The sequence below is a fragment of the Arthrobacter paludis genome, from assembly GCF_056782315.1.
In genome coordinates, this window is record NZ_JBXAEW010000004.1 from 1 (window position 1) to 56,805 (window position 56,805).

The 56,805-nt window shown below is 73.5% G+C and carries 46 protein-coding genes, 1 tRNA gene and 1 other RNA gene (1 of these 48 only partly in view); 20 read left to right on the plus strand and 28 right to left on the minus strand.

From position 1 onward, the window contains the following. On the minus strand, positions 1-979 hold a 979-nt coding region (locus AC1Q5D_RS04205), incomplete at its 3' end, for an IS481 family transposase (protein ID WP_481736500.1). A 118-nt stretch (positions 980-1,097) separates the two neighbouring features. Here AC1Q5D_RS04205 and AC1Q5D_RS04210 point away from each other — a divergent pair. Next, positions 1,098-2,795 carry a sensor histidine kinase gene (locus tag AC1Q5D_RS04210; protein WP_481737318.1) on the plus strand — a complete coding sequence of 566 codons (1,698 nt, stop codon included), beginning with the start codon at positions 1,098-1,100 and terminating at the stop codon, positions 2,793-2,795. After that, positions 2,792-3,472: a response regulator gene (locus tag AC1Q5D_RS04215; protein ID WP_481737319.1), complete on the plus strand. Its 681-nt coding sequence runs from the start codon at positions 2,792-2,794 to the stop codon at positions 3,470-3,472. The genes AC1Q5D_RS04210 and AC1Q5D_RS04215 overlap by 4 nt, the downstream gene beginning before the upstream one ends. A 12-nt stretch (positions 3,473-3,484) precedes the next feature. On the opposite strand, the gene AC1Q5D_RS04220 is transcribed toward AC1Q5D_RS04215, so the two are convergent. Together AC1Q5D_RS04220 and AC1Q5D_RS04225 are read right to left on the minus strand one after the other, a co-directional pair. Beyond that, a complete protein-coding gene (locus AC1Q5D_RS04220) occupies positions 3,485-4,135 on the minus strand; it encodes a subtilase-type protease inhibitor (RefSeq protein WP_481737320.1) in 651 nt (216 codons plus the stop codon). Then, a complete protein-coding gene (locus AC1Q5D_RS04225; protein WP_481737321.1) occupies positions 4,132-5,088 on the minus strand; it encodes a 3-methyladenine DNA glycosylase in 957 nt (318 codons plus the stop codon). Before AC1Q5D_RS04225 ends, AC1Q5D_RS04220 begins: the two co-directional genes overlap by 4 nt. Before the next feature lie 95 nt (positions 5,089-5,183). On the opposite strand from AC1Q5D_RS04225, the gene AC1Q5D_RS04230 reads away from it, so the two are divergent. Next, the gene (locus AC1Q5D_RS04230) at positions 5,184-5,897 is read left to right on the plus strand and encodes a GntR family transcriptional regulator (protein ID WP_481737322.1); all 714 of its coding nucleotides are present in this window, start codon (positions 5,184-5,186) and stop codon (positions 5,895-5,897) included. 223 nt (positions 5,898-6,120) lie between these two features. On the opposite strand, the gene AC1Q5D_RS04235 is transcribed toward AC1Q5D_RS04230, so the two are convergent. The 7 genes from AC1Q5D_RS04235 to AC1Q5D_RS04265 all read right to left on the minus strand — a co-directional run bounded on the left by AC1Q5D_RS04235 (position 6,121) and on the right by AC1Q5D_RS04265 (position 17,701). Then, positions 6,121-7,572, minus strand: coding sequence for an MFS transporter (locus AC1Q5D_RS04235; RefSeq protein ID WP_481737323.1), 1,452 nt, complete (start codon positions 7,570-7,572; stop codon positions 6,121-6,123). A gap of 54 nt (positions 7,573-7,626) precedes the next feature. Next, complete coding sequence (locus AC1Q5D_RS04240) at positions 7,627-8,832, minus strand: M20 family metallopeptidase (protein WP_481737324.1); 1,206 nt, start codon at positions 8,830-8,832, stop codon at positions 7,627-7,629. Next, complete coding sequence (locus tag AC1Q5D_RS04245; RefSeq protein WP_481737325.1) at positions 8,829-10,052, minus strand: aminotransferase-like domain-containing protein; 1,224 nt, start codon at positions 10,050-10,052, stop codon at positions 8,829-8,831. The genes AC1Q5D_RS04240 and AC1Q5D_RS04245 overlap by 4 nt, the downstream gene beginning before the upstream one ends. Next, positions 10,049-11,398 (minus strand): M24 family metallopeptidase, encoded by a 1,350-nt coding sequence (locus tag AC1Q5D_RS04250; RefSeq protein WP_481737326.1) that lies wholly within the window; start codon positions 11,396-11,398, stop codon positions 10,049-10,051. Before AC1Q5D_RS04250 ends, AC1Q5D_RS04245 begins: the two co-directional genes overlap by 4 nt. A 401-nt stretch (positions 11,399-11,799) precedes the next feature. Further along, positions 11,800-13,317: an NAD-dependent succinate-semialdehyde dehydrogenase gene (locus AC1Q5D_RS04255; RefSeq protein ID WP_481737327.1), complete on the minus strand. Its 1,518-nt coding sequence runs from the start codon at positions 13,315-13,317 to the stop codon at positions 11,800-11,802. Further along, positions 13,314-16,412 carry an FAD-binding and (Fe-S)-binding domain-containing protein gene (locus AC1Q5D_RS04260; protein WP_481737328.1) on the minus strand — a complete coding sequence of 1,033 codons (3,099 nt, stop codon included), beginning with the start codon at positions 16,410-16,412 and terminating at the stop codon, positions 13,314-13,316. The genes AC1Q5D_RS04255 and AC1Q5D_RS04260 overlap by 4 nt, the downstream gene beginning before the upstream one ends. Continuing rightward, positions 16,409-17,701 (minus strand): aspartate aminotransferase family protein, encoded by a 1,293-nt coding sequence (locus tag AC1Q5D_RS04265; RefSeq protein WP_481737534.1) that lies wholly within the window; start codon positions 17,699-17,701, stop codon positions 16,409-16,411. The genes AC1Q5D_RS04260 and AC1Q5D_RS04265 overlap by 4 nt, the downstream gene beginning before the upstream one ends. Before the next feature lie 67 nt (positions 17,702-17,768). On the opposite strand from AC1Q5D_RS04265, the gene AC1Q5D_RS04270 reads away from it, so the two are divergent. Further along, positions 17,769-18,770, plus strand: a complete 1,002-nt coding sequence (locus tag AC1Q5D_RS04270) for a D-2-hydroxyacid dehydrogenase (protein ID WP_481737329.1) — start codon at positions 17,769-17,771, stop codon at positions 18,768-18,770. A gap of 46 nt (positions 18,771-18,816) precedes the next feature. On the opposite strand, the gene AC1Q5D_RS04275 is transcribed toward AC1Q5D_RS04270, so the two are convergent. Further along, positions 18,817-19,542: a class I SAM-dependent methyltransferase gene (locus AC1Q5D_RS04275; protein WP_481737330.1), complete on the minus strand. Its 726-nt coding sequence runs from the start codon at positions 19,540-19,542 to the stop codon at positions 18,817-18,819. Then, positions 19,539-20,516 (minus strand): NAD(P)/FAD-dependent oxidoreductase, encoded by a 978-nt coding sequence (locus tag AC1Q5D_RS04280; protein WP_481737331.1) that lies wholly within the window; start codon positions 20,514-20,516, stop codon positions 19,539-19,541. The genes AC1Q5D_RS04275 and AC1Q5D_RS04280 overlap by 4 nt, the downstream gene beginning before the upstream one ends. A gap of 77 nt (positions 20,517-20,593) precedes the next feature. Between AC1Q5D_RS04280 and AC1Q5D_RS04285 the strand changes: the two genes are divergently transcribed. Continuing rightward, positions 20,594-21,181 carry a helix-turn-helix domain-containing protein gene (locus AC1Q5D_RS04285; RefSeq protein ID WP_481737332.1) on the plus strand — a complete coding sequence of 196 codons (588 nt, stop codon included), beginning with the start codon at positions 20,594-20,596 and terminating at the stop codon, positions 21,179-21,181. Between the two features lie 53 nt (positions 21,182-21,234). Here AC1Q5D_RS04285 and AC1Q5D_RS04290 read toward each other — a convergent pair whose 3' ends face one another. The 5 genes from AC1Q5D_RS04290 to ehuB form a co-directional block, all read right to left on the minus strand. Next, entirely contained in the window at positions 21,235-22,521 is a 1,287-nt protein-coding gene (locus AC1Q5D_RS04290) for an aspartate kinase (RefSeq protein WP_481737333.1), read from the minus strand. A 219-nt stretch (positions 22,522-22,740) separates the two neighbouring features. Further along, positions 22,741-23,517 carry an ectoine/hydroxyectoine ABC transporter ATP-binding protein EhuA gene (gene ehuA / locus AC1Q5D_RS04295; RefSeq protein WP_481737535.1) on the minus strand — a complete coding sequence of 259 codons (777 nt, stop codon included), beginning with the start codon at positions 23,515-23,517 and terminating at the stop codon, positions 22,741-22,743. 70 nt (positions 23,518-23,587) lie between these two features. Beyond that, positions 23,588-24,262, minus strand: coding sequence for an ectoine/hydroxyectoine ABC transporter permease subunit EhuD (gene ehuD / locus AC1Q5D_RS04300; protein ID WP_481737334.1), 675 nt, complete (start codon positions 24,260-24,262; stop codon positions 23,588-23,590). Next, the gene (gene ehuC, locus AC1Q5D_RS04305; RefSeq protein ID WP_481737335.1) at positions 24,259-24,987 is read right to left on the minus strand and encodes an ectoine/hydroxyectoine ABC transporter permease subunit EhuC; all 729 of its coding nucleotides are present in this window, start codon (positions 24,985-24,987) and stop codon (positions 24,259-24,261) included. Before ehuC ends, ehuD begins: the two co-directional genes overlap by 4 nt. 72 nt (positions 24,988-25,059) lie before the next feature. Beyond that, the gene (ehuB, locus tag AC1Q5D_RS04310; protein WP_481737336.1) at positions 25,060-25,989 is read right to left on the minus strand and encodes an ectoine/hydroxyectoine ABC transporter substrate-binding protein EhuB; all 930 of its coding nucleotides are present in this window, start codon (positions 25,987-25,989) and stop codon (positions 25,060-25,062) included. Between the two features lie 318 nt (positions 25,990-26,307). On the opposite strand from ehuB, the gene AC1Q5D_RS04315 reads away from it, so the two are divergent. Beyond that, entirely contained in the window at positions 26,308-27,075 is a 768-nt protein-coding gene (locus tag AC1Q5D_RS04315) for a GntR family transcriptional regulator (protein WP_481737337.1), read from the plus strand. A gap of 28 nt (positions 27,076-27,103) precedes the next feature. Here AC1Q5D_RS04315 and recR read toward each other — a convergent pair whose 3' ends face one another. The 4 genes from recR to ffs form a co-directional block, all read right to left on the minus strand. Beyond that, positions 27,104-27,703, minus strand: coding sequence for a recombination mediator RecR (gene recR, locus AC1Q5D_RS04320; protein WP_481737338.1), 600 nt, complete (start codon positions 27,701-27,703; stop codon positions 27,104-27,106). 39 nt (positions 27,704-27,742) lie between these two features. Further along, positions 27,743-31,006 carry a DNA polymerase III subunit gamma and tau gene (locus AC1Q5D_RS04325; RefSeq protein WP_481737339.1) on the minus strand — a complete coding sequence of 1,088 codons (3,264 nt, stop codon included), beginning with the start codon at positions 31,004-31,006 and terminating at the stop codon, positions 27,743-27,745. After that, positions 31,003-31,935: a tRNA glutamyl-Q(34) synthetase GluQRS gene (gene gluQRS, locus AC1Q5D_RS04330; RefSeq protein ID WP_481737340.1), complete on the minus strand. Its 933-nt coding sequence runs from the start codon at positions 31,933-31,935 to the stop codon at positions 31,003-31,005. Before gluQRS ends, AC1Q5D_RS04325 begins: the two co-directional genes overlap by 4 nt. Before the next feature lie 59 nt (positions 31,936-31,994). Then, positions 31,995-32,091: signal recognition particle sRNA small type (gene ffs, locus AC1Q5D_RS04335), an RNA gene on the minus strand. A 99-nt stretch (positions 32,092-32,190) separates the two neighbouring features. Between ffs and AC1Q5D_RS04340 the strand changes: the two genes are divergently transcribed. The 4 genes from AC1Q5D_RS04340 to AC1Q5D_RS04355 all read left to right on the plus strand — a co-directional run bounded on the left by AC1Q5D_RS04340 (position 32,191) and on the right by AC1Q5D_RS04355 (position 35,984). Next, positions 32,191-32,279, plus strand: a tRNA-Ser gene (locus AC1Q5D_RS04340). 259 nt (positions 32,280-32,538) lie between these two features. After that, positions 32,539-33,180: a hypothetical protein gene (locus tag AC1Q5D_RS04345; RefSeq protein WP_481737341.1), complete on the plus strand. Its 642-nt coding sequence runs from the start codon at positions 32,539-32,541 to the stop codon at positions 33,178-33,180. Next, positions 33,173-34,597 carry a multicopper oxidase domain-containing protein gene (locus AC1Q5D_RS04350; protein ID WP_481737342.1) on the plus strand — a complete coding sequence of 475 codons (1,425 nt, stop codon included), beginning with the start codon at positions 33,173-33,175 and terminating at the stop codon, positions 34,595-34,597. The genes AC1Q5D_RS04345 and AC1Q5D_RS04350 overlap by 8 nt, the downstream gene beginning before the upstream one ends. A 10-nt stretch (positions 34,598-34,607) precedes the next feature. After that, positions 34,608-35,984: a multicopper oxidase domain-containing protein gene (locus tag AC1Q5D_RS04355; RefSeq protein WP_481737343.1), complete on the plus strand. Its 1,377-nt coding sequence runs from the start codon at positions 34,608-34,610 to the stop codon at positions 35,982-35,984. 112 nt (positions 35,985-36,096) lie between these two features. Here AC1Q5D_RS04355 and AC1Q5D_RS04360 read toward each other — a convergent pair whose 3' ends face one another. Continuing rightward, positions 36,097-37,122, minus strand: coding sequence for an isopenicillin N synthase family dioxygenase (locus tag AC1Q5D_RS04360; RefSeq protein WP_481737344.1), 1,026 nt, complete (start codon positions 37,120-37,122; stop codon positions 36,097-36,099). A 168-nt stretch (positions 37,123-37,290) separates the two neighbouring features. On the opposite strand from AC1Q5D_RS04360, the gene AC1Q5D_RS04365 reads away from it, so the two are divergent. Then, complete coding sequence (locus AC1Q5D_RS04365) at positions 37,291-37,590, plus strand: type II toxin-antitoxin system VapB family antitoxin (protein ID WP_481737345.1); 300 nt, start codon at positions 37,291-37,293, stop codon at positions 37,588-37,590. 1 nt (position 37,591) lies between these two features. After that, positions 37,592-38,311 carry a LytR C-terminal domain-containing protein gene (locus AC1Q5D_RS04370; RefSeq protein ID WP_481737346.1) on the plus strand — a complete coding sequence of 240 codons (720 nt, stop codon included), beginning with the start codon at positions 37,592-37,594 and terminating at the stop codon, positions 38,309-38,311. Here the strand turns inward: AC1Q5D_RS04370 and AC1Q5D_RS04375 are convergent. After that, a complete protein-coding gene (locus AC1Q5D_RS04375; RefSeq protein WP_481737347.1) occupies positions 38,289-39,536 on the minus strand; it encodes a benzoate/H(+) symporter BenE family transporter in 1,248 nt (415 codons plus the stop codon). The two genes, AC1Q5D_RS04370 and AC1Q5D_RS04375, sit on opposite strands and share 23 nt — an antisense overlap. 237 nt (positions 39,537-39,773) lie before the next feature. Here AC1Q5D_RS04375 and benA point away from each other — a divergent pair, with 237 nt between their 5' ends. The 6 genes from benA (at position 39,774) to AC1Q5D_RS04405 (ending at position 48,284) form a co-directional block, all read left to right on the plus strand. After that, positions 39,774-41,189: a benzoate 1,2-dioxygenase large subunit gene (gene benA / locus AC1Q5D_RS04380; RefSeq protein ID WP_481737348.1), complete on the plus strand. Its 1,416-nt coding sequence runs from the start codon at positions 39,774-39,776 to the stop codon at positions 41,187-41,189. Positions 41,190-41,248: 59 nt separating this feature from the next. Continuing rightward, a complete protein-coding gene (benB, locus tag AC1Q5D_RS04385) occupies positions 41,249-41,788 on the plus strand; it encodes a benzoate 1,2-dioxygenase small subunit (protein ID WP_481737349.1) in 540 nt (179 codons plus the stop codon). A 21-nt stretch (positions 41,789-41,809) separates the two neighbouring features. After that, positions 41,810-42,865, plus strand: a complete 1,056-nt coding sequence (benC, locus tag AC1Q5D_RS04390; protein ID WP_481737350.1) for a benzoate 1,2-dioxygenase electron transfer component BenC — start codon at positions 41,810-41,812, stop codon at positions 42,863-42,865. After that, complete coding sequence (locus AC1Q5D_RS04395) at positions 42,862-43,692, plus strand: 1,6-dihydroxycyclohexa-2,4-diene-1-carboxylate dehydrogenase (RefSeq protein ID WP_481737351.1); 831 nt, start codon at positions 42,862-42,864, stop codon at positions 43,690-43,692. The genes benC and AC1Q5D_RS04395 overlap by 4 nt, the downstream gene beginning before the upstream one ends. Positions 43,693-43,949: 257 nt before the next feature. Next, positions 43,950-45,332, plus strand: coding sequence for an MFS transporter (locus AC1Q5D_RS04400; RefSeq protein ID WP_481737352.1), 1,383 nt, complete (start codon positions 43,950-43,952; stop codon positions 45,330-45,332). A 165-nt stretch (positions 45,333-45,497) separates the two neighbouring features. After that, a complete protein-coding gene (locus AC1Q5D_RS04405; protein WP_481737353.1) occupies positions 45,498-48,284 on the plus strand; it encodes a helix-turn-helix transcriptional regulator in 2,787 nt (928 codons plus the stop codon). On the opposite strand, the gene AC1Q5D_RS04410 is transcribed toward AC1Q5D_RS04405, so the two are convergent. After that, entirely contained in the window at positions 48,285-49,013 is a 729-nt protein-coding gene (locus tag AC1Q5D_RS04410; protein WP_481737354.1) for a DsbA family oxidoreductase, read from the minus strand. Positions 49,014-49,069: 56 nt separating this feature from the next. After that, positions 49,070-50,257 carry an MFS transporter gene (locus AC1Q5D_RS04415; RefSeq protein ID WP_481737355.1) on the minus strand — a complete coding sequence of 396 codons (1,188 nt, stop codon included), beginning with the start codon at positions 50,255-50,257 and terminating at the stop codon, positions 49,070-49,072. An 87-nt stretch (positions 50,258-50,344) separates the two neighbouring features. Here AC1Q5D_RS04415 and AC1Q5D_RS04420 point away from each other — a divergent pair, with 87 nt between their 5' ends. Further along, complete coding sequence (locus AC1Q5D_RS04420) at positions 50,345-50,998, plus strand: YoaK family protein (RefSeq protein ID WP_481737356.1); 654 nt, start codon at positions 50,345-50,347, stop codon at positions 50,996-50,998. 219 nt (positions 50,999-51,217) lie between these two features. Here AC1Q5D_RS04420 and aceB read toward each other — a convergent pair whose 3' ends face one another. Continuing rightward, positions 51,218-52,849: a malate synthase A gene (gene aceB / locus AC1Q5D_RS04425; RefSeq protein WP_481737357.1), complete on the minus strand. Its 1,632-nt coding sequence runs from the start codon at positions 52,847-52,849 to the stop codon at positions 51,218-51,220. Positions 52,850-52,925: 76 nt separating this feature from the next. After that, the gene (aceA, locus tag AC1Q5D_RS04430) at positions 52,926-54,227 is read right to left on the minus strand and encodes an isocitrate lyase (protein WP_481737358.1); all 1,302 of its coding nucleotides are present in this window, start codon (positions 54,225-54,227) and stop codon (positions 52,926-52,928) included. Positions 54,228-54,364: 137 nt separating this feature from the next. On the opposite strand from aceA, the gene AC1Q5D_RS04435 reads away from it, so the two are divergent. After that, positions 54,365-55,861, plus strand: coding sequence for a helix-turn-helix domain-containing protein (locus tag AC1Q5D_RS04435; protein ID WP_481737359.1), 1,497 nt, complete (start codon positions 54,365-54,367; stop codon positions 55,859-55,861). 39 nt (positions 55,862-55,900) lie between these two features. Here AC1Q5D_RS04435 and AC1Q5D_RS04440 read toward each other — a convergent pair whose 3' ends face one another. Further along, positions 55,901-56,805: the 3' portion of a multicopper oxidase domain-containing protein gene (locus AC1Q5D_RS04440; RefSeq protein ID WP_481737360.1), read on the minus strand. 1,534 nt of this gene lie beyond the right edge of the window; the window shows 905 of its 2,439 coding nt (coding positions 1,535-2,439); its start codon lies off the right edge, out of view; its stop codon occupies positions 55,901-55,903.

Consider the following 56,805-nt stretch of genomic DNA (forward strand, 5'->3'; position numbering starts at 1 on the left):
TGTAGTTCCCACTGACGTTGTGAACGCGGCTGATGGGGGCCTTGCCGCCGATGCCGAAATGGGGTCGGTGGTGATTGTAGTCGTGTAGCCACTGCGTGTAGGCCGCGGCGCGCTCGGCCTCGGAGCGGTACGGGCGGGCGTAGGCCCACTCGGCATTGAGGGTGCGGTTGAAGCGCTCGACCTTGCCGTTGGTCTGGGGCCGGTACGGGCGCGTGTACCGGTGCTTCACGTTCGGGCCCAGGGCCTGGTTGAAGGCCTTGGAGCGGTAGCAGGAGCCGTTGTCGGTCAGCACCGCCTTGACCACGATCCCGTGGGCCGCGAAGAACGCCACGGCCCGCAGCCAGAAGCCGGCGGCGGTCTCCTTGCGCTCGTCGTTGAGTATCTCGGAGTAGGCCAGCCGGGAATGGTCATCCACGGCGTGGTGCAGGTAGGCGTAGCCGGCGCGTTGGCGCTTGGAGGCCCGGTGCTGGGCCGAGCCGCGCCCGTGGACGCGGTGCCCGCCACCGTCGGGGATCCGGGGCTGTTTCTTGATGTCGACGTGGATGAGGCTGCCGGGCTCGTCGTGTTCGTAGCGGCGCGGTGCCGGGCGGCGCACCGGCAGGCCCGTGGCCTGGTCCAGGGCGCCCAGCCGGGGCATCCGCAGCCGGTTGAGCACCTTCCACACCGTGGAGCGGGGCAGGTTCAGGTGCCCGGCGATCCGGTGCGGTCCCCACCGTCGGTTGAACCGCAACGCGACGATCCGCCGCTCGGTCCGCTGCGCGGTGCGCCGGGGCTGGCGACGCGGCACGGATGCCGCGTCGGTCAGCCCCGCCTGGCCGCGGGCCCGGTACCGGTCCGCCCACTTCTTGGCCGTGGAAGGCGAGACCTGGAACCGCTCAGCGGCCCGGCGCAACGGCCACCCCTGCTCGACGACCAGCACAGCGAGCTTCAGCCTGGCCTGGAAGGACAGGGCCGCGTTGGCATGGGTAACGTAGGGCAAGAGGACCTCCGGTGGTCGAGATGAGTGTGGTAACCCAAATCGATACCGGAGGTCCTCGCCGTTTACATCACGCCACGCTGTTCACAACGTCCTTGGGAACTACAGCTAGGCTGGTCCCATGCGTGGCGGTGGGAGGTTCCGGGGGACGTTCTCCGGGCGGATGACGGCCCTCGTGCTCGTCCTCGTCGCCGGCACCGTGCTGCTCTGCCTGGGCGCCGTCCTGTGGCTGACCGCCGAGCGCGTCGAGGACCACGCCGCGCAGAACGCGCTCGGCATCGCCCGCACCGTCGCGGCCGACCCCGACGTCCGCGCCGAGGTCGCCCGCCAGGCCGCCCGCGAGGCGCTCGACGTCCCCGCCCTGCGCGCCGGGCCCCTCCAGCGCCACCTCGAGGCCGTCCGCGAACGCACGGGCGCGCTGTTCGTCATCGCGACCGAGGACCGCGGCCTGCGCCTCGCCCACCCTGTCCCGTCCCGGATCGGCGAGCGCGTCAGCACGGAACCCACGGCGCTCGGCGGCGTCGAGGGCGTGTTCCGCGAACACGGCACGCTCGGGGAGTCCGTCCGCGCCAAGGTGCCCGTCTACGCGCCCGACTCGCGGCGCGTCGTCGGGGAGGTCAGCGCCGGCGTCGGCATCGAGGCGGTCTCCGACCGGGTGCGCGCCGCCGTCGGCCCCATCGCGCTCGCCGGGGCCGCGGCCCTGCTGCTCGGCGCCGCCGCCGCGGCGCTGCTCAAGCGGCGCCTGCGCCGCCTCACCCTCGGCCTGGAGCCGGAGGAGATGGTGTCCCTGGCCCGCGACCAGGCCGCCGTGCTCTACGGGGTGGCCGACGGCGTCGTCGGCGTCGCCCCGGACGGGCGGATCACGCTGCGCAACCGCGCGGCCCGGATCCTCCTCCGACTGCCGGCGCGCCAGGACAGCAACGACGTCGTCGGGCGCCACTACGGGCAGGCGGGCCTGCCCGACGCCCTGGTCGCGGCGATCGGCGCGGTGCTTGGCGGCGGGTCCGCGCCCGGCGGGCTGCGGTTGCGCGTCGGCGGCCGGCCCGTGGAGGCCGGCGTCGTCGCCGTCCGCCGGGACGGGACCGACCTCGGCGCCGTCGCGCTGCTGCGGGACCTGAGCGACGTCGAGGACCTCGGCGGCCGGCTGCAGGCGGTGGAGACCATGGCCTCGGCGCTGCGCGTCCAGCGCCACGAGTTCGCCAACCGGCTCCACGCCGTCTCGGGGCTCCTGGCCGCCGGCGAAGTCGGGGAGGCCCGGGACTTCATCGGCCAGCTGGTCGCGTCCGGGCCGCTGCGGGAGCCGGTCGCGAACATCGCCGCCGTCGGGGACACGTTCCTGCGGGCGTTTCTCTCCGCTAAGGGGGTCCAGGCCCAGGAGGCTGGCGTCGCGCTGCGGGTCGGGGAGGAGACGGCCCTGTTCGGGGCCCTGGCGGACCCGCAGGACGCGGCCGCCGTCGTCGGGAACCTCCTGGACAACGCGATCCGGGCGGCTGCCGAGGCGCCGCCGCGGGAGCCGGACGGGAGGTGGGTCGAGGTGGACCTGCTGAGCGAGGGGGACACCCTGCACGTGGCGGTCACCGACTCCGGCGGCGGGGTCGCGCCCGGGTTGGACGTGTTCGCCGAGGGGGCGACGACCCGCCCGGCGGGCCACGGGCCGGGGGAGGGCGGCGGGCTGGGCCTGCCGCTGTCCCGGCGGATCGCCCGCCACCTGGGCGGCGACGTGTGGCTGGCCGACGCCGGCGGCCGCGACGGCGGAGCCGTGTTTTGCGCCCGGCTGCCGGGCACCGTGGCGGACAGCGTGGAAGGGGACGGCGAATGAGCGGCACGGAGGCGGGCTTCCGGGTCCTGGTGGTCGACGACGACTTCCGGGTCGCGGCGCTGCATGCGGGAATCGTCGACGGGGTCGCCGGGTTCTCCGCGCTGCCCCCGATCCACGATGCGCGCCTGGTCGCGCGGGCCGTCGCCGACTCCGGGCCGGACCTCGTGCTGCTGGACGTCTACCTGCCGCAGGGCTCCGGCCTGGACCTGCTCGCCGGACTCGACGCCGACGCGTTCGTCCTCAGCGCCGCCGCCGAGGGCCCGGCCGTGCGCAAGGCGCTGCGCCGCGGGGCCCTGGCCTACCTGGTCAAGCCGTTCGAGCCCCGGGACCTCGAGGCGAAGCTGCGGGCCTACGCCCGCTACCGGCGGCTGCTCGCCGCCGACCGGCTGGACCAGGCCGCCATCGAGCGCGCGCAGCGGGCGCTGCTGCGGGCCGACGAGCCGTCCACCGCCGGGGCGTCGACCGGGGCGGCGACCGAGCAGGCCGTCCTGGAGGCCGTGGCCGTGGCCGGCCCCGAGGTGGCGGTCACGGACGTGGCGGCCGCCGTCGGCGTCTCCCGGGCGACGGCGCAGCGCTACCTGTCCCAGCTCGTGCAGGCGGGCCGGCTCGAACTGGGGCTCCGCTACGGCACGCGCGGCCGCCCCGAGCACCGGTACTCGGTGGCACGCGGCGGCTGACCGCGGAGCCGGCTACGCGCCCGAGGGGGCCGGGCCGAGCAGCGGCGCGGCGGCCTTCCAGTCGGAGATCTCGCAGCCGTCCCGCAGCGAGAACCTGCGGTCGACGCCGGCGCCGTTGAGGGTCCCCGTGACCCGCGCCGTCGCCGGCCCCCCGTACTGCTGCGTGCACATGCGTCCCCCCGGGGGCGGGCCGAGGACCTTCGGACCCTTGGCGGCCAGGAAGCCGCAGGCGGCCTCCGGGTCCGGATGCTCCGTGCCCGCGACGGCGGCGCCGGCCTCGCACACGAGCCGGTGCGTGGCCGTGGCGCTTCCGCCGTCGGCCGCGATCTCGATGCGCAGGTCGGCGCTCGTCTGGGCCGCGGGGCGCGAGGGCGGCGCCGAGCCGCCGCGGGGTGGCGGGGCCGTCGCGTCGATCGTGCCGGAGCCGGGCAGGGGGCCGGACGACGGCGGCGTGCCCGGCCGGGAGCCGTCCGGACCGCTCGGGTCAGCGCCGGACGGCGGCGGGACGGCGTGGCCGGTGGGCGGCGTGCTGCGGGGGGAGCCGGGTCCGGAGTCGGTCGGCGGCATGGTGGGCTCCTGTCCGGTCGGTGCGGCGCAGCCGGCGAGCGCCAGCCCCGCGGCCAGGGCGGCCACGGCCAGGCGGGGAATGCGCCGGGTGCTCATGGCGTGGCGGGCTCCCGGGCCGCGGTCTCGATGGCTTCCACGGCGGCGAGCAGGCGGTGCCGCAGCGCGTCGGAGCGCGTCGCGAAGTCCTTCTGGCGGCGCACGTACTCGGCCTTGCCGTCGGGCGTCTCGATCCGGATCGGCGCGTAGCCCCAGTCGGCGAGGTCGTACGGGGACGCCTGCATGTCCATGGTCCGAATCTCCCACGCGAGCTCGAAACAGTCCATGACCAGCTCGCTCGGCAGCGCGGGGGAGAGCTTGTACGCCCACTTGTAGAGGTCCATGTTCGCGTGCAGGCACCCCGGCTGCTCCAGGTCGCGCTGGGTGGCGCGGGTCGGCTGCAGCTCGTTCAGCGGCGCCGCCTGCGGGGCGTAGAAGCGGAACGCGTCGAAGTGCGTGCAGCGGATCCGGTGCTCCTCGACGACCCGGTCCGTGCCGGCGGGGCCGAGGCGCAAGGGCAGGTAGTCGTGCCGGACGCCGTTCTCCTCGGAGCGGTAGGCCATCGCCCACTCGTGCAGCCCGAAGCAGGAGAACTGTGCGGGCCGGGCGGCGGTCCCGGAGAGGATGGTCCGCGCGAAGGCCAGCGCCTCGGCCCGGTCCCTGGCGAACCCCGCGGCGTCGAGGGCCACGCCCGCCGGGCCGGCGCCGCCGTCGTGCGCCGCGGACCCGCGGGCGCCGCCGTCGTCCTCCGCCCCTCCGCGGACCGGCGCGTAGTGCCGCCACGCCAGGCGCTCGGCGGCGGCCGGCCCCACCAGCACGACGCCGGGGCCGGGGTGCCAGCGCTGCAGCTGGCCCGGCTTGTGCGTGTAGTACGTGAACAGGAAATCCTCGACGGGGTGCCTCCGGCCTTCCGTCCTGCGTTTCGTGAACGGGGCGGCGAAGCGCTCGACGCGGAGCCGGTGCTCCTCGGCGCGCGGGAGCCAACGCTCCTGGGGCACGATCCGGATGGGCATGGAATCATTATCGCGCGGACCCCCACAGGCGGTCGAACCCGTTGTAGGATTGTCTGCAAACCACCCCGAATGGGTGTGTCAAGCAGAGGAGCACCATGGACATGGACAGCGTCCTGGAGCCGTTGCGCCAGGAATCGACATCGGAGATCATCGCCGGGCGGATCCGCGAGGCCATCGTCGCCGGGGACTTCAAGGCCGGAGACCAGCTCGGCGAGGCCGCCCTGGCCAGCCAGCTCGGCGTCAGCCGCGGCCCCCTGCGCGAGGCCATGCAGCGCCTGGTCCAGGAGGGGATCCTCCACGGGGTCCGCCACCGGGGCATCTTCGTCGCCGAGCACACCATCGAGGACGTCGCCGACATCTACCTCGCCCGCACGGCCGTGGAGCGCTCGGCGTGCCTGAAGATCATCGAGCTGGACGGCCGCGGGCCGGAGGTCGGCGCGAAGCTGCTCAAGATCATCGAGCGGATGGAGGCCCGCGCCGAGGCGGGGGCGTCCCCGTCCGACCTGACCGCCCTGGACGTGCGCTTCCACGAGTTGCAGGTGGCCGAGGCCCACAGCCCGCGCCTGTCCCGTATGCATGCCACGCTGGTGGCCGAGACCCGCATGTGCCTCTCGACCCTCGAGGACACCGGCTACTCGGCGGCCGACCGCGTCGCGGAGCACCGCGGCATCGCGGCCGCCATCCAGGAGGGGAACGTCTCCGTGCTCCACGGCCTCCTGGCCCGGCACATGGACGAGGCCGTCGAGCACATCACCGCCCGGATGCTCCTGGATGTGGCGCCGGGCGCCGAGGCCGAGCAGGCCGTCTAGGCGTCCCGCGGCCGCGTGTCCGCAAAATTTCGTAGCGAACCTGCCGCCATTCCGGCCGAATGGCTGCGGCTTCGCTACGAAACTCTCGCGTTCGTGCTGATTCGCTACGAAATTCTGGCGTTCGTGCGGCTTCGCTGCGAGACTCCGGCGTTCGTGGCCGGGCACGCGAACGGGCCGGGACCCCCGAGGGGATCCCGGCCCGGTGCGTGGTCCGGACGGACGGTCAGGCGTTGAGCTCGGCCTCCGCCTTGCGGCGCCCGGCCGCGGCCTCGGACGAGTTCTGCTTGACCCAGCGGCGGCTCGGCCAGCCGACGGACGCGTGCTGGCCGGGGAGCTCCTCGCCGCGCAGGGAGGCCTGGGCGGTCTCGCGCATGCACAGGATGCTCACCAGGCCGATCAGGCCGGCCAGCGCCATGTACCACCCCGGGATCAGCTGGTTCCCGGTGGTCTCCACCAGCGTGTTCGTCAGCGTCTGCGACGGCCCGGCGAACAGCGCCGTGGAGATGTTGTAGCCCAGGGCGAAGCCGGTGTACCGGACGGCCGTGGGGAACAGGGCCGGCAGCGTCGAGGAGACGGACGAGACGAGCACGACCAGCATCAGCCCCAGCACGGCCAGGCCCAGGAACTGCAGGGCCAGGTTCGGCACAGCCAGGAGCATGATCGCCGGCACGGACAGGATCGTGAAGCCGATGGCGGCCGACAGGAGCAGCGGCTTGCGCCCGACCCGGTCGGACAGCGAGCCCATGGGTGGGATCGCCACCAGCATCAGCGCCATGATCACCACGAGCATCCAGTTGCCCTGGGCCGTGCTGTGGCCGAGCTGCCCGGAGAGGTACGTCGGCATGTAGCCGAGGATCAGGTAGAACGCGACGTTGAGCAGGACGACGAAGCCCATCAGCACCAGCAGCTGCCGCCACTCGTGCACGATGACGTGGCGCAGCGGGGTGCGCAGGGTCTCGTGGTGCTGGCTGGCCTCCCGGAACACGCCGGCCTCGGAGAGCCGGGTCCGGATGAACAGGGCGGTCAGGCCGAGCGGGAGCGTGAGCAGGAACGGCAGGCGCCACCAGCCGGCGAGCATCCCGTCGTCGCCCACGATCGTGATCAGGCTCGTGCAGACGATCGCCGCGAGGATGAACCCGGACGTCGTGCCGAACTCCAGGAACGAGCCGAGGAAGCCGCGGCGCTTGTCCGGGGCGTACTCCGCCATGTACACGGCCGCGCCGCCGTACTCGCCGCCGGCGGAGAAGCCCTGCACCAGCCGGCAGGCCAGCAGCATCAGCGGCGCGGCGATGCCGATCATGTCCAGGGTCGGCAGCAGCCCGATCGCGCCGGTCGCGAACGTCATCATCGCGACCGTGATGACCATGACCTTCTGGCGGCCGATCTTGTCGCCGAGGGGACCGAGGATGATGCCGCCCAGCGGGCGGACGAGGAACGACAGGGCCAGCGTCGCCAGGGTCAGGGTGACGCCGAGCCCGCCGTCGCCCTCCTCGGACCCGAAGAACAGGGTGGCCATGTAGATGGTGAGGTAGCCATAGACGCCGTAGTCGAACCACTCGACGGCGTTCCCGAGCGCGGATCCGAAGATGGAGCGGCGCAGGGCGGCCCGCTCCTCCTCGGTGCGCGGCTCGGCACCGGGGACGGCCGGCGCCTCGGCGTGCTGGTGTTCTTTCATGGTGTGCCTTCCGCAGGGGGAATGGAATCCCGGTGTGGTATCGAGTGTCGCGCGTTAGCGCTGGCAGGCATACAGTTCGGCGAGGACCGCGTAGGTCCGCGCGGCCGTCTCCAGTTCGCCGACGCCCACGGACTCGTCGGGCTGGTGCGCCTGGTCGTTGATGCCGCCGGGGCCGAGGACGATGGTCGGGATGCCGAACCGGTCGGCGACGAACCCGCCGTCGCACGCCGCGGTCCACGCCGTGGTGCGGCTGGCGCCGCCCGCGGCGGCGACCGCGTCGACGGCGGCTGCGACGAGCGCGTGGCCGGGGTCGGTGCGGAAGCCCGGCATCTGCATCGTGAGGTCGAGGTCGACGGCGATTCCGTCGCCGTCGATGCCCGCCTCCGAGATCCGCCGAGCCAGCGCGGCGCGGATGGCCTCCGCGTCCTCGCCCGGCAGCAGGCGCCGGTCCACGGAGAGATGGCAGGACGGGGCGACGGTCGACGTGCCGAGGCCGCCGTGGATGGTCCCGACGTTCCACGTGCCGTGGCCGAGTGCCGGGTCGGGGGACAGGGCGAGGCGGTCCTCGTCGCTGCGCAGCAGGCCGATGATCCGGGCCGCGGCGTCGATCGCGCTGCGGCCGTCGCTGGGGCGGCCGGAGTGGGCGGCCCGACCGGTGACCTCGATCTCCAGGTACGCATCCCCGCGGCAGGCGGTGACCGTCTCCAGGTCGGTGGGCTCCGCGACCACGCAGGCCGCGTACTCGCCCGGCAGCCCGTCGTCGACGACCGCGCGGATGCCGGTGCCGAGGTCTTCCTCGTCGACCGTGCACAGCAGCGTCACCGGGGCCGTGCGCGGGACACCGGACTCCTTGAGCGCCGCCATGGCGGCCAGAACGGCGGCGAGGCCGCCCTTCATGTCCGTGGAGCCGCGGCCGTAGAGCCGGCCGTCGCGGACGACCGGCGCGTAGGGGTCCATGCTCCAGCCAAGCCCCGCCGGGACGACGTCGGAGTGGCCCAGGAACAGCAGGCCGGGGCCGTCGCCCGCGTCGGCGGGCAGCGTGATCGCGATGTTGTCCCGCCCGGGGGCCACGGTGCGGCGCCGCGCCTCGAGGCCGAGCCGGATGGCCTCGGCCTCAAGGACGTCGACGGTCGCCTCCTCCAGACCGCCGGGGTTCTCCCCGGCGGCGGCGACGAGGTCGACGGCGACGCGCAGCAGGGCGTCGGGGTCGACGGTGGCGGCCGCGCGGCCGGCGGTGCCGGTCCCGGCCGGCCGCGTCACCGGGAGGCTCCGCCGCCGTCGCGGACGATGTCGATGGCGCGGGCGAGCCGGCGCACGCCCTCGTCGGTCCGCTCGGGACCGGTCGAGGCGAAGCACAGGCGCAGGGCGTCCGAGAACCGCCCGCCCGGCGAGAGGGCCGGGCCCGGGATGAACGCGACGCCTTCGGCGAGGGCCGTGGCGAACAGCTGCTGCGTGTCGACGGCGGCGTCGTCGCCCAGCAGGGTGACCCAGAGGAAGAACCCGCCCTCGGGGTCCGTGGTGCGGACCCGGCCGCCCAGGTGACGGTCGATGCTCGCCAGCATGGCCTCCTTGCGGGAGCGGTACTCGGTGCGCAGCATCGAAAGGTGCGCGTCGAGGGAACCGGAGCGGATGAACCCGTCGACGGTGTGCTGCGCCGGCACGTTGGTGCACGTGTCCATGGCCTGCTTGGCGTTGATGACGAGCTGGCGCAGGGACGGGTCGGCGTCGATCCAGCCGACGCGCAGCCCCGGCGCGAGGACCTTGGAGAACGTGCGCACGGAGAACACCAGCGGGTCGTCGCCGCTGACCTGGCGCAGGCCCGGCAGGTCCTCGCCGGCGAAGCGCAGCATGCCGTAGGGGTCGTCGTCGACGATCACGGAGCCCCAGCGCCGGGCGAGCTCCACCAGGCGGTGGCGCCGCGGCAGGGACAGCGTCGCGCCGGAGGGGTTCTGGAAGTTCGGGATCGTGTAGATCGCCTTCGGCGTGCGGCCGGAGGCGGCCACGAGCCGCTCGAGGGCGTCCACGTCGAGGCCGTCGTCGTCGACGGGGACCTCGAGGAGGTCGGCGCCGTAGGCCAGCGCCGTCGCGGAGCCGTTGGTGTACGTCGGGGACTCGACGACGACGAGGTCGCCCGGGTCCACGAAGAGCTTGAAGGCGATGTCCAGGCCCTGCATCCCGCCGGACGTGACGACGAGCCGGTCCTCGGTGGTGGGCTCGGCGGTCGTGGCCAGGTAGGAGACGAGGGATTCGAGCAGGGCGGGCTCGCCCTCGGTCGCGCCGTAGCCGAACGACGACGCGTCGTGGCGGTCGGCGGCGATCTCGCGGAAGTCCTCCGTGGGCACGAACTCCGCGGCCGGCGAGCCCATGGCGAAGCGGATGACGTCGTGCGTCTGGGCGGCCAGCAGGGAGGTGCTGGAGTCGATGACGGAGCCGACGAGTCCGGCGGCGCGGGCGGCCAGGGGCAGGGTGGTGGTGCTCATGCGAATTCCTTCGGGTTCAGCGGGGTGTTGTCGTCGGCGGCGGCGCGGGGCGCGGCCGGTCCGGGAGTGGTGTCGTTGGCGGGCGTGGAGCGCCCGCTGCGGGGACTGCGGGAGCGGTTGCGCGTGCGGCTCGGACGCCGGCCGGCCGCGGTGCGCAGGATGCCCCGCGGGTAGGAGGTGAACAGCTCCACGCCGTTGCCGTCCACGCGGATCGACTCGGAGACCTCGTAGCCGTAGCCGTCCATCCACATGCCGCAAATGAGGTGGAACGTCATGTTCTCCTCGAGGATCGTTGTCTCCTCGTCGCGGATGCTGATGGTCCGCTCGCCCCAGTCCGGCGGGTAGGCGATCCCGATCGAGTAGCCCAGGCGGGAGTTCTTCTCGAAGCCGAAGGTGCGCATCGTCTGGGTCCACGCCGTGGACAGCGCCTCGACCGGCACGCCGGCGCCGACGGTGGACAGGACGGCGGCCAGGCCCTGGTCCGTCGCATCCGCCAGGCGCTGCAGCTCGGGGGACGGGGTCCCCGGGACGAACGTGCGGGCCATCGGCACGTGGTAGCGGCGGTGCACGCCGGCGAGCTCCACGACCACGGCCTCGTCCGCGCGCAGGGCGTCCCCGGTCCAGGTCAGGTGCGGGGTGTCGGCGGCGGTGCCGACCGGCATCATGGGCACGATCGCGGGGTAGTCGCCCTCGACGCCGTCGGCACCGGAGGCCTGCGCCGCGGAGATGGCGGCGGCCACGTCGCACTGGCGCGCGCCCTCCGCGATGGCGACCTCGGCCGCCCGCATGGCCGCCTCGGTGACCCGCGCGGCCTTGCGCATCAGCGCGATCTCCGCCGGGGACTTGACGGAGCGGACCCAGTTGACGAGCTCGAAGCTGTCCACCATGGTCCACTCCGGCAGGGCGTGCACCAGGGCCCGGTGGGCCTTCGGCGAGAAGAAGTGCGAGTCCATCTCGAGTCCGACCCAGCCCGGGGCGACCGCGGCGACGAGGTTGCGGCGGCGCAGCGTGTAGGCGACCCAGTCGAAGGGGTGCAGGTGCGGGCGGTGGATGTAGGACTCGGGGTAGCCGACGATGCAGTGCTCGGGCAGCCACGACGTGCGGTGCGCGCCGCGGGCGTCCATCTCGCGGGCGAAGAGCAGCATGTCGCCCTCGGAGGGCACAAAGAGCAGCTGCGGGGTGTAGAAGGACCACGCGTTGTACCCGGTGAGGTAGTAGATGTTCGCGGGGTCGGTGACAACCAGGGCGGACAGGCCCTGCGCCTGCATACGTGTACGGACGGACGCCAGTCGGGCTGAGTACTCGTCGGGGGTGAAGACCGGTGGCGTGTATCCGGTGTGCAGCATCTTGGCTCCTTGCAGGTGACGGGCGGTCCGCCGCAGGGTGTGCGGCGGACCGTCGGCCGGACCACTGAAAACAAGTGGATTGTTGACAATACTAGGGTGTTGAGAGGTGTGTCACAAGAGGGTTGAATCACGGTTTTTCCGCAGGATTTCGCGAGAAAACGGGACCGCCCGGTCCACAAGGGCGCCGGCCGCCGGCAGGGCCCGGTGGGCGGCAGGGTGGCTGGCGGCCCGCGGGGCGCCCGGTGGGCGGCAGGGCGGCCGGTGCCGGGTCGGCAGGGTCTCCGGCGGGCGCCGGTGGCAGGTCGGCGGGGTCGCCGGTGGGGCGGCCGGCGGGGCAGGCCAGTGGGGCCGGCGGGTTGCTCCCACCGGCCCCACGTCCACCGCCTGCCGCGGTGCCTTCCCTAGCGGCGCGGCATCGCCAGGTACTTGGTCTCCAGGAACTCCTCGATCCCGACCTTGGCCCCCTCGCGGCCGAGGCCCGAGGCCTTGATGCCGCCGAACGGGGCCGCCGGGTTGGAGACGATCCCGGTGTTCAGGCCGACCATGCCGACCTCGAGGGCCTCGCCCACGCGGAACGCCCGGTCGAGGTCGGTCGTGAACAGGTAGCCGGCCAGGCCCCACGGGGTGTCGTTGGCCAGGGCGATGGCCTCGTCCTCGGTGTCGAACGGGACGATCGGCGCGACCGGCCCGAAGATCTCCTCGCTGTTCATCCGCGCGGAGGCGGGCACGTCCGTCAGGACCGTCGGGGCGTAGAAGCTGCCCGGGCCCTCGGGGCGGGTCGCGCCGCACAGGACGCGGGCGCCCTGGGACACGGCGTCGTCGACCAGCTCGGCGACCTTGTCGGCGGCCTTGGCGTCCACGAGCGGGCCGACCTGGGTCCCCTCCGCCAGTCCGTCCCCGACCGTGAGCGAGCCCATGCGCTCGGCCAGGCGCCGCGAGAACTCGTCCGCGACGGAGCGGTGGACCAGGATGCGGTTCGCCGCAGTGCAGGCCTCGCCCATGTTGCGCATCTTCGCGGCGAAGGCGCCCTCGACGGCGGTGTCCAGGTCCGCGTCCTCGAACACGAGCAGCGGCGCGTTGCCGCCGAGCTCCATCGACGACCGCATCACGTGCTGGGCCGCCTGCTCGAGCAGGCGCACGCCGACCCCGGTCGACCCGGTGAAGCTGATCTTGCGGGCGATCCCGCTGGCCATCCAGGGGCCGACGACGCTGCCGGCGCTCGTGGTCGGCACGACGTTCAGGACCCCGGCGGGCACGCCGGCATCGACGAGGATCTGGGCGAGCGCCAGGGACGTCAGCGGGGTCAGCGCGGCGGGCTTGAACACGACCGTGCAGCCGGCGGCGATGGCGGGGCCGATCTTGCGGGCGCCCATCGCGAGCGGGAAGTTCCACGGCGTGACCAGCACGCACGGGCCGACGGGCTCCTTGCTGACCATGATCCGGTTGGCGCCGTCGCCGCTGCTGGTGTGGTCGCCGCCGACGCGCACGGCCTCCTCGCCGAACCAGCGCAGGAACTCCGCCGCGTAGGCGACCTCCCCGCGGGCCTCGGCCAGCGGCTTGCCCATCTCGCTGGTCATGATCAGGGCCAGCTCCTCGCGGCGGGCCATCGTGGCCTCGTAGGCCCGGCGCAGGATCTCCCCCCGCTCGCGCGGCGCGGTCCGCGCCCAGTCGCGCTGCGCGCGGCCGGCGGCGGCGATCGCCTCTGCGGCGTCGTCCTCGCCGCCATTGGCGACCGTCGCGATGGTCGCGCCGGTGGCGGGGTTCTCGACGTCGAAGCGCTTCCCGGAGGCGGCGTCGCGCCAGACGCCGTCGATCAGCAGCCCGGTCGGGACGGCGGCGATCGCGGCCTCCGCGGCGGCGGCGGTCTGCGGGTCGACGGCGGAGCGGACGGGGGACTCGGGGTTCTGGATGGTGGTCATGCTCGGTTCCCTTCGGTGTTCGGGACGGTGGATTGGTCGGTGGTGGTTCGGGTGGGGCCGGGGTCCAGGAGCTGCGCGAGGTGGATCCCGGCGCGGTCCGGATCGAGTTGGTCGACCTGCATGGAGCAGGAGAAGCCGTCCGTGAGCACGGGGGCCTCCGGGAGGGCGCGCATGGCGGGTGCCAGGGCCTGTTCGGAGACCTTCATGCTCAGCTCGTAGTGCTGGGCCTCGAACCCGAAGTTGCCCGCGACGCCGCAGCAGCCGGTGGCCTCGCGGACGGTCGCGACGCCGGCGGCCGCCAGGGCCCGGCGCTGGGTGGCGGCGCCGAACACCGCGTACTCGTGGCAGTGCGATTGGACGACGACCTCTTCCGGCAGCGGGGACGCCGGTTCCGGGAGCCGGTCCTGCCCGGCCAGGACGGCCGCGTGCTCCGCGAAGTCCGTGACGCGGGCGGCGACCCGCCGGGCCTGCTCCGTGGGCACGAGCTCGGGCAGGTCCTTGCGCAGCGCGGCGGCGCAGGACGGCTCGACGACGACGATCGGCCGCTCCGTGCCGTCGTCCAGGGCGGCGGCCGCCCCGGCGAGCTTGCGCTTGGCCGTGTCGAGCTGGCCCGTGGAGATCCACGTCAGACCGCAGCAGGCGTCCGCAGAGCACTCCACGGCGGCCGGCCGGTCGTCGGCGGCGGCCAGGACGCGGGCCGCGGCCCCGGCCACGCCCGGCCGGAAGCCGCGCGTGAACGTGTCCACGAACAGCACGGTCCCGTCGCGCTCGCCGGTCCCGGCCGGGACGGCCCCCGCGGCCGCGACCTCCTCCCGCCAGGCGCGGGACGCGGCGAAGGCGGGCATCCGCCGCTTCCCGGTCACCCCGGCCAGCGGAGCCAGCCGGGCCAACGGGGTCGACATCAGCGCGTTGACCAGCGGCGCGATCCGCCCGGTCAGCTTCAGCCACCGGGGCAGCCACCCCAGCGAGTAGTGGGACAGCGGGCGCAGCCGCCGCGCGAAGTGGTGCCACAGGAACTCGGCCTTGTACGTGGCCATGTCCACGCCGGTCGGGCAGTCGGTCGAGCACGCCCGGCAGGACAGGCAGAGGTCCAGGGACTCGAGCGCGTCCTTGGAGGCCCACCCCTCGTCCTGGGTGCGGGCCCCGCGGACCATCTCCTGCAGCACGCGGGCGCGCCCGCGCGTCGAGTCCTTCTCGTCGCCGGTCGCCCGGAAGCTGGGGCACATCACGCCGCCGGAGTGCGAGCGGCAGCGGCCCACGCCGATGCACCCCTGCACGGCGTGGACGAACGGGTCCAGCCCGCCGTCGGCCGGCACCGGCACCCCGCCGTGCGGGTCGGCATCGGCGCGCGCGCCGCCGTCGTGCGCGTGCGTGGGCCGCAGGTCGAATGCCGTCCGCCAGCCGCGCTCCGGCACGCCCTCCAGCGCCAGGTGCGCGTCGAACGGCTCGGGGTCGGTCATGATCCCCGGGTTCAGGGCGGAGTCCGCGTCCCAGACGGCGCGGAAGGCGCGGAACGCCTCCAGCATCTCGGCCGAGTACATCTCGCCGAGCAGCGCCGAGCGGGCGCGCCCGTCGCCGTGCTCGCCGGAGAGCGTGCCGCCGTGGGCGACGACGAGGCGCGCCGCGTCCCGGGTGAAGCGGCGGAACACGTCCCGCCCGGCGTCGGAGCGCAGGTCGTAGGTGATGCGGATGTGCATGCAGCCGGCGCCGAAGTGGCCGTACATGACCCCCGTGAGACCGTGCTTGCCGAGCAGCCCGCGGAAGTCGGCGAGGTAGTCGGCCAGGCGCTCGGGGGCGACCGCAGAGTCCTCCCACCCCGGCCACGACTCGCCGCCGGTGTGCAGGCGGGCGGACAGGCCGGCCCCGTCCTCGCGCACCCGCCACAGCGCGGCGCGCTCGGCCGGGTCGGGGACGGCGCGGCCTGCAAGCAGGCGCCCGTGCCCGCCCAGCGCGGCGAGCAGCGCGTCGGCCTGGCGGCGGGTGTCCTCCGGGTCCTCGCCGTCGAGGTCGACGTACAGCCACGCCTTGCCCTCCGGCATGCCCGTGACCGCGTCGTCGCCGCGCCGGTGGCGCATCGTGGCGACGATGGCGTCGTCGATGCCCTCGACGGCGGCGGGCGAGAAGCGCAGGATCTCCGGCACGTCGCGCGCCGCGTCGACGACGTCGGCGTACCCGAGGACCACCAGCAGCGCGCTGGGGGCCTTCGGGACCAGCCGGAGCCGGGCCCCGACCACGAAGGCGCAGGTCCCCTCGGAACCCACGAGGGCGCGGGCGACGTCGAAGCCGCGCTCGGGCAGCAGGTGCTCCAGGTGGTAGCCGGAGACCTGGCGCTGGATGCGGCCCAGCTCCGTGCGGAACGCGGCGAGGTGCCCGCGGGTCAGCTCCCGCAGGTCCTCCTCGAGCCCGGCGGCGCGGCGCACCGCGTCCCGGTCCGCGGGGTCCGTGGCGCGCACCCCGGTGCGGGTGGCGGTGACGGCGGAGCCGTCGGCGAGCACCAGGTCCAGCTCCTCGACGTGGTCGCTCGTGCGCCCGTGGCGGACCGAGTGGTTGCCGCACGCGTCGTTGCCCACGGAGCCGCCCACGGTGGCGCGGGACTTCGATGACGGGTCCGGCGCGAACGTCAGCGAACCGCCGGTGCGGGCCTCCACCTCGGCGGACAGCCGGGACAGGACGACGCCGGCCTCGACGTCGACGATCCTGGCGTCGGCGTCCAGCGCGCGCACGGCCGTGAGGTGGCGCGAGAAGTCGACCACGATGCCGGCACCGATCGCGTTGCCGGCCATCGACGTGCCGCCGCCGCGCCCGGTGACGGGCAGGCCGGCCGCGCGGCACTCGCGCACGGCCGTGGCGACCTCGCCCGCGGTGCGCGGGAAGACGACGGCGACCGGCGGGACACGGTAGTTCGAGGCGTCGTAGGAGTACTCGGCCAGGCGGCGCGTCGAGGTGTCGACCGCGATGTCGGCGCCGCGCAGGCGGGCGGCCAGGTCGGCGGCCCGTCCGGCCGCCGTGTCCGGGGTGGGCACGCCGCGGCCGTCGGCCGGACGCGGGCGGGGCGCCGTCTCCGGCGCCGCCACCGCCCCGGGACGAGCCGTCATGCCCGTGCCGCGGCCGGAACCCCGGCCGCATCCTGTCCGCCCGCGACGGCGTCGAGGGCCGCGCCGAAGCGCTCCAGGCCCTCGGAGACCTCCGCCTCGGTGATGACCAGCGCCGGGATCAGGCGCACGACGTTGCCCTGCGGTCCGCAGGTGAGGGTGAGCAGCCCGTGGCGGGTCGTCTCCTGCTGGACGGCGGCCGCGGTCGCCGCGTCCGCGGAGCCGTCGGGCGCCGTGAACTCGATGCCCTGCATCAGGCCGCGCCCGCGCACGTTGCCGATGACGGGGAAGCGCTCCTGCAGGGCGAACAGGCCCGCCTGGAGCTGGTCGCCGCGCACGCGGGCGTTCTCGACGAGGCCCTCCTGCTCGACGACGCGCAGCGTGGCGACGCCGGCGGCCGCGGCCACGGCGTTGCCGCCGTAGGTGCCGCCCTGGGACCCCGGCCAGCCCTTGGCCATGAGGGACTCGGAGGCCGCGATCGCGGAGATCGGGAAGCCGGAGGCGATGCCCTTGGCCGTGATGAGGATGTCCGGCACCACGGTGGAGAACTGGTGGCCCCAGAAGCGGCCCGTCCGGCCGACGCCGGCCTGGACCTCGTCGAGGATGAACAGGATCCCGTGGCGGTCGGCGCGCTCGCGCAGGCCGTCCAGGAACGCCGGCGGGGTCGGGAGGTAGCCGCCGTCGCCCAGGACCGGCTCGATGAGGAACGCCGCGGTGTCGTTCGGCGCGGTGCGGGTCGTCAGCAGGTAGTCCAGCTCGCGCAGGGCGAACTCGACGGCGGTCGCCTCGTCCCAGCCGTAGCGGTAGGCGTACGGGAAGGCGGCCATGTGCACGCCCGCCATCAGCGGCGAGAAGCCGGCGGAGAACTTCGTGCCGGCGGTCGTCAGGGACGCGGCGGCGACGGTGCGGCCGTGGAAGCCGCCCTGGAAGACGACGATGTTCGGGCGGCCGGTGGCCATGCGCGCCAGCCGGACCGCCGACTCGACGGCCTCCGAGCCGGAGTTGGCGTAGAACACGGAGTCGAGCCCGGCGGGCAAGACCTCCCCGAGCTTCTCGGTCAGCTCCAGGAGGGGCTTGTGCATCACGGTGGTGTACTGGGCATGGATGATCTTGCCGGTCTGCTCGCGGGCGGCCTCAACGACCTCCGGGTGGCAGTGGCCGGTGCTCGTGACGCCGATGCCGGTGGTGAAATCGAGGTAGTCGCGGCCGTCGGTGGCGGTGATCCAGCAGCCGGAGGCGGACTCGACGACGACGGGGGTGGCCTGCTTCAGCAGGGGGCTCAGTGAGGTCATGGTCACCATGGTGTAGGTCACATCGGAGGATTGTCAACAATCCATCAATTGCCGTACCGTGGGAGGCGTGACCTACACCGCATCCTCCCGCCCCCGGCTGGCCCTGCTGACCGCCGACGGCGTGCCCGAACCGCACAACCTCGACGCGATCCGCGAGCGCGCGGACGTCGTGACCGCCACCGCCGAAACGCTCCCGGACGCGCTCGCCGACGCGGACGCCCTGTTCCTCTGGGACTTCTTCAGTTCCGCGCTGCGCGACGCCTGGCCGGCCGCCGACTCGCTGCGGTGGGTCCACGTCGCCGCGGCCGGCGTCGACGCGATGCTCTTCGACGGGCTGCGCGAGTCCGACGTCGTGCTCACCAACGCGCACGGCACGTTCGACCAGCCGATCGCCGAGTTCGTCCTGGCTTCCGTCCTGGCCCACGACAAGCTCCTGCACCAGAGCAAGCGGCTGCAGGCCGAGGGGACGTGGCGGCACCGCGAGCCCACCCGCACCGCGGGGGCGCGGGCGCTCGTCGTCGGCACCGGCGGGATCGGCCGCGCCACGGCCCGGCTGCTGCGGGCCGTCGGGATGGACGTCGCCGGCGCCGGCCGGACGGCGCGGGACGCGGACCCTGACTTCGGGACCGTGGTGGCCAGCGCCGACCTCGCCGACCACGTGGGCGACGTCGACCACCTCGTGCTCGTCGCGCCCCTGACCGAGGCCACCCGCGGCCTGCTCGACTCCCGCGTCCTGGCCGCCCTGAAGCCCACGGCCCACGTGGTCAACGTCGGCCGCGGGCAGCTCGTCGACGAGGACGCGCTGCTCGACGCGCTCCGCAACGGGCCCGACGGCGGGGGCATCGCCGCGGCGTCCCTGGACGTGTTCGCCACCGAGCCGCTGCCGGCGGACCACCCGTTCTGGACGCTGGACAACGTCCACATCTCCGCGCACATGTCCGGCGACGTGCGCGGCTGGCGGGACGCGCTGGCGGACCAGTTCCTGGCCAACCTCGACGCCTACATCGCGGGCCGGCCGCTGGTGAACACGGTCGACAAGGACCGCGGCTACGTCTCCACCTCCCGGTAGGGCCCGCGGCGCCGGCCAGGCCCCCGCGGCCGGAGGCGGGCGGGGCTCAGGGCCGCCGGCGCGCCACGAGGACCGCGTCCGGTCCCGCCGGGTGGCCGCCGCCGTGACCGTGCTCCTCCCCGGCGGCGCCGTGCGCCCCCATGCGGTGCCCTGCGCCGTGCCCGGGGCCGCCGTCGGCGTCGCCCGCGCCGTCGTCCCCCGGACCGGCGTGGCCGTGGCCGTGTCGGCCCGGCAGCGTCTCCGCCCGGAGGACCTCCCAGCGCCGGGCGTCGAGCCACGACGCGAGCTCGTCGGCCACCAGGTGCGTCTCCACAGGGGCGGCGCCCGGCTGGTCCGTGGGGGCGTGGCCGACGAAGAGGAGCGTCCCGCCCGGCGCGACGGCCGAGGCCAGCCGGGCGACGAGGTCCCGCGGCGGCTCCGGCGTGTGGACGTAGTGGGACGTGACCAGATCGAAGCCCCCGGCCGGGGCCTTCCACGCCATCAGGTCGCCCTGGACCCAATCAACGCGCCCGTCCGTCTCCGGGCCGAGCTCCCGGGACCGGGCACGCGCCCGCTCGATGGCGGTTCCCGAGAAGTCGACGGCGGTGACCCGCCAGCCGCGGGCCGCCAGCCACAGCGAGTCGGCGCCCTCGCCGCAGCCCGCGTCGAGGGCCCGCCCCGGGGACAGGTCCGCGGCGGCCTCGAGCAGGTGCGCATTGGCGCGGCGGCCGCCGCCGCCGGTGCCCGTCCGGTACAGCTCCTCCCAGTGGCGGCCGTCGAACACGTCGCTCATCCGGCCACCCCGGCGCCGCGGCCGGCCCGGAGCCGTTCCACGGCGCGGGCGGTCTCCTCCTCGATGAGGTCCGCGTTGATCTGCGCGGCCGCGAACGTGCCCGCGGCCGCCGCCGTGACGACCTGCGCCGTGGGGTCGGTGACGTTCCCGGCCGCCCAGACGCCCGGCACGTCGGTGCGCCCGGTGCCGTCGACCGCCACGAACGTCCCCATGCCGGACGCGTGCTCGCGGGCCTCCAGGCCGAGGTCGGACAGGAAGCCGGCCCGCGCCAGCATGCGCGGGGCGACGACGAGCGCGTCGCGCGCCACCACGGTCCCGTCCTCGAGGCGGACCCCGGTGACGGCCCCGGCCTCCGCCAGCAGCGTCTCGACGCGGCCGGGGACCACCCGGATGCCCCGCGCCTCCAGCCGTTCCGCCTCCTCGGCCTCGGGGACGGGGAGGGTGTGCGCGAAGTAGACGACGTCGTCGCTCCACTGCCGCAGCAGCTGGGCCTGGTGCGGGGACATGGGGCTGGAGGCGAGGATCCCGATGGCGCGGTCGCGGACCTCCCAGCCGTGGCAGTAGGGGCAGTGCAGGACGCCGCCGCCCCAGTGCTCGCGCACGCCGGGCACGTCGGGCAGCTCGTCGAGCAGGCCGGTGGCGACCAGCAGGCGCCGGGCCCGGAGGACGCCGCCGCCGGCCAGGCGGACGGCGAATCCGCCGTCGTCGGCGCGCGTGGCCGTGGCGACCTCGTCCTCCAGCAGGCGTCCGCCGTAGCCGAGCACCTCCTCCCGGCCCCGCCGCAGCAGCTCGGCCGGCGGGATGCCGGCGTGCCCCAGGAAGGCGTGCACCCCCTCCGCGGGCGCGTTGCGCGGGGCGCCGCCGTCGACCACCGCCACGGAGCGGCGCGCCCGCGCCAGGGTCAGCGCCCCGGACAGCCCGGCCGCGCCGCCGCCGATCACGACGACCTCGTAGTGTTCTTCGTTTTCCATCATGTGGACACCTCCACGACGAGCATGCCGCCGGGTCGGCGCACTGGCAACCCTTATTGCCAATCTGGCAACATGGGGGCATGGACGAGGCGATGGACCAGACCCTGGGGGCCGTCGGACCGCGGCTGCGGTCCCTGCGGCAGGGCAGCGACACGACGCTCGCGGCGCTGTCCGAGGCGACGGGGATCTCGGTGAGTACGCTGTCGCGGCTCGAGTCCGGGGCCCGGCGACCCACGCTGGAGCTCCTGCTGCCGCTCGCCCGCGCGCACGGGGTCACCCTCGACGAGCTGGTGGACGCGCCGCGCACCGGGGACCCGCGGATCCACCTGGAGCCGGTCCGGCGCCACGGGATGACACTGCTGGCACTCACGCGGCGGCCGGGCGGGATCCAGGCGTACAAGATCCTCATCGAACCCGGTGCGACCGGCCGGGAGCCGGACCAGAAGTGCCACGAGGGCTACGAGTGGCTGTACGTGCTCAACGGCCGGCTGCGGCTGGTGCTCGGCGACCGGGACCTGGTCCTCAGGCCGGGCGAGGCCGCGGAGTTCGACACGCGCACGCCGCACTGGTTCGGGGCGGCCGACGAGCGGTCCGTGGAGTTCCTCAGCCTGATCGGCCGGCAGGGGGAGCGCGCCCACCTGCGCGTCGCGCCCCGCCGGAGTCCTTAAGCGCCGCGGGCCGCCGGCACCAGCGGTGCGGGCGGCCCGGAGGGCGGCGGGGCCTAGCGGCCGGTGCCGCCGTAGACGGTGGCCTCGACCTCGGCGTCCAGCTCGAACGCCGCGTGCACGGCGCGCACCGCGTCGTCCAGCTGGTCGGCGTGGGTGACGACGGAGATGCGGATCTCGGAGGTGGAGATCATGTCGACGTTCACGCCGGCGTCGGACAGGGCGCGGAAGAACGTGAAGGAGACGCCCGGGTTGGAGCGCATGCCCGCACCCACGAGGGAGAGCTTGCCGACGTGCTCGTTGTACTCGATGGACTCGAAGCCGATCTGGGACTGCGCGCCGTTGAGCGCGTCGACGACGGCCTTGGAGTCGGTCATGGAGATCGTGAACGAGATGTCGGTCTTGCCGGAGCCGGCCGTCGAGACGTTCTGCACGATCATGTCGATGTTGGCGTTCGCCTCGGCGAGCACGCCGAAGATGCCGGTGGCCTTACCGGGCACGTCGGGCACGCCGACGACGGTCACCTTGGCCTCGGAGCGGTCGTGGGCGACGCCGGAGATGATGGGCTGTTCCAAGGGTTCTCCCTCTTGAATCTTGATCTGGTCGTCGGGGTTGGGCAGCACCCAGGTTCCCTCGTGGGTGCTGAACGAGGAGCGCACGTGCAGGGGGACGCCGAAGCGGCGCGCGTACTCGACGCAGCGCAGGTGCAGGATCTTCGCGCCGGAGGCGGCGAGCTCGAGCATCTCCTCGCTGGAGATCTTGTCGATCTTCTGGGCGGAGGGCACGACGCGCGGATCGGAGGTGTAGATGCCGTCGACGTCGGTGTAGATCTCGCACGCGTCGGCGCCGAGCGCCGCGGCGAGGGCGACGGCGGTCGTGTCGGACCCGCCGCGGCCCATGGTGGTGATGTTGTTGGACTCGCGGCTCATGCCCTGGAAGCCGGCGACGATCGAGATGAAGCCCCGGTCGAGGGCCCGGCGGACCCGCTGCGGGGACACGTCGATGATGCGGGCCTTGCCGTGGACCGCGTCGGTGATCATGCCGGCCTGGCTTCCGGTGAAGGACACGGCCTTCTCGCCGAGGCCGTCGATCGTCATGGCCAGCAGCGCCATGGAGATGCGCTCGCCCGCGGACAGGAGCATGTCCATTTCGCGGGCCGGCGGGTTGTCGGTGAGCTGGCCGGCGAGGTCGAGCAGGTCGTCCGTGGTGTCGCCCATGGCGGACACCACCGCCACGACGTCGTGCCCCGCCGCCTTCGTGTCGATAATCCGGCGGGCCACCCGCTTGATGCCTTCGGCATCCGAGACGGACGAACCGCCGAATTTCTGGACAATCAGGCTCATTGCGTACGCACACTCCACGGGTTGGGGACGGTGGACTCCGGTGAGTTTCGGCCCGGTGCGGGGCCGTCCGGGGGCGCCGCCCGGGGCGGGCGCCCGACAATCCAGTGTAGCGAGACGGCCCGCGCAACCCCAGCGCGTGACGGGCCCCGGTCGCGCGCAGGGGGTGCGGGCCGTCCGGCCCGCACCCCCTGGCGGAGCGCTCCGCGCTGTCTTCCGGGCCTAGTGGGTCCCGATTTGCCCCTCGCCGAGGATGGCGTGCAGGAAGTCCCGCGTGCGCTGGTGCTGCGGGTTGGAGAACATGACGTCGGGGGCCGCTTCCTCGACGATCTTGCCGCCGTCGAACATCAGCACCCGGTTGGAGACGTCGCGGGCGAACTGCATCTCGTGGGTCACGATCAGCATCGTGATGTTCGTCGTCTCCGCGATGTTCCGCAGGATCCCGAGGACCTCGCCGACGATCTCGGGGTCGAGCGCGCTGGTGACCTCGTCGAGGAGCAGGATCTCCGGGTCCATCGCCAGGGCGCGGGCGATCGCGACGCGCTGCTGTTGCCCGCCCGACAGCGACGACGGGTGGGCGTCGGCCTTGTCCGCCAGGCCCACCTTCTGCAGGAGGTCGCGGGCGCGCCGCTTGGCCTCGTCCTTCGACTGCCCCAGCACGTGTACGGGCGCCTCGATGATGTTCTCCAGCACCGTCATGTTCGGGAACAGGTTGAACTGCTGGAAGACCATGCCGATCTTGGTGCGGATGCGCTTCTGCTGCTTCTTGCTCAGCTCCACGCGGCGGCCGTCGCGCTCCTCGTGCGTCAGCGGCTCGCCGTCGATGAAGATGTAGCCGTCCGTCGCCGCCTCCAGCGTCATGACCAGGCGCAGGATGGTGGTCTTGCCGGAGCCGGAGGGGCCGATCAGGGTGACGCGGTCGCCCTTCTCCACGGAGAAGTTCAGGTCCTTGAGGACCACGTTGTCGCCGAAGCGCTTCTCGACGTCCCGGAAGTCGATGACGGGTGCGCCGGGGCGCCGGTCCGCGTCGGCGGAGCGGTCGGCGCCCGGGACCGTGCCGGACGGGGTCTCAGGTGTTGTAGGCAAGGCGCTTTTCCAATCGTGAGATGAGCAGCGAGGTCGGGTAGCTGGCCAGCAGGAAGATCACCGCGACCAGCGTCAGCGGCTCGACGTAGCGGAAGATGTTGCCGCCGTGGATGAGCCCGGCGTTGACCATCTCGACCACACCGATGGCCAGCAGGAACGGGGTGTCCTTGAACATCGACACGGCGTAGTTCCCCAGCGCCGGGACGGTGGCCCGCAGGGCCTGCGGGATGATGACGGCGCTCCACGTCCGCCGGGTGGACATGCTCAGGGCCGTGGTCGCCTCCCACTGGCCCTTCGGCACGGAGTCGATGCCGGCGCGGTACACCTCGGACATGTACGTCGAGTAGTGGATGCCGAACACGGCGATGCCGATCGTGAGGGCGTCGAGTCCGAGGAACGTGTAGTAGGCGAACAGCAGCTGCACGACGATCGGGGTCATGCGGATGAAGTTCGCGACCCACCGGACCGCCGTCGCCACCGGCCGCGGGGCGAGGCGCAGGACCATGGCGATCACGAGTCCCAGGACCGCGGCGATCAGCGTGCTGACGACCGTGACCAGCAGGGTGACCTTGAGGAACGCCTCGAGGACGATCGGCAGGGACCCCCAGGCGGTCTCCCAGTTCCAGTCGATGGCGGCGGGGGCGAGGATCGGGTTCATGCGGCGCCTCCGGCCTTCGTGGCCGCCACGGGGGCGGGGCTGAGGATCTCGCGCAGCGAGCGGCCCTGCCCGAGCCGGTGTTTGGCGTGGGTCTCCAGGGCGTTCATCACCAGGGTCAGGGCCAGGGCGATGAGGAAGTAGCTGACGAGGCCGACGACGGCGTAGGCGAACGTCGTCGACGTGATCCGGCGCATCTGGTCCAGATGGAACGTCAAGTCCGCGATCGTGATGAAGCTGACGATGGCGGTGCCCTTCATGAGGTGGATGAGCAGGTTCGACAGCGACGGGATCATCAGCGCCCAGGCCTGCGGGAAGATGATGCGGTACATCCGCTTCACCGGTCCGAGGCTCAGCGCGGTCGTGGCCTCCCACTGGCCCCGGGGCACGGAGTTGATGGAGCCGCGGACGACCTCCGCCCCGTAGGCGCCGTAGTTCAGGCCCAGGGCGAGGACCCCGACCACGAGGGGGTGGAGTTCGACCCCGAGCTGCGGCAGCACGAAGAACAGCCAGAACAGCTGGACCACGAGCGAGGTGCCGCGGAAGAACTCGATGACGACCCGGGCCGGGCCGCGGGCCCACAGGCTGGCGGATCCGGCCGCGAGGCCGAGTGTGACGGCGATGGCGAAGGCCAGCAGCCCGCCGAGGATCGTGAGTTCAATCGTGACCCACAACCCGTTGAGCAGTCGCGGTGCCGCCTCCGCGAGTGCCTCGAGGTTTCGCTCCACAGTGGTTGCGCTCCTTGCCGTGTTCCGGACGGGACCCTCCCCCGGCGGCGGGGCCGCCGGGGGAGGAGGGGGCTACTGCAGTTCCTCCAGGTTGCCCTCGCACAGCTGCTCGGTCGTCAGGTCCTCGGGCGGCAGGTTTTCGGCGGTGAAGCCGAACTCGCCGACCACATCGAGGTAGGACTGCTCGCTCTCGGTGACCTTGGCGAGGCCCTCGTTGTAGGCCTCGCGCAGCTCGTCGTCCTCCGGGTGGAAGACGGTCGAGCCGGCGCCGACCTGGCGCAGGCCGTCGATCTCCTGCTCGAAGGCGTCGGTGACCTCGACGCCGGCGTCCGGGTTCTGGTCCGCCATGTAGTTCAGCGAGATGGCCGTCATGGCGAACGCGTCGGCGCGCCCGTTGGCGACCGCGTCCATGCCGGTCTGGGCGTCGGGGACCGACTGGACGTCGTTGAGGCCGAGCTTCTGGGCGTAGCCGGCCTCGATGCCGCCGGCCAGGACGGCCAGCTTCACGTCGTCCTTCTTCGCCACGACGGAGTCCAGATCGGTCAGGTTCTTCGGGTTGCCCTCCTGGACCATCAGGGCGGTGGTGTACATGATCTCGGGATCGGCGAAGTCGGCCTGCTCGCAACGCTCCGGAAGGATGGACATGCCCGCGCTGACCGCGTCGAAGCGGCCGGCGTTCAGGCCCGGGATCAGCGAGTTCCAGTCGACGAGGACGGTCTCGACGTTCTCGATGCCCATCTCGCCGAAGATCTTCTCGGCGAGGGCGATCGTCGCGCCGGTGGGCTCGCCGTTCTCCTCGTACGAGTACGGGGCCTCGCCGGCGATGGCGACGGTGATGGTGCCGGAGTCCTTCAGCGCCTGGAGCTTGCCCTCGCCGGCGGGCGCGGCGGCGCCGCCGTCCTGCTCGGTCGTGGTCGAGCCGCCGCAGGCAGTGAGTGCGAGCGCGGCGGAGGCGAACAGTGCGCCAGCGGCCAGAAGCGGCCGGCGGGTACGGGTAGTCATCGGTTCCCTCTCTTCGTGGGCCTCGTCGGAGGCGCCGCGGGCGCTGCCCGCGCCACGTCCCCGGTGGGTGATGTCCATCACGCTACCCATCTGCGGCCCTCTTGACAATCGGAGGGTCTGCGCGTCTGATTGTCAACAAGTATCGCGGCCAGAGGGCTGGGGAACCGCGGAATTCCGCGGATCCGGACGCCGCGGCACGGCGGTCGGGGAGGCCATTCGGCGACCCGGAGGCGCGTTACGATTCAGTGACGATCCCCGAGGCGTGGGGGACCGGCGTTCGGGGGCTCGGCACGCCGCAGCAGAAACGGAGTAGGAGCGATGCAGCCGTCCCCGAGCACGGGCGCGCCGGCCATGCCGCGGGTCCAGCGGTCCTCGACCGTTGACCTGATCACCGCCGCGTTGCGCGACGCCGTGTACACCGGCGTCATGCTTCCGGGATCCGCACTGCGCGAGATCGAGACGGCGCGGCAGCTCGGCGTCAGCCGCGGGCCCTTCCGGGAGGCCGCGCAGCGCCTCGTCCAGGAGGGCCTGTTGGACGCGGTCCCGGGACAGGGGCTCGTCGTCGCCGCGGTCGGTCCGGAGGACGTCCCGGGGCTCTACGAGGCCCGCCTCGCCATCGAGTCCGCCGCGATCCGCACCCTCGCGGCGTTCGCCACCGACGTGCGCCGGGCGCGCCTCGCCCCGGTCCAGGCGGTGCTCTGCCGGTTGGGGGAGCTTGCCGGCGACGGCCGGGCCGAGGCGACGGCGCTGGAGATCGGGGGCGCCGACCTGGACCTCCACTTCGAGTCCGTGCGGGCGGCCGGCAACGAACGGCTGACCCGGATGATGTCCACGCTCGTGATCGAGACCCGGTTGGCCAGCCTCGGCGCGTCCGGCGGGTACGAGGTCCGCACCGACATCCACGAGCCCCACCGCCGGCGGCTGGACCTGCTGCTGGCCGGCGACGGCGAGGCCGCCGTCGCGCTGCTGCGCGACCACTTCGAGGAGGCGGTCGCCCGCCTCACCGGGCGCGGGCCGGCGGAGGCGCGGACCGCGCGGCTCGATGTCGCGGCGGTGCACCAGAGGCTGGGTCCGATCGGCGCCTGACTGGAGCGGCAGCGGGCCCCGCCGCGGCTCAGCCGATGGCGCTGCGCCGGCCCTCGAAGGCGCGGCCGAGGGTGACCTCGTCGGCGTACTCGAGGTCCCCGCCGACGGGGAGCCCCGAGGCGAGCCTCGTGACGGCGATCCCGATGGTCTTGAGCGTGCGCGCGAGGTACGTCGCCGTCGCCTCCCCCTCGAGGTTGGGGTCGGTGGCGATGATGACCTCCTGGATGCGGTCGTCGTGCAGCCGGTTCAGCAGCTCGCGGATGTGCAGCTGCTCGGGGCCGACGCCGGCGATCGGGTTGATGGAGCCGCCGAGCACGTGGTACCTGCCGCGGAACGAGCGCGTCCGCTCGATCGCCATGACGTCCTTCGACTCCTCGACGACGCACAGCACGGCGTCGTCGCGCCGCTCGTCGCGGCAGATCGCACACGTCTCCTGCTCGGAGACATTGAAGCAGACGGAGCAGAAGCGCACCTTCTCCTTCACGGCACGGATCGCATCGGCGAGCCTGACCATGTCCTCCCGGTCCGCCTCCAGGATGTGGAAGGCGATCCGCTGGGCGGACTTCGGCCCGATGCCCGGCAGCCTGCCGAACTCGTCGATCAGGTCCTGGACTGCGCCTTCGTACACGAAACCTCACATGCTCGGGATGGAATGGGCGCCGGCCGGCTAGCTGACGGGCGAACCGTCGTGGTTGCGCTCCTCGATGAGGCGCCCGTTGAGGATGCGCTCGACCGCGGCGCGGCCCACGACCGTCGAGTCCTCGATCGCGATGTCGTCGTCGCTCGGGATGTCCTCGACAGCCGAGTCTACGGCGTTTGCGGGTGCGCGGTGCTGGGTGGCCGTGGGCGCGCCCGGGGTAGGGGCCAGGGGCGCGGCCCGGTCCGGCCCCTGGGACTGGTTGATGAGCTGCTGGTAGCGGCTCATTGTCCGGCCGGTGGCCGGGCGGCGCGGTGGCTCGGGCGCGGGCGAGGGGGCCGGGGCACCGCCGGGCAGGGCGGTGCCGGCCCACGACGGGATCGGGGGCGCCCCCGCCGGGCCGCCGGTCGTCGGCTGGGGCGCCGCCGGGGCGTCCGGGGACCAGACGCGGGCGCGGGCGTCGCCGTAGGCGGCACCCGCCGGCGGCGGCGCGGCCGGGGCGCCGGCCGGCGAGGGTGCCGACGCGGCCGACGGCGACGGCGGAGCCTGCGCGGGAGCGGCCGGCGCCGAGCCGGAAGTCCGCGGGGCCGGCGCGGCAGGGCGCCGCGATGCGCCAGGGCTCTGCGCGGCCACTGGCGCCGGGGCCTGTGGTGCGGAGGCCTGGGGCGGTGCCCATCCCGCTGGTTCGTCCGGGAACGGGGGTTCGTCCTCGGGTGGAGGCTCGTCGGCGTACGGGATGCCGTCCGCGTCGTACGACGGGCCGGCGGGGGCCGGCCGGGCCTGGCGCTGCGGCGCCGGAGCCGGGTCGGTCGGACCGGAAGAGGGCGGGGTGGGGCGCGCCTCCGGCGCCGGAGCGGGGGCAGCGGGCGGCGTGGGGGGCGCGGAGCCGCGCGGCGGTCGGGCCGCCGGGGCCGGTGCTGTGGGTGCGGGGGCGGCCGGGGCTTGCGCTCCGGGTGCCGGGGCGGTCGGGGCCGGTGCTGCGGGTGCCGGCGCGGCTGGACCGGCCCCGGGATGGGGCGCAGGCGCGGACGACGCGCCGGGCTCGGGCTGCCGCGGCGGCGCTACCGCGGAAGCGCTCGCGGAGGATGCGGGGCGTTGCTCGGCGGCCGCCGGCGTGGGCCGGCGGTCAGCTTTTGGGCCGGAACCACCCGCGGGTGCGGACCCTCCCGCCGTCACGACCACCTCGCACTGGACCCCCAGCACGTGGTGGATGCACTGCTGGAGCAGGGCGATGTTCTCCTGCTTGCTCGAGAAGCTCGTCAGCGCGCCGGCGTTCGAGAACGACACCGTCAGGCTGCGGCCGTCGAAGCCGGTTACCGACGCGTTCGGCTGCACCGTCATCCAGAGGAACTTCTTGCGTTCGCGCAGCGCCTCCAGGATCTCGGGCCAGGCACGCCGGAACATCTCGACCGATCCGGCGCCGCCGGATCCGGCCGCGGGAGCCGGGGCCTCGTGCGGCCGCCCGCCCTGTGGCGGTCCCTGCGGCCCTGGTGCCGGGCCGCCGTCGGGCTGGCCGGCCCCGGCGGTGCCGCCGGCACGGGGGGCCTCCCCCTGCGGCGGCTGCTGGCGGGACGGGGTGGATGCGGCGGGCCGCTGCTCCTCGGGTGCGGTCGCCGGTCCCTGGGCTTCCGGCGCGGGTGCCGTTCGGGCCTCGGGGCGCGAGGGCTCCGCGGGAGGGGCGGCCCACGTGCCGCCCCAGTCCGCCGCCGATCCGGGGGAGTCCTGATCGCTCGCGGGCCCCTGCCCGTCCGCAGGCGCGGGGACGGTCTCGGCAGGCGCGGGGGCGGCTTCGGCAGGCGCGGGGGTGCCGGGCGTCCCGGCGGGCGCGGAGGCGTCCCGGGGGGCAGCCGGCGCCGGCTGGGCCGGTGCGGATGGGGCGCCGGCTTCGGCGGCCGGCAGCTCGGGCCCGGCCGGGTTGCGGGGCGCGGCGGGTGCGTCGGCGCCGGGGCGCGACTGGCGCGCGGCCCGCAGCGCCTCGCGGACCTGGGCGGCGCCCTGCCCGCCTCCGCCGAACGGATCCCCGGATCCGGGCTCCGGGTGCCGCTCGGGAGCCTCGCCGGCGGACGGCCGCGCGCCGGAAACCGGCGCGCCGCCGTCGTCCCCCGCGGGAGCCGGCGCGGTCTCGCCGCCGCCGTAGGCAAGCCGCCGCTCCACGCGGTCGATCCGGGCGCCGAGCCCGCGTTCCGTCGCGTCGGAGGTGGGCAGCAGGAGCCGGGCGCAGAGCAGCTCGAGGTGCAGCCGCGGGCTCGTCGCGCCGGTCATTTCGGTCAGGGCCTGGTTGGTCACGTCGGCGGCCCGGCTGAGCTCGACCTGGCCCAGCAGCGAGGACTGCTGGCGCATCCGGTTCAGCTGGTCCTCCGGCAGCCCGCGGATCACCTGGGCGGCGCTGTCCGGCATCGCCTTGACGATGATCAGGTCGCGGAAGCGCTCGAGCAGGTCCTCCACGAACCGCCGCGGGTCCAGGCCGGTCTGGATGACCCGGTCCACGGCGGAGAAGACGGTGGCGGCGTCCTGGGCCGCGAGCGCGTCGACGACGTCGTCCAGCAGCGACGCGTGCGTGTACCCGAGGAGGGCCACGGCCAGCTCGTAGTCGATCCCCTCGGCGCCGGCGCCGGCGATCAGCTGGTCCAGGACGGAGAGCGTGTCCCGCACCGACCCGCCGCCGGCGCGGATCACGAGCGAGAGCACGCCGGGGGCGACGCGCACGCCCTCCTCGGCGCAGAGCCGCTCGAGCAGGGCCAGTAGCGGCTCCGGCGGAACCAGTCGGAACGGGTAGTGGTGCGTGCGGGAGCGGATGGTGCCGATGACCTTGTCCGGCTCCGTCGTCGCGAAGATGAACTTGATGTGCTCCGGCGGCTCCTCGACGATCTTCAGGAGCGCGTTGAAGCCGGCCGAGGTGACCATGTGGGCCTCGTCGATGATGAAGACCTTGAAGCGGTCCCGCACGGGGGCGAACGTGGCCCGCTCGCGCAGGTCGCGCGCGTCGTCGACGCCGCCGTGCGAGGCCGCGTCGATCTCGATGACGTCCAGGGAGCCGGGGCCGCCGGTGGCCAGCTCGACGCAGCTTTCGCAGCGCCCGCACGGCGTTGCGGTCGGCCCCTCGGCGCAGTTGAGGCAACGGGCGAGGATCCGGGCGCTGGTCGTCTTGCCGCAGCCCCGCGGACCGGAGAAGAGGTAGGCGTGGCTGACCCGGTTCTTGGACAGGGCGCTCATCAGGGGGGTGGTGACATGCTCCTGCCCGATCACGTCCGAGAAGGTGTCCGGACGGTAGCGACGGTAGAGGGCTGTACTCACCCCTGCACCCTATCTTTTCCGCCGTCGGCCCCGCATCCCGGAACCGGCCCTGTGGAGGGGTCGTAGACCCACGGATCCCGCGGCAGCCGGGCCGGGTCGAAGGCGGCCAGGGCGGCGGCGAGGGAGGCGTCCGGCAGCCCGAGCGTGCGCAGCAGCGCCGCCCGGACGGCGCCGGCGCCGACGCCGTCGGCGGCGAGGTCCGCGAGCGTCACGGCGCCGTCGCGCTTGGCGAGCCGCCGCCCGTCCCGGTTGAGGACCAGGGGCACGTGCGCGTACCGCGGGACCGAGTGGCCGAGCAGCGTGGCCAGGTAGGCCTGGCGCGGCGCCGAGGGCAGGAGGTCGTCCCCGCGGACCACCTGGTCGACGCCCTGCAGGCCGTCGTCGACGACGACGGCGAGGTTGTAGGCGGGCACCCCGTCGTTGCGGACGACGACGAAGTCGTCGACCGCGCCCGTGTACTCGCCGTGCAGCTCGTCGGCCACCGTGTAGCGGTCGACGGCGGCGCGCAGGCGCAGGGCCGCGGGGCGGTCGGCGCGGCGCTCCGCGCGCTCGGTCTCCGTCAGGTCGCGGCACGTTCCCGGATAGGCGCCGGGGGCGGCGTGCGGGGCCGACGGCGCCTCCGCGATGTCGCGGCGCGTGCAGTAGCACTCGTAGAGCTGGCCCGCCGAGCGCAGGGCATCGAGGGCGGCGGCGTACCCGGCGCGCCGGTCGGTCTGGCGCTCGGCGGCCCCGTCCCAGTCCAGGCCGACGGCGGCGAGGTCGCGCAGCTGCGCCTCCTCGGCGCCGGCGCGGGCCCGGTCCAGGTCCTCGACGCGCAGCAGGAAGGCGCGCCCGGTGGAGCGGGCGAACAGCCAGGCGAGGATCGCGGTGCGCAGGTTGCCCAGGTGCAGGTCCCCCGAGGGGCTGGGGGCGTAGCGGCCGGCCGGCATGGGGTGCTCCTCCCGGGGGTCGGGGCGTGGCGGTGGGCAGCCGGATCGTGTCCGGGAAAAGTAAAGACCCCCCATGCACCTGCCAGAGCCCATCTACCCTTGCTACCTTCCGGTCCTGGGGGAGTTCGACGGGATGACACCACACGGGGGGCCGGCAAACAGTCTACCCGATCCTGGGAGACGGGGCGTTCCAGAGCCCCGATTGGGATAATCCGCGGCGATCCGTTAGGCTGGATCGTGCTCTTCGAGCGCCAAGGAGGATTCGCCTAGCGGCCTATGGCGCACGCCTGGAACGCGTGTTGGGTTAACAGCCCTCGGGGGTTCAAATCCCCCATCCTCCGCCACTGTGGAAGCCCCGGTCCCTGGACCGGGGCTTCCGGCTTTAACAGTCCCTTCACCGGTGGCTGCCCCCGGCCTTGCCTGCTCCGGCCGCCGACTTGACTAGCTGTTTTCACAACGTCTGGATATACCCCTTTACAGGGGGGTGTGTCCTACCTCATACTGGCGGTGGCTGGGGAGCCGGGGGGATTATCCGCACGCTGTTGGGGAACGGCGCTGGGGAGGCCCTTCCGATGAATGGGGCATCGGAAAGGATTTATCCACATGCACGCGACGATGGGGGGTCGCGTCCTGCTCGAGGACGCCCTCGAACCACCACCGGATGTACCACCGCGGCGCGTGGTTTCGCGCCGCACCTTCGGCCTCGCGGCCGGGGCCTCCGCGCTGCTGGGCGCCGGGGCCGTCGTTCTGGGGGCCAGCCTCGCCGGGGCCACGCCGGCCGGGGCGACCACCATCCATACCGGCTTCGGAACGGCCACCGTCTGGTCGGCCCAACGCCAGTCCCGGCTGTCCGGGGCGCCCGGGGCGGACAGCGGCCACGCCGGGCATGCGGTGGCCGGAAGCCGCTCGCCGCAGCCATTGAACATGACCTTCGGCGACCACGTCCTGGTCGAGCTGCGCCTGACGAACGAAACGGACACCGACCTGCCGTTCTCCGCAGGGCAGTTGCGGCTGCGCGCCAACACCATGCCGTGGCCGTTCGTGAACCGCTGGAACGACTTCCGCTCGGGCCTGTTGGCGGCCGGCGGGACGCTGGCCGTCCACGCCAGCTTCCTGGTGCCCTCCGACGCGACCGGCTTCGCCGCCGAGCTCGACGACCTGACCGATCCCGGCGCGGACGCGCTGGGCCTGCCGCTGCCGCCGGTCCACTGGCGGCCCGGACACCTGGAGGGCAGCCATGCCTGACGACCAGACACAGCACGCCGCCCGGACCGTGGCGGCGTCCCCCGGGATCGCCCGCGCCGACGCGCTGCGCCTCGGCGCGGTGGCCGGGGCGGGGCTCCTCGGTGCCCTGGGTGGGCAGCAGGCCGTCGCCCCGGCCGCCACGGCCGCGGGAGCGGCGGCCCCGGCGTTCCTGCTGGCCGCCTCGGCTGTCACGAAGGCCGAACCGCTGCCGGGGGTCCTGGACCTGTACGTCAACGAGGGCTACACGAAGATGGTCGACGACTCGCTGGAGTACTGCCGCGGCTTCGGGGACCACCCGACCCAGCGGACCTCGGAGTCGCCGGCCCTGACCATCTCGCCGCGGGTCTTCACCGAGGACGGGCGCCTGGTCGAATCGAGGACCTACCCGCTGGGGGCGGAGGCGCCGGCCGAGGGCACCCCGCTGCCGGCCGCGGCCGACCCGGCCAACCCGGGGCAGTACCTGGTCCGGCGCAGCCACTGGGCGAGCTACTTCCCGCGGCGGACCATCATCGCGGAGCGCGGCGCCACCGTCCGGCTGCGCGTCTTCAACGGCCTCACCGGCACGCACGAGCTGCGCGTCGCGGGGGCAGGCGAGGGCGGGGCCGACGTGACGACCGGACCGATCCCGTCCGGCGGCAGCGGGGAGCTCGCCTTCGACGCGCCGTACCCGGGCACGTACATCTACTACGACCCGACGAACGCGCCCGTCGAGCGAGCGCTCGGCCTGTTCGGCGTCCTCGTCGTGCACGACGCGGACGACGCGTGGCGCGTCTCGCCGGACCAGGCGGCCTTCGAGCGCGAGTGGCTGTGGATCACGCACGTCGTCTGCTCCAACTGGGCGTCGATCGCCGCCGGGGGCGGGACCGTCGACCCGGCGGCCACGCCGGCCGTGCCGCGGTTCTTCCTGCTCAACGACCGCAGCGGCTACGAGTCGCTGGGCCACTGCCTCGACGGCGGCACGAACCGGGCGACCCGGGAGGAGACGCTCGTGTCCGGCTACCCGCGCCAGGTCGACGTGACGCAGTTCGGGGAGGACATCGAGGCCGGGACCATCCGCTCGGGCCAGCTCGTCCGCCTCGTGAATCCGGGCCTCGTGACGCACCAGATCCACTTCCACGGGAACCACCTCTGGACGCTCCGGCGCAACAACAAGGAGTGGGATCGCGAATACGGCTATGTGGACGAGGACGGGAAGGTCTGCATGCAGCAGTGGGAGGACACGGTCAAGGTGCCGCCCATGGACCGCAAGGACTGCATCATCCCGGTCAAGCGCCCGCCCGACGCGACCGACAGCGTGTGGTTCTCGCGCACCGAGGACTGGTCGTATCCGATGCACTGTCACGCCGAGCCGTCCCAGACGGCGGCCGGCGGCCTGTACCCGGGTGGGCTCGTGGCCCACTGGACACTGAAGGCCTAGGGGGAGAGCCATGGCAACCACATGGAGCGCGGTGACGGCGCTGCTGGCCGGCCGCGGCCTGGAGAAGAAGGACCCGGCCACGCGCCGGGAGGCCCGCGACCAGCTCCGCCGGGAGTACGAGTCCAAGTGGCCGGCCCCGGAGCCCACGGAGTCGGCGGAGCCCACCGAGCCCGCGGAGCCGACCGGGTCCGCGGAGCCGACGCCGGAGCCCACGGAATCGGCGGAGCCCACCGAGACCGCGGAGCCGAGCCCGTCGCCGACCGAGGAACCGGACGAGGACGAGCACCTTTTCGAGTCGCAGGTGGATTTCGCGTCGAAGCAGACGAACGTGCTCGAGCCCGCGACCGACTACCTCGAGCCGGCCACCCAGGAGGTCTTCCTGGACCTCAGCGCCCGGGACATGCGCTTCCCGGACGGGCTCGACGTCGAGATGTGGGTGTTCCACTCCGAAGAGTCGGGGCGCGGCTTCCCGGGCCCGACCCTGCGGATGAAGGAGGGGGAGATCTTCCACGCGACCCTCAGCCCCAGCATGGGACCGCACACGATCCACTGGCACGGCCTCGAGCCGGACCCGCGGAACGACGGCGTCGGCCACACCTCGTTCGAGGTCGAGGGCAAGTACACGTACCAGTGGAAGCCCGAACTCGGCGAGGCGGGGGACCCCAACTGCGGCACGGCCGGGACGTACTTCTACCACTGCCACGTGAACACGCCGCTGCACGCGCAGATGGGCCTGCTCGGCCCGCTGATCGTGGATCCCGTGGAGCTGCCGGAGTTCCCGGTCGCGCCCGGGACGCGGCGGGCTTTCGCGGACGGGCCGGAGTACGACATCGCCACCGAGGCGATCATCATCCCGTTCTCGATCGACCGCCGCTGGCACACGCTGCACCACGCCGCCGGGCTCTCGGGGGAGGACGTCGGGTTGAACCGCTTCGAGCCGCAGCACTTCTACATCGCCGGCGGGCTCCTTGGCTCCCGGCGCTATGGGGACGAGGTGGTGTGGGCGCCAACCGAGCTGCCGATCAACCTGGACGGCGGAGGGAAGGCGCCGACGCTCTGGAGGCTGCTCGACGCGAACTACCTGCCGCTCAGGATGACGTTCTACGGACCGGACGGGGAGCCGGCACCGATCGCGGAGCTCATCGCCCACGACGGCCGGCCCTACCGCTGCACCTACGAGCCCGGGCAGCCCTCGCTTCCGACCTCCATGCATCCCGATATCGAAAACCACATCACGACGCACACCGTGTCCACCGGGGCGGCCGAACGGTACGACGTGCTGCTGCATCCGACGGTGCCCGGGGAGTACTCCCTGCGGGTGGACTGGCACCACTGGGTCACGGGGAACACGCTCGCCACGCGGACGCTGAAGCTCATCGCGGGCTGACGCGGGGTTCCCCCTTCCGGGGCGCAACGGCGGGAGGCAGCCCGCCCAGGCGCCCGGGCGGCCGGTCCGTGGAACGGACGGACCGGCCGCCACCACCGTGGGTGGCGTGCGCCTACTTGGACAGCTCGGGGTAGTGGATCCGCGCCGTCTCCGGGTGGGCACGCAGCCAGCCCTTGAGCACGTTCGCGCCGTAGGAGGAGAGCATCGGGTTCTGCGGGTCGTCGGAGACCCCGCGCGCCTGGGCGGCCAGCTCCGGCGGCAGCGGCACGGTATCGATGACGGAGTCCAGGCGCGGCGACCAGAAGAACGGCACGGAGTAGCGGTCGACGCCGGCCGGAGGGGCCGTCACGCGGTGGATGGTGGCCATCAGGTACCCGTTGGTGGCGACCTCGAGCATCTCGCCCAAGTTGACCACCAGCGCGCCCTCGATCGGCTCCACGGTGATCCACTCGTCCTGGCCGTACGGCTTGACCTCCAGTCCGCCGATCGCGTCCTGGAGGAGCAGCGTGACGAAGCCGTAGTCGGCATGCGACCCGACGCCCTGGTTCCCGGCCTCGGGGACCCCGCCCAGGCCGACGTAGTGCACCAGCTTGCCCATCCACGCCGGCGCGCCCTCGAACGGCTCGGCGAAGTAGTCCTCCTCCAGGCCCAGCGACACGGCGATCGCGGAAAGCAGCTCCGCGCCGATGCGCGACATCAGCTCCGCCCACTCCATCGCGACGCGCTCCAGCTGCGGGAAGGAGTCGGGCCACTGGTTCGGGCCCTGCAGGTTGAGGTAGGGGCGGTCCGCGGGGACCTCGGCCAGCGGCTCGCGCTCCGGGCCGTAGTCGATCTGCTCCCGGGAGTCCGCCCGGCCCTGGGTCTTCTCCGTGCCCAGGCGCGTGTACCCGCGGAACTGCGGCGACTTGCGGTTGTCGAGCGCCAGACGCTGGTCCAGCGGCAGCCGGAAGAACTCCGCGATGGTCTCCAGCAGCTCGGCCGGCTGGCCCTCCCGGGCGCCGTAGCCGGTGACCTGGAAGAAGCCGACGTGGTGCGTCGCGTCGCGCAGGGCGTCGATGAACGCCGGCGTGAACCGGCCGTCGGCGCCGCGCGCCGTGGACAGGTCCAGAACGGGGACTGAGGTGCGCACGGTAGTCATGGCCCCACGGTAGGACCGACACTCTACCGGAGGGTAGCGGTCTTTACGTGCTGTTCCGCCGTGTGTCTGTGTGTTGCGCACTCCTTGACATCGGCGGCATCCGCGTTACTCCGTGGGGAGGGGCCCGTTCCTGTGCCGGGACCCGGCCCGGTTCCCTAAGCTGGGGGCGTGATCTTCAAAGCCGTCGGCGACAGCCGTCCGTACCCCGACCACGGTTACGCCACCCCCCGCGACTGGGCCGGCGTCCCGCCCCGCCAGGTGCGCCTCGACGAGCTCGTCACGGTCAAGAGCACGCTCGACCTAGCGGCGCTGCTGTCCGAGGACTCGACATTCTTCGGGGACCTCTTCCCGCACGTCGTGGAGTGGCGCGGGACGCGCTACCTCGAGGACGGGCTGCACCGCGCCGTGCGGACGGCCCTGCACCACCGGTCCGTGATGCACGCGCGCGTGCTGGTGCTGGAGGACTGACGTGGCGGGCGGACCGGACCGGCAGGGGGACGACGGGCTGCGCGGACCAGAGGGCGCGGACTGGGACGATCCCCCCGCGGAGCGCGAATGGCACGGGCACCACATCGTCACGGAGGAGGACCTCGCGGCGACCTTCGTCGAGGACGGGGAGGCCGTGCGCCGCAGCCGCTTCTGGCGCCGGTTCCGGCACGGTCTCGTGCTCGCGCTCCTGGTGCTGCTGGTGCTGGCCGCGCTCGTCGGGGCGTGGCTGGTCTCGACGGGCCGGCTCGTCGTCCCGGGCTGGGGGCCGGCGGTCGAGTCGTCGGCGTCCCCGGGGGCAGGTTCCTCCGCGCCGGCCAGCGGCGCACCGGCGTGTCCCGCCGGCAACCAGCGCTACCTGGACCCCTCCCAGGTCACGGTGAACGTCTACAACGCCACGGGGCTCACCGGGCTGGCCGACCGCGCGGCCAGGGACCTCGAGCGGCGCGGTTTCCGCGTGGGGGAGATCGGCAACGCGACGCTGCGCACGCCCGGGATCGTGGGCGCCGTCGTCTCGGGCGAGGGCGGTCGGGCGCAGGCGCTGACGCTGCAGCGCCACATCCGGAACACCATGTACGTCGGGGACTCCGAGCGCACGACCGACGCCGTGGACCTCATCGTCGGCACCGGCTACCAGCGGTTGGTGCCCGCCGACAGCGTCGAGGAGTCCAGCGGCCGGCTCACCTGCGCCCTGCGGCAGTAGCGCGCCGCGGGGCCCGGCGGAAGCCCAACACGAGGTAGACGGCGGCACCGGCGGCGAAGCCCCACAACGGGGCGGCGATGCCGAACGGGGCCACGCCCGAGGCCGTGACCGCCAGGGTCGCGACCCCCGCCTCCAGGGCCGGCCCGCCGCCGGGGGCGGGCGCCAGGACGTCCGCGAACGCGCCCTGCAGCGCGCCGATGAGGGCCACGCCCGCGGCGGCCGCGACCAGCTGGTCGGGGACCGCGCCCAGCAACTGGACGATGTTCTGCCCCGCGATCCCGAAGAGGATGAAGAACACGCCGCAGGAGACGCCGGCGACGTAGCGCCGGGCATGGTCCTCGTGCGCCTCGCGCCCGCAGCAGATCCCCGCCGTGATCGCGGCGAGGTTGATGGCATGCGCCCCGAACGGGGCGAACGCCACGGACGCGGCGCCGGCCGCGCCCAACAGGAGCCGGTCGTTGGCTGCGTACCCGCTGGAGTGCATCATGGCCAGGCCGGGCCCGTTCTGTCCCGCCATGGTGACGATCACCAGCGGCACGGCGATCCCCATGATGGCCTGCAGGTCGAACGACGGGGCCGTGAACACGGGCGAGGTGAAGTCCAGGGTGAGGCGCGGCGCCGTCGTGCCGCCCGTCGCCACGGCCAGCAGCGTGCCCACGACGAGCGCGACCAGCACCGCGTAGCGGGGGACGAACCTGCGCCCCAGGAAGTAGGCCGCCACCAGGCCGCCGGCCGCGAGGGGCCGCTCGACGACGGCCCCGGCGACGTCGAGGACGAACGGGAGCAGCACGCCGGCCAGCACGCCGGCCATGATCGGCTTGGGCAGGGCGGCCATGAGCCGCCCGAACAGGCCGGTGGCGCCCAGGGCCACCGTGAGCACGCCGGCGACGATGTACGCGCCGATCGCGTCCGCGTAGGAGTAGTCGCCGAGGGCGGTGATCAGCAAGGCCGCGCCCGGCACGGACCAGGCGACGACGACCGGCTGGCGGGTCAGCAGGCTCATCGCCACGCAGACCACGCCGCTGCCCACGGAGATGGCCCACACCCAGGACGCCGTGTGGGCCGGGTCGAGGCCGGCCTGCTGTGCGGCCCCGAGGACCACCAGGAGCGGTCCGGCGTAGGAGATGGCCACGGCGACGAAGCCGGCGACGACGGCGGAGGCGGAGACGTGGCGCCAGGACGGGCGGGGCGGCATCGGGCGTGCCTCTGCCCGGGTGGCGGTCATGGGTGTCCTCCCGATCGAGTGGTCCGGGTCACGCTACCGATTCGGACTGGGAGCCGACAAATACTTTTTCAGGCCCGATTGAGAGGAATCTCCTCTGATTAGGGGGCCTAGGTCAGCCCTAGGTATTCGCCTAGTGTGACGCCTCGCACAAGCCTGCAGAGTAGTTCGCATGGCTTTTTCGCCGGACCCGGTCCCCCCGGTTTCCGGCGCGGCAGATACGCCCAATGGAGGAACACCATGACCGAGACCCTGGAGAACGTCAGCCGGCGCCTTGAGGACGCCGTCGTCGAGGACGCCGCGAACGGCGTGCACCGCACCAAGCGGGAGATCTTCACCGACGAGGAGATCTTCGAGCTGGAGATGAAGCACATCTTCGAGGGCAACTGGGTCTACCTGGCCCACGAGTCGCAGATCCCGAACGTGGGCGACTACTTCACCACGTACATCGGCCGCACGCCGGTCGTCATCTCCCGCTCCAAGGACGGCGAGCTGAACTGCCTCGTCAACGCGTGCAGCCACCGCGGAGCGATGCTGTGCCGGCGCAAGACGGACAACCGCAAGAACTTCACCTGCCCGTTCCACGGCTGGACGTTCAGCAACACGGGCAAGCTGCTCAAGGTCAAGGACTCGCGCGACGGCGGCTACCCGGAGCAGTTCAACAAGGACGGCTCGCACGACCTGACCAAGGTCGCCCGGTTCGAGAACTACCGCGGCTTCCTGTTCGGCTCCCTCAAGGCCGACGTCAAGCCGCTCGAGGAGCACCTCGGCGACTCCGCGAAGATCATCGACATGGTCGTCGACCAGTCCCCGGAGGGCCTGGAGATCCTGCGCGGCTCCTCCACCTACACCTACGACGGCAACTGGAAGGTCCAGGCGGAGAACGGTGCCGACGGCTACCACGTCTCCGCGACCCACTGGAACTACGCGGCCACGACCGCCCGGCGCAGCGTCGGCGAGTCCAAGAACGAGACCAAGGCGATGGACGCCGGCACCTGGGGCAAGCAGGGCGGCGGCTACTACTCGTTCGACCACGGCCACCTGCTGCTGTGGATGTGGTGGGGCAACCCGCAGGACCGCCCGAACTACGACAAGCTCGAGGAGTGGACCGAGCAGTTCGGCGCGGAGCGCGCCAAGTTCATGGTCGGCGCCTCCCGCAACCTGTGCCTGTACCCGAACGTGTACCTGATGGACCAGTTCTCGTCGCAGATCCGCCACTTCCGTCCGATCTCCGTCGACAAGACCGAGGTGACGATCTACTGCATCGCCCCGAAGGGCGAGTCGGCCGAGTCCCGCGCCAACCGGATCCGCCAGTACGAGGACTTCTTCAACGCGACCGGCATGGCGACCCCGGACGACCTGGAGGAGTTCCGCTCCTGCCAGAAGACCTACCTCGCCAAGACGGCGCCCTGGAACGACATGTCCCGCGGCGTGACGCACCAGCTCAACGGGCCGGACGAGACGGCCAAGGGCCTGGGCCTGAACCCGCTCTCGAGCGGCGCCAAGACCGAGGACGAGGGCCTCTACCCGATCCAGCACAGCTACTGGGCCGAGACGATGCGCAACGCCGTCGCCGCCGAGGAGCGCGAGGCCGCCGAGCGGGCCGCCAACCCGGCCGCCGCCGCCGCGCCGTCGTCCTCCCCCTGCGGCCACTAGGCCCGCGCCGGAACACCCTCCTGGCCGGACCGCCGGCCCCGCACACCGAAGGACCCAACATGACCGACATCGCTGCCGCACCGCAGACCGACGCGGAGGCCGCCGAGCGCGCCGTCGAGCTCGAGCGCATCCGCCAGTTCCTCTACCGCGAGGCCCGCTTCCTGGACGACCGGGAGTTCGAGCGCTGGGTGGACTGCTACCACGAGGACGCCGAGTTCTGGATGCCCGCCTGGGACGACAACGGCGAGACCACCGGGGACCCGCAGTCCGAGATCTCCCTGATCTACTACCCGAACCGCGGCGGCCTCGAGGACCGCGTCTTCCGCATCCGCACGGACCGCTCCAGCGCCACGAGCCTGCCGGAGCCGCGCACGGGACACAACATCACCAACGTCGAGATCGTCGAGCACCGCGGCGACCAGGTGGACATCCGCTTCAACTGGTTCACGCTCTACTTCCGCTACGACAACGTCGACACCTACTTCGGCACGTCGTTCTACACGCTGGACCTCTCCGGATCGCAGCCGCTGATCCTCAAGAAGAAGGTCGTGCTCAAGAACGACTACATCCACCACGTCGTGGACATCTACCACATCTAGAACGAAGCCAAGGAGAACACCATGGGACATAAGGTCGCCCTGAGCTTCGAGGACGGGATCACCCGTTTTATCGACGTCCTGCCCCACGAGACGGTGGCGGATGCGTCCTACAAGGCGCGCATCAACATCCCCCTGGACTGCCGCGACGGTGCCTGCGGCACCTGCAAGTCCTTCTGCGAGTCCGGCAAGTACGACGGCGGCGAGTACATCGACGAGGCCCTCACCGACGACGAGGCCGACGCCGGCTACTGCCTGCCCTGCCAGATGCGTCCGGAGTCGGACCTGGTCCTGCAGATCCCCGGCACCTCCGAGATGGCCAAGACGAGCATCCAGGAGTTCAAGGCCACGATCGAGAAGCTGCACTGGTACGCCGACAACACGGCGGGCATCACGCTCTCCGTGGAGAACCGCGAGCAGCTGCACTTCCTGCCGGGCCAGTACATGAACATCAAGGTCCCGGGCACCGACGAGGAGCGCAGCTACTCGTTCAGCAGCGGCCCGGAGGAGGAGGAGCTGCGGTTCCTCGTCCGCACGGCCCCCGACGGCGTCATGACCACGTACCTCAAGGAGCGCGCCGCCGTCGGCGACCAGCTGACGCTGGAGGGCCCGGTCGGCAGCTTCTTCCTGCGCGACGTCAAGCGCCCGGTCCTGCTCCTCGCGGGCGGCACCGGCGTCGCCCCGCAGCTGTCCATGCTGGAGAAGCTGGCGACGTCCGGCGAGCAGCCCGGCTTCCCGATCCACATGGCCTACGGCGTGACGTTCGACCACGACCTGGTCGAGACCGAGGCGCTCGAGGCGTACACGAAGTCGATCAACGGCTTCACGTTCGACTCGATCGTCGCGGACCAGGAGTCCGCGGCGCCGAAGAAGGGCTACGTCACGCAGCACCTGCTGCCGGAGCACCTGAACGACGGCGACGTCGACGTCTACCTCTGCGGCCCGCCCGCCATGGTCGACGCCGTCCGCAAGTACTGGGCGGAGTCCGGCGTCGAGCCGGCCAACTTCTACTACGAGCGCTTCGCCGTCGGCGTCAGCCACGAGCACGGGCTGCACGCCACCGCCGAGGCCGGGGCGTGAGCACCGCGCGCCCCGCGGCGGCCCCGGCCGCCGCGGACGCGGGCTTCCACCCGGGCCGCTTCGCCGGCAAGGCCGTCGTCGTGACGGGCGCGGCCCAGGGCATCGGCGAGGCCGTCGCCCGGCGCATCGCGGCCGAGTCCGGCGCCGTCGTCCTGGTGGACCGCGCGGAGCTCGTCCACGAGACGGCCGCGTCGATCCGCGCGGCCGGCGGCGAGGCCGTCGCGGCCACCGCCGACCTGGAGACGTACGCGGGCGCGGAGGCGGCCGTGGCCGCCGCCGTCGAGGCCCACGGCCGCGTGGACGTGCTCGTGAACAACGTCGGCGGGACCATCTGGGCCAAGCCGTACGAGCACTACGCGCCCGAGGAGATCGAGAAGGAGATCACCCGGTCGCTCTTCCCGACGCTGTGGACGTGCCGGGCCGCCCTGCCGGGCATGATCGAGCGCGGCTCCGGGACGATCGTCAACGTCTCCTCCGTCGCCACGCGCGGGGTCAACCGCGTCCCGTACGCGGCGGCCAAGGGCGGGGTCCGGGCCATCACGGCCTCCCTCGCCCTGGAGGCGGCCCCGCACGGGATCCGCGTCGTCGCCACCGCCCCGGGCGGGACGGAGGCGCCGGAGCGCCGCGTCAAGCGCGGCCCCTCCCCGCAGGACGAGCGCGAGCGCGCCTGGTACCAGCAGATCGTGGACCAGACCGTCGACTCGTCCCTGATGAAGCGATACGGCACGCTCGACGAGCAGGCCGCCGCGATCACCTTCCTGGCCTCCGACGAGGCCTCCTACATCACGGGCACCGTGCTGCCCGTGGCCGGCGGGGACTTGGGCTAGACCCGCCACCGCCGCCCGGGACCCGCGGTCCCGGGCGGCGGCCGCCCCGGCCGGCCACGTTCCGGCCGGCCGGGCGCACCGCCCGCGCCCCACCCGTGCCGGTGCCCGGCCCGCCGCGCCATCCCGCGCGTCCGGCCCCGCCGGTGCCCATGCTCCACCCGCGCCACCCCGCGCGTCCGGCCCAGCCGGGTCTTCGCTCCACCCGCGCCACCCCCGCGCGGCCTCCCGGAATGCCCTTCCCTGACGATGGAGTCATCATGTCCCTCACTGCCCCCGCGGCCACGCCGCAGCAGCTCAAGACCGTCCGCTGGGTGGTGGCCATCGCGGCCATGGCCCTGATCTTCGACGGCTACGACCTCGTGGTCTACGGCACCGTCGTGTCCACGCTGCTGCGGGACCCCTCGCAGCTCGGCGCCCTCGACCCCGCCCAGGCCGGCGCCCTCGGCAGCTACGCCCTGATGGGCGTGCTCGTCGGCGCGCTGACCACCGGCGCCATCGGCGACTACCTGGGCCGGCGGCGCACCATGATCGCCGGGATCGTCTGGTTCTCGGTCGGCATGGGCCTGACCGCCATGACCACCTCGGTCGCGGCCTTCGGCGTGTGCCGGTTCATCACGGGCATCGGCGTGGGTGCGCTCGTCGCGACGGCCGGCGCCGTCGTCGCCGAGTTCGCCCCGCGCAAGTCCCGGAACCTGTACAACGCGATCGTCTACTCCGGCGTTCCGGCCGGCGGCGTGCTGGCCTCCCTGCTGGCCATCGTGCTGCTCGAGGGCGTCGGCTGGCGCGGGCTCTTCTGGATCGGCGCCCTGCCGCTCGTGTTCCTGCTGCCGCTGGCCCTGGCCTTCCTCCCGGAGTCCCCGCAGTGGCTGCTCGCCCGCGGCAAGGTCCAGCAGGCGCAGGCGATCGCGACGCGCACCGGGATCGTCCTCGACGTGCCCGTCCCCGCCGGGGCGGGGGAGACGACGGCGGCGCCCGCGGCGTCCGGCGGCGATGCCGCGTCCCGCCGCGTCGGGTTCGCCGCGCTGGCCACCCGCCGCTACGCCCTGCCGACCCTGCTCCTGGGCCTCATGAGCTTCTCCGGCCTGCTGCTCACGTACGGGCTGAACACCTGGCTGCCGGAGATCATGGGCCAGTTCGGCTACGGCAAGGACTTCGCGCTGCTGTTCCTGCTCGTGCTCAACGCCGGGGCCATCGTCGGCGGGGTCGCGGCCTCCATGTCCGCGGACCGGTTCGGCGCGCAGCGCGTCGTCGTCGCCACGTTCCTGCTCGCGACCGTCGCGATGGTCCTGCTGACCCTCGGCCTGCCGTTCGGGGTCCTCCTGGCGCTCATGGCCGCCGCCGGCATCGGCACGATCGGCACGCAGGTCCTGGTGTACGGCCTGGTCTCCAACTACTACTCCAGCAACGCGCGCGGCGCCGGCGTCGCCTGGTGTGCCGGGTTCGGCCGGCTCGGCGGCATCGCCGGGCCGCTGGTCGGCGGGTTCCTCCTGTCGGCCGGCGTCCCGAGCACGACGGCGTTCTACGTCTTCGCCGCCGTCGCCGTCGCCGGGGCCGTGGTGACCACGCTGGTGCCGCGCCGCGGCGAGTCCACCGAACCGGTGCGCGCGGCCCGGCCGGAGCCGGTGGCCGCCGCCAAGTAGCGCGGCCGCTCCCGTCCCCGGGACCCGGACCACGGGTCCCGGGGACGCGCGCGTCCGCGGCGCGGACGTGGTCCGCCCCACACGCCCCGCGTACGATGGAACGCCGGGAGCCCGCGGGGCCTCCGGCCGCCACCGCCGACGGGAGAAGCCCCGACAGGAGAACCAGTGCCCACGTCCCACCTGCCGCCACCGCCGCTCGGGCGGAGCGGGGAGCTGGCCGCCCTCGACGCCCTCTGGGACGGGGCCGCCTCCGACGCGACGCGCATCGCGGTGGTCTCCGGGCCTGCGGGGGCGGGCAAGACCCACCTCGTCGAGGCGTGGCTGCAGCGGCGGATGGCGGCCGGGCCGCGCCCGCCCCGGGTCCTGCGCGCCGCGGGCTGCGCGTGGGAGACGGGGGTCGACGGCGGCGTCCTCGACCAGCTGCTCCCCCCGGAGGCCGAAGCGGCCGGGGCCGGGGGCCGCGCCGCCGACACGGCGGCCCCCACTGCGGGTCCGGCGGCCCCCCGGGCCGACGGCGGACCCCGCCTGCTCGCCGCACTCGCCGGGCAGTCCCGCGTGCCGACCATCCTCGTCGTGGACAACCTGCAGTGGGCCGACGAGGCCTCCCTGCGGTCGCTGGCCTACGCGCTGCGGCGCGTCGCGGGGCGGCGCGGGCTCGCCGTCCTGGCCGTCAGGGACGCCGAGGAACACCGGCTGCCGGCGCCGTTCCTGGATCTGATGCGCTCCCACCTGGCCGCCACGGTGGAGGTGGGCGTGCTGCCGGCCGGGGTGTTGGCGGAGCTGGCCAGGGACGCCGGCGTGGACCTGCCCGGACCCGCGGCGCACCGGATCGCCGCCTACTGCGGCGGCAACCCCCGCCACGTGCTCGACCTGCTCGCCGAGAACCCGCCGGCGCTGTGGCGGCAGTGGCACCGCGAGCTTCCGGCGCCGCTGGCCCTGGCACGGGAGGTCGGTGCCGCGCTGGAGCGCCTGGACGCGGGCACGCGGGCCCTCGTCGAGTCCGCCGCCGTGCTCGGGACGGCCTCCAGCGTCTTCGAGGCCGCGAGCCTGGCCGGCCTGGCGGATCCGCTGCCCGCCGTCGCGGACGCCCGGCACGCGGGGCTGCTGCGGATCGCCGGAGAAGTCGGCAGCCGGCAGCTCCTGTTCCCCAGCGACGTGCACCGGGCCGCCGCCTATGCGGCCACCCCGCTGGTCCGCAGGATCGCGCTGCACGACGCGGCCGGGCGGGTCGTGCGCGACGAGGGCCGGGCCCTGGCCCACCGGGCCGCGGCGTGCCTGCTGCCCGACTCCGGGCTGGCCGGGGAGCTCGAGGACTTCGCCCGCCGGCAGGCGGATTCCGGAGCCTGGTCGAGCGCTGCGGACGCCCTGGTCACGGCCGGGAAGCTGACGCCCGGCGGGCGCCGCCACGAGTCGCTGCTGCTCGAGGCCGTCGACGCGCTCGTCGGGGCCGGCGAGGTGCCGCGTGCGGCGGCCTACGAGGACGAGATCGGGAACCTGCCCGCCACGCCGCAGCGCGACGCCGTCCTGGGCTACCTGTCGATCCTGCAGGGCCGGCAGCGGCAGGCGGAGGCGCGGCTGGCCGCGGGGTGGGCGCAGGCCCTCGAGTCGGGGGACCGGGCGGCCCAGGCCCAGGTGGCGCAGCGGCGCGTGCTCCACGCCCTCGCGCGCTGGGACGGGCCGGACCTCGTGGAGTGGTCGGTGCGCTCCGCCGCGGCCGCCGAGCCCGGCAGCCCCGCCGAACGCGAGTCGCTGGCGATCCGCGGCCTCGGCGTCGCCGCCATGGGCCGGGCCCGCGAGGCCGAGATCGGCTACGACGCGATGCTGCGGGTCGACGGCCTGCGGGTGGCCCAGGTGCAGCGGCTGCGCATGGCCCGCGGCTGGCTCCTGCTGGCCACGGATCGGCCCGACGCGGCCCGCGACGACCTGGCGAGCGCGGTGTCCACCGCCTTCAGCGCCGGGTCCTACCGGATCTCCCTGTGGGCCAGCGCGTGGCTGGCCCGCGCGCAGTTCGAGCTCGGGGCGTGGGACGACGCGCTCCAGACCGTCGAGCGGGGACTCGAACTGCAGCGGGAGACCGGCGCCGAGCTGCTGCGTCCGCTGCTGCACTGGACGGCGGCCCAGATCCTGGGCCTGCGCGGGGAGTGGGGCGCCGCGGACGGGCACGTGGCCGAGGGCCGCGCCGACTCGGGCGACTACCCGATGATGCAGCTGGCCCACCGGATGGCGGCCGCCCACGTGGCGGAGGCGAAGACCGACTACGCCGGGGTGCTCGAGGCCCTCGGCCCGGTGGCCGCCTGGGACGGCGCCCGCGGGCTGGACGAGCCCGGCTTCTGGCCCTGGCAGGACACGTACGCCAACGCCCTGGCCATGTCGGACCGGACCCGCGAGGCCGAGGAGTTCGTCGCCGGGCACGTCGAGCGCGCCCGGGCCCGCGGCCACCGGTCGATGCAGGCGCGGCTCGCCTACGTGCAGGGCCGGATCGCGGCCAACGACGGCGACCCGGACGCGGCCCGCGCGCACTTCGAACGGGGACTGGACCACCTGCGCGGCCTCGCGCTGCCCTACGAGCGGGCCCGGGTCGACTACGCCTACGGGCAGACGCTGCGCCGCGCCGGGAAGCGCCGCGAGTCGACCGGGCCGCTGAACCGGGCCCGCGAGGCGTTCGCGGCACTGACCGCCGACGCCTACGTGCAGCGGTGCGACCGCGAACTGCAGGCGGCCGGGGTCAGCGCGCCCCGCCGCGACGCCCTCGACTTCTCGACGCTCACGGCGCAGGAGGCCGCCGTCGCCCGCCTGGTCGCCGCCGGCGCCACGAACAAGCGGGCCGCGGAGGAGCTGTTCGTCAGCGTCAAGACGGTCCAGTACCACCTGACCCGCACCTACGCGAAGCTCGGGGTCGCCTCGCGCTCCGAGCTGGCCGCGCTGTACCGCGAGGAGGAGGCCGGGGAGTAGCTAGTTGCAGCCCTCCGGGCCGCACGCGGGCCCGTCCTGGCCCGGCGCCGCGTCGGGCGCGACCATGGTCAGGGGCGCGAGCTCGGAGTGGGCCTTCGTCAGGGCCTCCGCGAAGAGCTCCGCCGGCTGGGCCCCGGAGACCCCGTACTTCATGTTCAGGACGAAGAACGGCACGCCCGTGACGCCGAGGGCGCGGGCCTGGGCGATGTCGGCCTGGACGGCGTCCGCGTAGTCGTCCCCGGCCAGGACGCGCTCGGTCTCGGCCGCGGGCAGCCCGGCGGCGGCGGCGAGCCCGCGCAGGGCGTCCGGGTCACCGATGTCGATGCCGCGCTCGAAGTGCGCCGAGAGCAGCGCGTCCTTCAGGGCGGGGCCCGCGCCGTGCTCCTTGGCCAGGTGCAGCAGGCGGTGCGCCGTGAACGAGTTGGCCACCCGCAGGGAATCGAAGTCGTACTCCAGGCCCTCGCCGGCGGCCTGCTCCGTCACGTGCGCCAGCATCTGCTCGACCTGCCCGGCCGGCAGGCCCTTCATCTGCGCCAGGTACTCCTTCTCCGTGCCGTCGTACCGCTCCGGCAGGACCGGGTCCAGCTGGTAGCTGTGGTAGACCACGTCGACCTGATCCTTGAACGGCAGGGAGTCGAGGGCCTTCTCGAAGCGGCGCTTGCCGATGTAGCACCAGGGGCAGGCGATGTCGGACCAGATGTCCACGGTCAGGCGGGAAGAGTCAGTCATGGACGTTTCAACGATTGCCCGGGGCGCGGCATTCCCGGGCGCCGCCGTCGTCCCCGTCAGCAGCGCCGGGGGCGCCCGTGCACCGCGCGGTACACGGCGACGGTGCCGAGCGTGGCGGCCCCGAGCACGGCGTACATCCCGCCGAACCCGGTCAGCGGGACGAGCGCACCGAGCAGGACCGGTCCCAGGCCGGTGCCGACGTCGAGCATGAGGTAGTACGTGGACACCGCCGTCGCCATGCGCCCCTCCGGGGCCTGCGCGACGGCGATGGCCTGCGCGCACGGCATGATGATCCCGAAGCCCAGCCCGCACAGGACGGCGCTGGCGGCCGCGACGGCGGCGGTCGGCGGCAGGGACAGCAGCGCCAGCCCGCCCGCGAACATCACGATCGCCGGGTACATGACGACGTTGTCGCCGCGCCGGTCCTGGATCCGGCCGGCGACCAGCCGGGAGACCATGACGACGGCGGCGTAGACCGCGAAGAACAGGGCCGCGGAGCCCGGCGTCCCGTTCTGGAGCGAGTACGTGGACAGGAACGCGAGGACGCCCGAGTAGGCGGCGCCCGTCAGCAGCGCGATCGTGGCGATGGGCAGCGTGCGCCGCTCCACCATGGAGCCGGGGTGCAGCCAGCGGACCTCCCGGAGCCGCGGGCGCTGGGCGGCGGGGGTCTCCGGCGGGCGCAGGAACGCCGCCACGGCCAACCCGGCGAGGGAGCTCGCGGTGCAGAACCAGAAGATCCCGGCGTAGTCGCCCCGGGCCGCCAGCACCGCCGCGACGAACGGCCCCACCGCCGTGGAGACGCTGGTCGAGAGGCTGAAGTACCCGGTGCCCTCGCCGCGCCGGGCCGGCGGGATGACGGCCTGGACGGTCGCGGTCACGGCCGTGTTCCCCGCCCCGAACGCCACGCCGTGCAGCAGGCGCACGGCCAGGAGCATGCCCAGGGAGTCGCTGGGGATGTAGAGGAAGGAGAACAGCGTGAACGCGGCGAAGGAGACCAGCAGCGTGCGCCGCAGGCCGAGCGCCCCGACCAGCTGCCCGGCGAACATGCGGGCGACCAGCGCGCCGACGATGTAGGAGCTCGAGGCGAACCCCGCCGCGGCGTCGCCGGCCCCGAACCGCTCCACGGCGTACAGCGCCATGGACGTCATGAGCAGGTAGAACACCATCGACATGAACAGGTTCGCGCCGGTGGCGAGCACGAAGTCCCGGCCCCACAGGCCGCCGGACCGCACCCGCGGGCTCATCTGGCTCCCTTCCGCGCCGGGGCGGTCCCGGCACACCGGTCCATTATGCGCGGGAGTAGAATGCCCGGCGGAAAGAAGGGGGTGCCGTTGGCTGGTTCTCTGGGGTGGCGCACGCTCGGCCACGCGGGCGGGATCTCCGCCGTCGCCGGGTTCGTCGACGGCGTCGCCTACCTCCACCTCGGCGGGTACTTCGTGTCCTTCATGAGCGGCAACTCGACGCGCGCCGGCGCCGACCTGGCCCGGGGGAACGCCCTGGGCTGGGCGCTGGCCATGGGCCTGGTCCTCTTCTTCGTCCTCGGGTCGCTCGCCGCGAGCCTCGTGGGCCGGCGCGCCCTCCGCCCGCGCCCGGCCGTGCTCGCCGTCTCGCTCGCGCTGCTCGCCCTCGCCGCGCTCGCCGGGACCGTTCCCCCGGCCGCCGCCGTCGGCCCGCCCCTGGTCGCCGCGGCCATGGGCGCGGTGAACTCGACCTACACGCGCAACGGCGAGGTCAGCGTCGGCCTCACGTACATGACCGGGACCCTCGTGAAGATCGGACAGCACCTCGCCGCAGCGCTCACGGGCGGGCCCCGCTGGCACTGGGTGAAGTTCGCGGTGCTGTGGGCCATGATCGCGGCGGGGTCCACCGCCGGCGGCTTCGCGTACCTGGCCCTCGGGCTGCCGGCCCTGTGGGTCGCCGTCGCGGGCCTCGCCGCGCTGGCCGCCGCGGCGGCCGCGCGCTACCGCGAGCCCCACGCGCACTGACCCGGCGTCCGGGCCCGCGCGGGCGCGCCCGCCCGGGCGGCGGCGCCGGGACGCCGGAACGGCCGGTCCCCCCGGCTGCGTCAGGGGGACCGGCCGTGGCCGGAAGGGGGTCCCCGGCGGCCGGACGGATCGGCTGCCGGGGACCCGGGGACGGAGCGCCGCGGCCCGCCGGGGCGGGGATACCAGTACCAGCCGGTGGCGGCACCGCGGCGTCCGGGGTCAGGCGGTCTGGTACTCCTTCGCCTCGCAGAGGTACCGGGTGTAGGCCGGCACGGTCAGCCACGTCGGGAACTCGTCCCGCAGCGCGCACTCGGCGAACACCTGGCGGGCGTCGTCGAAGCGGTCGCCCTCGAAGCGCTCGAACCGGGAGAACTCCTCCTCCATGAGCTCCTCGACCCACTCGCGGGTGATGACCTCGCCCTCGTCGGTGACGGCCTGGATGTTGATCCACTGCCACACCTGGGAGCGGGAGATCTCCGCGGTCGCCGCGTCCTCCATGAGGTTGCGCAGGGCGACGGCGCCGTTGCCGCGCAGCCAGGACTCGAGGTAGCGGATCCCGATCACCACGTTGGTGCGCAGGCCGCCCTCGGTGATCAGGCCGGTGGTGCCGGCGATGTCCAGCAGCGCCTTGTCGTCGGGGACGACGTCCCCGCGGGTGCGGTCGAGCTGGTTGGGGCGCTCGCCGAGGACGCCGTCGAACACCGTCCGCGCCACGGGGACCAGGTCCGGGTGGGCCACCCACGAGCCGTCGAAGCCGTCGTTGGCCTCGCGGGTCTTGTCCGCGGTGACCTTCTCGAACGCGACGGCGTTGACGGCCTCGTCGCGCCGGTTCGGGATGAACGCGCTCATGCCGCCGATCGCCATCGCCCCGCGGCGGTGGCAGGCGCGGACCAGCTGCTCGGTGTAGGCCCGCATGAACGGCGCCGTCATGGTCACCATGTCCCGGTCCGGCAGCACGAACCGCGGCCCGCGGGTGCGGAAGTTCTTGATGACGGAGAAGATGTAGTCCCAGCGCCCGGCGTTCAGGCCGGACGCGTGCTCGCGCAGCTCGTAGAGGATCTCCTCCATCTCGAACGCCGCCGTGATGGTCTCGATCAGCACGGTCGCGCGGATGGTCCCCTGCGGGATGCCGAGCAGGTCCTGGGCCATGATGAAGACGTCGTTCCAGAGGCGGGCCTCCTGGTGGGACTCGATCTTCGGCAGGTAGAAGTACGGGCCGCGGCCGGCGGAGATCAGCCGGTGCGCGTTATGGAAGAAGTACAGCCCGAAGTCGACCAGGGCCCCGGACATCGGCTGGCCCTTGATGAGCAGGTGCTTCTCCGGCAGGTGCCAGCCGCGGGGACGGACCACGATGGTCGGCAGGTCCGTCAGCGTCTGCCCGGTCAGCCGGTACTCCTTGCCCTCGGGCGTCGTGAAGTCGATCGTCCGGTCGAGGACGGCCCGCAGGTTCAGCTGCCCGGCGATGGTGTTGTGCCACGTCGGCGTGGAGGAGTCCTCGAGGTCGGCGAGCCAGACCTTCGCCCCGGAGTTCAGGGCGTTAACGGCCATCTTCCGGTCCGTGGGCCCGGTGATCTCGACCCGGCGGTCCTCCAGGCCGGGGGCGACCGGCGCGACGCGCCAGTCCTCGTCCTCGCGGATGTGGCGCGTGGACTCGAGGAAGTGCGGGTCCCAGCCTCCGGCGATGCGGTTCCGGCGCGTGCGGCGGGCCCGCATGAGCTCCTGCCGGCGGCCCTCGAAGGACCGGTGGAGCCGGGCCAGGAAGTCGAGCGCCTGCGGGGTGAGGACCTCCTCCTGCCGGCGGACCGGCGAGGCGATCAGGGTGATGCCGTTCAGGGTGATGGGGTCGTTCACTGGACTTCTCCTTAGGACACAAAGCGTGGGGTGGGGGACGGCGGCGGGGCGGCCCCGCCGTCGTCCCCCGAAGGGGTTAGTGGAACTGGCCTTCCTCGGTGGATCCCACCAGGGCCAGGGTGGAGGCGTTCGGGTTGAGCGCCGTGGAGATCGCGTCGAAGTAGCCGGTGCCCACTTCGCGCTGGTGCTTGGTGGCGGTGTAGCCGTCGGCCTCGGCGGCGAACTCGCGCTCCTGCAGCTCGACGTAGGCGGCCATCTGCCGCTCGTTGTAGCCCTTGGCGAGGTCGAACATCGAGTGGTTCAGGGCGTGGAAGCCGGCCAGGGTGATGAACTGGAAGGTGAAGCCCATGGCGCCGAGCTCGCGCTGGAACTTGGCGATCGTGGCGTCGTCCAGGTGCTTCTTCCAGTTGAAGGACGGCGAGCAGTTGTAGGAGAGCATCTGGTCCGGGAACTCGGACTTGACGGCCTCCGCGAACTGCTTGGCCAGCTCCAGGTCGGGGGTGCCCGTCTCCATCCAGATGAGGTCGGAGTACGGCGCGTAGGCCTTGGCGCGGGCGATGCAGGGCTCGATGCCGTTGCGGACCTTGTAGAAGCCCTCCGCGGTGCGCTCGCCGGTGATGAATTCGCGGTCGCGCTCGTCGACGTCGGAGGTGATGAGGGTGGCGGCCTCGGCGTCGGTGCGGGCGATGATGACGCTCGGGGTGCCGGCGACGTCGGCGGCCAGGCGGGCGGCGTTCAGCGTGCGGATGTGCTGCTGGGTCGGGATGAGGACCTTGCCGCCCAGGTGGCCGCACTTCTTCTCCGAGGCCAGCTGGTCCTCCCAGTGCACGCCCGAGGCGCCCGCGGCGATCATGGACTTCATCAGCTCGTACGCGTTGAGCGGTCCGCCGAAGCCGGCCTCCGCGTCGGCGACGATCGGGACCAGCCAGTCCTCGACGGTGCGGATGCCCTCGGAGAACTCGATCTGGTCGGCGCGCAGCAGCGCGTTGTTGATGCGGCGGACGACCTGCGGGACCGAGTTGGCCGGGTAGAGCGACTGGTCCGGGTAGGTGTGGCCCGAGAGGTTCGCGTCGGCGGCGACCTGCCAGCCGGAGAGGTAGATGGCGCGGAGGCCGGCCTTGACCTGCTGCACGGCCTGGTTGCCGGTCAGGGCGCCCAGCGCGTTGGTGAACGAGCCGGTCTGCGCCTCGGTGGTCAGCTGCTCCCACAGCTTCTCGGAGCCGCGCTTCGCCAGCGTGTGCTCCTCCTGGACGCGGCCCTGGAGCTTGACGACGTCCTCGGGCTGGTAGTCGCGCTCGATGCCGGCCCAGCGCGGGTTCGTGTCCCAGTCCTCGCGCAGCGAGGCGGTGCGGGCTTCGGGGGTCTGGTTCTCGGTCACTGGTGCTCCTCCTGGCTGCCGCGGATCCTCTGCTCGATCCGTGTTCTTCTTCGTGGGAACCACTTTTCTCGAGTTCCAACCCCTCCGGTAGGGGAAATTGCTGGAAAGATTTGCGTTTCTTTCCGTATGCTGAAGAAGTGACGACTCGCACGTGGCATGAACCCCACCGCCCCGACGCCCCGGCCCCCGCCGACGACCTCGACGTGATCGCGCTGGGCCGCCGCGTCCGGCACCTGCGCAAGGCGCGGGGGCTGACGCTGGACGCGCTCGGCGAGGCCGTCGGCACCGCGCCGAGCCAGCTGAGCCTCATCGAGAACGGCAAGCGCGAACCCAAGCTGAGCCTGCTCAAACAGCTCGCCGGCGCGCTGGGGACCGGGCTCGACGAGCTCCTGGGCGCGGAGCCGCCCAACCGTCGCGCCGCCCTGGAGATCGAGCTGGAGCGCGCCCAGCGCAGCCCCCTGTACGAGCAGCTGGGCCTGCCGACCGTGCGCGTCGGCTCCCGGCTGCCCATGGACGTGCTTGAGGCGCTCGTGGGCCTGCAGAAGGAGCTCGAGCGGCGGCTCAACGAGCAGCTGGCCACCCCCGAGGAGGCCCGCCGGGCCAACGCCGAGCTGCGGACGCAGATGAAGGAGCGCAACAACTACTTCCCGGAGATCGAGGAGCGGGCCGACGAGGTCCTGCGCGCCATCGGTCACAGCGCCGGGCCGCTGTCCCACCACGAGGTCGGGGACATCGCCGCGCACCTGGGCTTCACGCTGCACCACGTCTCCGACCTGCCGCACTCGACGCGGTCGGTGACGGACCTGAAGAACATGCGCATCTACCTGACCCGGTCGCAGCGCTCCGAGCACAGCACCCGCTCGGTGCTGCTCCAGGCCCTGGGCCACTTCGTGCTGGGCCACGGGACGCCCTGGGACTACGCGGAGTTCCTGCGCCAGCGCGTGGCCACGAACTACTTCGCCGCGGCCCTCATGATGCCGGAGGCGGCCACGGTGGAGTTCCTGCAGCGCGCCAAGGCGGCCAAGGAGCTGGCCGTCGAGGACATCCGCGACGCGTTCGCCGTCTCCTACGAGACCGCGGCCCACCGGTTCACGAACCTGGCCACGGAGCATCTGGGCATCACGACCCACTTCCAGAAGGTCCACGAGTCCGGGATCGTGCACAAGGCGTACGAGAACGACGGCGTCGTCTTCCCCTCGGACCACCTGGGCGCCATCGAGGGCCAGACGATCTGCCGCTACTGGACGTCCCGGGCCGTGTTCACCACGCCGGACCAGTTCAGCGCGTTCAACCAGTACACGGACACCCCGACCGGGACGTACTGGTGCACGGCCCGCACCGAGCGCTCCGCGGCGGGCACGTTCTCCCTGAGCATCGGCGTCCCGTACGCGCACGTGAAGTGGTTCCGCGGCCGCGACACGACCGAGCGCTCCGTGTCCAAGTGCCCGGACGGGGAGTGCTGCCGCCGGCCCCCCGAGGAGCTGTCCGGGCGGTGGTTCGGCAACGCCTGGCCCGCCGCCCGCGCCCAGACCCACCTGCTGGCCGCGATGCCCACCGGGGCGTTCCCGGGCGTGGACGAGACGGAGGTCTACCGGTTCCTGGAGGCGCACGCCGGGGGCGGCCGGGACGGGTAGCGGGCGCCGCCGTCGTCCGCCGGGCCGGACGGTGGGCGCCTACTCCGCCGTCACGGGGATGACGCGCCGGAAGAGCACCTTCCCGGTGATCCAGTGCAGCAGGTCCACCGTCAGGGTGTAGGCCCCCGCGGACGGCGGGCGCAGCAGCATCTCGAAGCGCTCCGCCGCCCCGAAGTTGAGCAGGGGCGTCGTGAGCCGGCCGCGGGCGGTCCGGAAGGCCGGGACGGCCGGCCCCGCCGGGTCCCCCGTGTCCCAGAACGGGCGCCCGTCGTGGGCGATCAGTTCGCCGATGGGCGCGGGGTTCCCCGCCGCGTCCCGGAAGAACGCGTTGACGGGGTAGTAGTTGGCGTTGAGGAAGCGCAGCAGGGTGGGATGGCGTTCGTCCGGCCCGCCGGGCACCGTGGCCCTGATCCCGTCCAGCACCTGCGCCCCGTGCTCCACCGGGGGGCGCGCCAGCTCGCCGCCGAGGATGAAGAAGTGCCGCGGTTCGAAGCGGTCCAGGCCCACGTCCTCGCCGGAGAGGCCGGCGGCGTGGGTGAGCTCGTGCCACCGCGGGTCCAGCGCGTAGGGCACCAGGAGCGTCTCCGTGTCGACGTCGTACAGCGGCCCGTCCACGAACGCGCGCCGCGCGCCCGGGGCCTCCGGGAAGTCGGCGTGGACGACCGGGTCCACGACCAGGGGGCCGAACATGCCCAGCTGCACGTGCAGGGTCGTGTTGACGTGGCAGTGGTAGAAGTAGCTGCCCGCCGTCCCGGGGTTCGGGTTCCCGGGGACCCCTGGCTCGGGCCGCCACTGGTACGTGTAGCCGCCCGTGACCTCGAAGGACGTGTGCCCCACGCCGTCGTTGCGCGGGTCGGGCTCGATCCCGTGCCAATGCACCGTGTGGACCCGGCGCTGCGGCTTGATCTCGGCCTGGTAGACCTCCCCCTCCGTGGCCCTGATCA

What these genes read in the sequence shown, in the direction of transcription:
- AC1Q5D_RS04210 (WP_481737318.1), top strand. Translation starts at nt 1,098, where the DNA reads ATGCGTGGCGGTGGGAGGTTCCGGGGGACGTTCTCCGGGCGGATGACG.
- AC1Q5D_RS04215 (WP_481737319.1), top strand. Translation starts at nt 2,792, where the DNA reads ATGAGCGGCACGGAGGCGGGCTTCCGGGTCCTGGTGGTCGACGACGAC.
- AC1Q5D_RS04220 (WP_481737320.1), bottom strand. Translation starts at nt 4,135, where the DNA reads ATGAGCACCCGGCGCATTCCCCGCCTGGCCGTGGCCGCCCTGGCCGCG.
- AC1Q5D_RS04225 (WP_481737321.1), bottom strand. Translation starts at nt 5,088, where the DNA reads ATGCCCATCCGGATCGTGCCCCAGGAGCGTTGGCTCCCGCGCGCCGAG.
- AC1Q5D_RS04230 (WP_481737322.1), top strand. Translation starts at nt 5,184, where the DNA reads ATGGACATGGACAGCGTCCTGGAGCCGTTGCGCCAGGAATCGACATCG.
- AC1Q5D_RS04235 (WP_481737323.1), bottom strand. Translation starts at nt 7,572, where the DNA reads ATGAAAGAACACCAGCACGCCGAGGCGCCGGCCGTCCCCGGTGCCGAG.
- AC1Q5D_RS04245 (WP_481737325.1), bottom strand. Translation starts at nt 10,052, where the DNA reads ATGAGCACCACCACCCTGCCCCTGGCCGCCCGCGCCGCCGGACTCGTC.
- AC1Q5D_RS04250 (WP_481737326.1), bottom strand. Translation starts at nt 11,398, where the DNA reads ATGCTGCACACCGGATACACGCCACCGGTCTTCACCCCCGACGAGTAC.
- AC1Q5D_RS04255 (WP_481737327.1), bottom strand. Translation starts at nt 13,317, where the DNA reads ATGACCACCATCCAGAACCCCGAGTCCCCCGTCCGCTCCGCCGTCGAC.
- AC1Q5D_RS04260 (WP_481737328.1), bottom strand. Translation starts at nt 16,412, where the DNA reads ATGACGGCTCGTCCCGGGGCGGTGGCGGCGCCGGAGACGGCGCCCCGC.
- AC1Q5D_RS04265 (WP_481737534.1), bottom strand. Translation starts at nt 17,701, where the DNA reads ATGACCTCACTGAGCCCCCTGCTGAAGCAGGCCACCCCCGTCGTCGTC.
- AC1Q5D_RS04275 (WP_481737330.1), bottom strand. Translation starts at nt 19,542, where the DNA reads ATGAGCGACGTGTTCGACGGCCGCCACTGGGAGGAGCTGTACCGGACG.
- AC1Q5D_RS04280 (WP_481737331.1), bottom strand. Translation starts at nt 20,516, where the DNA reads ATGATGGAAAACGAAGAACACTACGAGGTCGTCGTGATCGGCGGCGGC.
- AC1Q5D_RS04285 (WP_481737332.1), top strand. Translation starts at nt 20,594, where the DNA reads ATGGACGAGGCGATGGACCAGACCCTGGGGGCCGTCGGACCGCGGCTG.
- AC1Q5D_RS04290 (WP_481737333.1), bottom strand. Translation starts at nt 22,521, where the DNA reads ATGAGCCTGATTGTCCAGAAATTCGGCGGTTCGTCCGTCTCGGATGCC.
- ehuD (WP_481737334.1), bottom strand. Translation starts at nt 24,262, where the DNA reads ATGAACCCGATCCTCGCCCCCGCCGCCATCGACTGGAACTGGGAGACC.
- ehuB (WP_481737336.1), bottom strand. Translation starts at nt 25,989, where the DNA reads ATGACTACCCGTACCCGCCGGCCGCTTCTGGCCGCTGGCGCACTGTTC.
- AC1Q5D_RS04315 (WP_481737337.1), top strand. Translation starts at nt 26,308, where the DNA reads ATGCAGCCGTCCCCGAGCACGGGCGCGCCGGCCATGCCGCGGGTCCAG.
- gluQRS (WP_481737340.1), bottom strand. Translation starts at nt 31,935, where the DNA reads ATGCCGGCCGGCCGCTACGCCCCCAGCCCCTCGGGGGACCTGCACCTG.
- AC1Q5D_RS04345 (WP_481737341.1), top strand. Translation starts at nt 32,539, where the DNA reads ATGCACGCGACGATGGGGGGTCGCGTCCTGCTCGAGGACGCCCTCGAA.
- AC1Q5D_RS04350 (WP_481737342.1), top strand. Translation starts at nt 33,173, where the DNA reads ATGCCTGACGACCAGACACAGCACGCCGCCCGGACCGTGGCGGCGTCC.
- AC1Q5D_RS04355 (WP_481737343.1), top strand. Translation starts at nt 34,608, where the DNA reads ATGGCAACCACATGGAGCGCGGTGACGGCGCTGCTGGCCGGCCGCGGC.
- AC1Q5D_RS04360 (WP_481737344.1), bottom strand. Translation starts at nt 37,122, where the DNA reads ATGACTACCGTGCGCACCTCAGTCCCCGTTCTGGACCTGTCCACGGCG.
- AC1Q5D_RS04375 (WP_481737347.1), bottom strand. Translation starts at nt 39,536, where the DNA reads ATGACCGCCACCCGGGCAGAGGCACGCCCGATGCCGCCCCGCCCGTCC.
- benA (WP_481737348.1), top strand. Translation starts at nt 39,774, where the DNA reads ATGACCGAGACCCTGGAGAACGTCAGCCGGCGCCTTGAGGACGCCGTC.
- benB (WP_481737349.1), top strand. Translation starts at nt 41,249, where the DNA reads ATGACCGACATCGCTGCCGCACCGCAGACCGACGCGGAGGCCGCCGAG.
- benC (WP_481737350.1), top strand. Translation starts at nt 41,810, where the DNA reads ATGGGACATAAGGTCGCCCTGAGCTTCGAGGACGGGATCACCCGTTTT.
- AC1Q5D_RS04400 (WP_481737352.1), top strand. Translation starts at nt 43,950, where the DNA reads ATGTCCCTCACTGCCCCCGCGGCCACGCCGCAGCAGCTCAAGACCGTC.
- AC1Q5D_RS04410 (WP_481737354.1), bottom strand. Translation starts at nt 49,013, where the DNA reads ATGACTGACTCTTCCCGCCTGACCGTGGACATCTGGTCCGACATCGCC.
- AC1Q5D_RS04415 (WP_481737355.1), bottom strand. Translation starts at nt 50,257, where the DNA reads ATGAGCCCGCGGGTGCGGTCCGGCGGCCTGTGGGGCCGGGACTTCGTG.